Annotated in this window: 54 protein-coding genes and 1 rRNA gene (2 of these 55 only partly in view); 27 read left to right on the top strand and 28 right to left on the bottom strand. The window is 52.9% G+C overall.

Going from position 1 to position 57,236, the window contains the following annotated elements; all coding sequences use genetic code 11:
- From R2K26_RS10835 to R2K26_RS10775, 13 genes are all read right to left on the bottom strand, one after another.
- Positions 1-43 carry the 5' portion of a DUF5720 family protein gene (locus R2K26_RS10835; protein ID WP_002592130.1) on the bottom strand. It extends 269 nt beyond the left edge of the window, so 43 of the gene's 312 nt are visible here — the first part of the coding sequence; it begins with the start codon at positions 41-43; the stop codon falls past the left edge of the window.
- Positions 36-398 (bottom strand): hypothetical protein, encoded by a 363-nt coding sequence (locus R2K26_RS10830; protein ID WP_316520835.1) that lies wholly within the window; start codon positions 396-398, stop codon positions 36-38. Before R2K26_RS10830 ends, R2K26_RS10835 begins: the two co-directional genes overlap by 8 nt.
- A gap of 48 nt (positions 399-446) precedes the next feature.
- On the bottom strand, positions 447-1,340 hold the full coding sequence (locus tag R2K26_RS10825; RefSeq protein ID WP_316520830.1) for a DUF6017 domain-containing protein: 894 nt from the start codon (positions 1,338-1,340) through the stop codon (positions 447-449).
- Between the two features lie 66 nt (positions 1,341-1,406).
- Complete coding sequence (locus R2K26_RS10820) at positions 1,407-1,592, bottom strand: hypothetical protein (RefSeq protein WP_002592133.1); 186 nt, start codon at positions 1,590-1,592, stop codon at positions 1,407-1,409.
- 29 nt (positions 1,593-1,621) lie between these two features.
- Entirely contained in the window at positions 1,622-1,897 is a 276-nt protein-coding gene (locus R2K26_RS10815; protein ID WP_118721230.1) for a DUF5720 family protein, read from the bottom strand.
- Between the two features lie 12 nt (positions 1,898-1,909).
- Entirely contained in the window at positions 1,910-2,845 is a 936-nt protein-coding gene (locus R2K26_RS10810) for a ParB/RepB/Spo0J family partition protein (protein WP_257355522.1), read from the bottom strand.
- On the bottom strand, positions 2,802-3,623 hold the full coding sequence (locus R2K26_RS10805; protein ID WP_002592136.1) for a ParA family protein: 822 nt from the start codon (positions 3,621-3,623) through the stop codon (positions 2,802-2,804). The genes R2K26_RS10810 and R2K26_RS10805 overlap by 44 nt, the downstream gene beginning before the upstream one ends.
- Before the next feature lie 477 nt (positions 3,624-4,100).
- Positions 4,101-4,502 (bottom strand): 30S ribosomal protein S9, encoded by a 402-nt coding sequence (gene rpsI, locus R2K26_RS10800; protein ID WP_176819814.1) that lies wholly within the window; start codon positions 4,500-4,502, stop codon positions 4,101-4,103.
- Between the two features lie 16 nt (positions 4,503-4,518).
- Positions 4,519-4,947, bottom strand: coding sequence for a 50S ribosomal protein L13 (rplM, locus tag R2K26_RS10795; RefSeq protein WP_176819813.1), 429 nt, complete (start codon positions 4,945-4,947; stop codon positions 4,519-4,521).
- A 320-nt stretch (positions 4,948-5,267) separates the two neighbouring features.
- A complete protein-coding gene (locus R2K26_RS10790; protein ID WP_316520798.1) occupies positions 5,268-6,017 on the bottom strand; it encodes a methyltransferase domain-containing protein in 750 nt (249 codons plus the stop codon).
- Between the two features lie 248 nt (positions 6,018-6,265).
- Positions 6,266-6,631 carry a DUF1667 domain-containing protein gene (locus R2K26_RS10785; RefSeq protein WP_176819811.1) on the bottom strand — a complete coding sequence of 122 codons (366 nt, stop codon included), beginning with the start codon at positions 6,629-6,631 and terminating at the stop codon, positions 6,266-6,268.
- A 13-nt stretch (positions 6,632-6,644) separates the two neighbouring features.
- Positions 6,645-7,931, bottom strand: coding sequence for an FAD-dependent oxidoreductase (locus R2K26_RS10780; protein ID WP_308449510.1), 1,287 nt, complete (start codon positions 7,929-7,931; stop codon positions 6,645-6,647).
- Positions 7,932-7,939: 8 nt separating this feature from the next.
- Complete coding sequence (locus tag R2K26_RS10775) at positions 7,940-9,373, bottom strand: NAD(P)/FAD-dependent oxidoreductase (RefSeq protein ID WP_316520793.1); 1,434 nt, start codon at positions 9,371-9,373, stop codon at positions 7,940-7,942.
- A gap of 238 nt (positions 9,374-9,611) precedes the next feature.
- Here R2K26_RS10775 and xylB point away from each other — a divergent pair, with 238 nt between their 5' ends.
- From xylB to rrf, 3 genes are all read left to right on the top strand, one after another.
- Positions 9,612-11,135, top strand: a complete 1,524-nt coding sequence (xylB, locus tag R2K26_RS10770) for a xylulokinase (RefSeq protein WP_316520789.1) — start codon at positions 9,612-9,614, stop codon at positions 11,133-11,135.
- Complete coding sequence (locus R2K26_RS10765; protein WP_316520785.1) at positions 11,132-12,166, top strand: deoxynucleoside kinase; 1,035 nt, start codon at positions 11,132-11,134, stop codon at positions 12,164-12,166. The genes xylB and R2K26_RS10765 overlap by 4 nt, the downstream gene beginning before the upstream one ends.
- 211 nt (positions 12,167-12,377) lie before the next feature.
- A 5S ribosomal RNA gene (gene rrf, locus R2K26_RS10760) occupies positions 12,378-12,494 on the top strand.
- A gap of 130 nt (positions 12,495-12,624) precedes the next feature.
- On the opposite strand, the gene R2K26_RS10755 is transcribed toward rrf, so the two are convergent.
- Positions 12,625-13,191 carry a hypothetical protein gene (locus tag R2K26_RS10755; protein ID WP_316520780.1) on the bottom strand — a complete coding sequence of 189 codons (567 nt, stop codon included), beginning with the start codon at positions 13,189-13,191 and terminating at the stop codon, positions 12,625-12,627.
- A 288-nt stretch (positions 13,192-13,479) separates the two neighbouring features.
- On the opposite strand from R2K26_RS10755, the gene R2K26_RS10750 reads away from it, so the two are divergent.
- Entirely contained in the window at positions 13,480-13,683 is a 204-nt protein-coding gene (locus tag R2K26_RS10750) for a DUF1858 domain-containing protein (protein ID WP_176820418.1), read from the top strand.
- 132 nt (positions 13,684-13,815) lie between these two features.
- Here the strand turns inward: R2K26_RS10750 and yicI are convergent, their stop codons facing one another.
- Positions 13,816-16,152 (bottom strand): alpha-xylosidase, encoded by a 2,337-nt coding sequence (gene yicI, locus R2K26_RS10745; protein WP_316520776.1) that lies wholly within the window; start codon positions 16,150-16,152, stop codon positions 13,816-13,818.
- A 162-nt stretch (positions 16,153-16,314) separates the two neighbouring features.
- Between yicI and R2K26_RS10740 the strand changes: the two genes are divergently transcribed.
- The 3 genes from R2K26_RS10740 (at position 16,315) to R2K26_RS10730 (ending at position 19,716) form a co-directional block, all read left to right on the top strand.
- Entirely contained in the window at positions 16,315-17,223 is a 909-nt protein-coding gene (locus tag R2K26_RS10740; RefSeq protein ID WP_176820420.1) for an AraC family transcriptional regulator, read from the top strand.
- Between the two features lie 27 nt (positions 17,224-17,250).
- Entirely contained in the window at positions 17,251-18,096 is an 846-nt protein-coding gene (locus R2K26_RS10735; protein WP_176820421.1) for a glycerophosphodiester phosphodiesterase family protein, read from the top strand.
- A gap of 138 nt (positions 18,097-18,234) precedes the next feature.
- Positions 18,235-19,716, top strand: a complete 1,482-nt coding sequence (locus R2K26_RS10730; protein ID WP_316520767.1) for an L-fucose/L-arabinose isomerase family protein — start codon at positions 18,235-18,237, stop codon at positions 19,714-19,716.
- 62 nt (positions 19,717-19,778) lie between these two features.
- Here R2K26_RS10730 and R2K26_RS10725 read toward each other — a convergent pair whose 3' ends face one another.
- From R2K26_RS10725 to R2K26_RS10715, 3 genes are all read right to left on the bottom strand, one after another.
- Entirely contained in the window at positions 19,779-21,104 is a 1,326-nt protein-coding gene (locus tag R2K26_RS10725) for an MATE family efflux transporter (RefSeq protein ID WP_316520763.1), read from the bottom strand.
- 110 nt (positions 21,105-21,214) lie between these two features.
- A complete protein-coding gene (locus tag R2K26_RS10720; protein WP_316520760.1) occupies positions 21,215-21,688 on the bottom strand; it encodes a hypothetical protein in 474 nt (157 codons plus the stop codon).
- A 26-nt stretch (positions 21,689-21,714) separates the two neighbouring features.
- Positions 21,715-22,347, bottom strand: a complete 633-nt coding sequence (locus R2K26_RS10715) for a hypothetical protein (protein ID WP_316520759.1) — start codon at positions 22,345-22,347, stop codon at positions 21,715-21,717.
- A 208-nt stretch (positions 22,348-22,555) separates the two neighbouring features.
- Here R2K26_RS10715 and R2K26_RS10710 point away from each other — a divergent pair, with 208 nt between their 5' ends.
- Positions 22,556-23,101, top strand: coding sequence for an NUDIX domain-containing protein (locus R2K26_RS10710; protein WP_176820426.1), 546 nt, complete (start codon positions 22,556-22,558; stop codon positions 23,099-23,101).
- Positions 23,102-23,110: 9 nt separating this feature from the next.
- Positions 23,111-24,541 (top strand): MBL fold metallo-hydrolase, encoded by a 1,431-nt coding sequence (locus R2K26_RS10705; RefSeq protein ID WP_316520753.1) that lies wholly within the window; start codon positions 23,111-23,113, stop codon positions 24,539-24,541.
- A 62-nt stretch (positions 24,542-24,603) separates the two neighbouring features.
- Here the strand turns inward: R2K26_RS10705 and gyrA are convergent, their stop codons facing one another.
- From gyrA to dnaA, 8 genes are all read right to left on the bottom strand, one after another.
- Positions 24,604-27,159 carry a DNA gyrase subunit A gene (gene gyrA / locus R2K26_RS10700; protein ID WP_316520894.1) on the bottom strand — a complete coding sequence of 852 codons (2,556 nt, stop codon included), beginning with the start codon at positions 27,157-27,159 and terminating at the stop codon, positions 24,604-24,606.
- 30 nt (positions 27,160-27,189) lie between these two features.
- Positions 27,190-29,139 (bottom strand): DNA topoisomerase (ATP-hydrolyzing) subunit B, encoded by a 1,950-nt coding sequence (gyrB, locus tag R2K26_RS10695; protein ID WP_316520750.1) that lies wholly within the window; start codon positions 29,137-29,139, stop codon positions 27,190-27,192.
- 454 nt (positions 29,140-29,593) lie between these two features.
- Entirely contained in the window at positions 29,594-30,055 is a 462-nt protein-coding gene (locus R2K26_RS10690) for a hypothetical protein (RefSeq protein ID WP_316520748.1), read from the bottom strand.
- An 18-nt stretch (positions 30,056-30,073) separates the two neighbouring features.
- A complete protein-coding gene (gene remB / locus R2K26_RS10685; protein WP_176820429.1) occupies positions 30,074-30,367 on the bottom strand; it encodes an extracellular matrix regulator RemB in 294 nt (97 codons plus the stop codon).
- 26 nt (positions 30,368-30,393) lie between these two features.
- On the bottom strand, positions 30,394-31,560 hold the full coding sequence (gene recF, locus R2K26_RS10680) for a DNA replication/repair protein RecF (protein ID WP_316520744.1): 1,167 nt from the start codon (positions 31,558-31,560) through the stop codon (positions 30,394-30,396).
- 4 nt (positions 31,561-31,564) lie between these two features.
- Positions 31,565-31,786, bottom strand: a complete 222-nt coding sequence (locus R2K26_RS10675; protein WP_316520741.1) for an RNA-binding S4 domain-containing protein — start codon at positions 31,784-31,786, stop codon at positions 31,565-31,567.
- A gap of 180 nt (positions 31,787-31,966) precedes the next feature.
- Positions 31,967-33,073: a DNA polymerase III subunit beta gene (gene dnaN, locus R2K26_RS10670; protein WP_316520736.1), complete on the bottom strand. Its 1,107-nt coding sequence runs from the start codon at positions 33,071-33,073 to the stop codon at positions 31,967-31,969.
- Positions 33,074-33,645: 572 nt separating this feature from the next.
- Complete coding sequence (dnaA, locus tag R2K26_RS10665; RefSeq protein ID WP_308449492.1) at positions 33,646-34,947, bottom strand: chromosomal replication initiator protein DnaA; 1,302 nt, start codon at positions 34,945-34,947, stop codon at positions 33,646-33,648.
- Between the two features lie 570 nt (positions 34,948-35,517).
- Here dnaA and rpmH point away from each other — a divergent pair.
- The 9 genes from rpmH (at position 35,518) to R2K26_RS10620 (ending at position 43,333) form a co-directional block, all read left to right on the top strand.
- Entirely contained in the window at positions 35,518-35,652 is a 135-nt protein-coding gene (rpmH, locus tag R2K26_RS10660; RefSeq protein WP_176820434.1) for a 50S ribosomal protein L34, read from the top strand.
- Positions 35,653-35,768: 116 nt separating this feature from the next.
- Complete coding sequence (gene rnpA, locus R2K26_RS10655; protein WP_316520726.1) at positions 35,769-36,215, top strand: ribonuclease P protein component; 447 nt, start codon at positions 35,769-35,771, stop codon at positions 36,213-36,215.
- Between the two features lie 20 nt (positions 36,216-36,235).
- Complete coding sequence (gene yidD, locus R2K26_RS10650; RefSeq protein WP_396897241.1) at positions 36,236-36,547, top strand: membrane protein insertion efficiency factor YidD; 312 nt, start codon at positions 36,236-36,238, stop codon at positions 36,545-36,547.
- Positions 36,548-36,579: 32 nt separating this feature from the next.
- On the top strand, positions 36,580-37,659 hold the full coding sequence (locus R2K26_RS10645; RefSeq protein ID WP_316520723.1) for a YidC/Oxa1 family membrane protein insertase: 1,080 nt from the start codon (positions 36,580-36,582) through the stop codon (positions 37,657-37,659).
- An 83-nt stretch (positions 37,660-37,742) separates the two neighbouring features.
- Positions 37,743-38,570: an RNA-binding cell elongation regulator Jag/EloR gene (gene jag, locus R2K26_RS10640; RefSeq protein ID WP_308449489.1), complete on the top strand. Its 828-nt coding sequence runs from the start codon at positions 37,743-37,745 to the stop codon at positions 38,568-38,570.
- Positions 38,571-38,739: 169 nt separating this feature from the next.
- Positions 38,740-40,104 (top strand): tRNA uridine-5-carboxymethylaminomethyl(34) synthesis GTPase MnmE, encoded by a 1,365-nt coding sequence (mnmE, locus tag R2K26_RS10635; RefSeq protein WP_316520718.1) that lies wholly within the window; start codon positions 38,740-38,742, stop codon positions 40,102-40,104.
- 72 nt (positions 40,105-40,176) lie between these two features.
- Complete coding sequence (mnmG, locus tag R2K26_RS10630; RefSeq protein ID WP_316520715.1) at positions 40,177-42,051, top strand: tRNA uridine-5-carboxymethylaminomethyl(34) synthesis enzyme MnmG; 1,875 nt, start codon at positions 40,177-40,179, stop codon at positions 42,049-42,051.
- 104 nt (positions 42,052-42,155) lie between these two features.
- Positions 42,156-42,899, top strand: coding sequence for a 16S rRNA (guanine(527)-N(7))-methyltransferase RsmG (gene rsmG / locus R2K26_RS10625; RefSeq protein ID WP_316520712.1), 744 nt, complete (start codon positions 42,156-42,158; stop codon positions 42,897-42,899).
- Positions 42,896-43,333 (top strand): GNAT family N-acetyltransferase, encoded by a 438-nt coding sequence (locus R2K26_RS10620; protein WP_316520709.1) that lies wholly within the window; start codon positions 42,896-42,898, stop codon positions 43,331-43,333. The genes rsmG and R2K26_RS10620 overlap by 4 nt, the downstream gene beginning before the upstream one ends.
- A gap of 73 nt (positions 43,334-43,406) precedes the next feature.
- Here the strand turns inward: R2K26_RS10620 and R2K26_RS10615 are convergent, their stop codons facing one another.
- Entirely contained in the window at positions 43,407-43,955 is a 549-nt protein-coding gene (locus tag R2K26_RS10615; protein WP_316520706.1) for a GNAT family N-acetyltransferase, read from the bottom strand.
- A 238-nt stretch (positions 43,956-44,193) separates the two neighbouring features.
- On the opposite strand from R2K26_RS10615, the gene R2K26_RS10610 reads away from it, so the two are divergent.
- The 4 genes from R2K26_RS10610 to serS all read left to right on the top strand — a co-directional run bounded on the left by R2K26_RS10610 (position 44,194) and on the right by serS (position 48,491).
- A complete protein-coding gene (locus tag R2K26_RS10610) occupies positions 44,194-44,997 on the top strand; it encodes a ParB/RepB/Spo0J family partition protein (RefSeq protein ID WP_316520703.1) in 804 nt (267 codons plus the stop codon).
- A 288-nt stretch (positions 44,998-45,285) separates the two neighbouring features.
- Positions 45,286-46,050, top strand: a complete 765-nt coding sequence (locus R2K26_RS10605; RefSeq protein WP_308449483.1) for a ParA family protein — start codon at positions 45,286-45,288, stop codon at positions 46,048-46,050.
- An 80-nt stretch (positions 46,051-46,130) separates the two neighbouring features.
- On the top strand, positions 46,131-47,000 hold the full coding sequence (locus tag R2K26_RS10600; protein WP_316520696.1) for a ParB/RepB/Spo0J family partition protein: 870 nt from the start codon (positions 46,131-46,133) through the stop codon (positions 46,998-47,000).
- 204 nt (positions 47,001-47,204) lie between these two features.
- The gene (gene serS, locus R2K26_RS10595; protein WP_316520693.1) at positions 47,205-48,491 is read left to right on the top strand and encodes a serine--tRNA ligase; all 1,287 of its coding nucleotides are present in this window, start codon (positions 47,205-47,207) and stop codon (positions 48,489-48,491) included.
- A 647-nt stretch (positions 48,492-49,138) separates the two neighbouring features.
- On the opposite strand, the gene R2K26_RS10590 is transcribed toward serS, so the two are convergent.
- Positions 49,139-50,353 carry an MFS transporter gene (locus R2K26_RS10590; RefSeq protein WP_316520689.1) on the bottom strand — a complete coding sequence of 405 codons (1,215 nt, stop codon included), beginning with the start codon at positions 50,351-50,353 and terminating at the stop codon, positions 49,139-49,141.
- 479 nt (positions 50,354-50,832) lie between these two features.
- On the opposite strand from R2K26_RS10590, the gene guaB reads away from it, so the two are divergent.
- The 5 genes from guaB to R2K26_RS10565 form a co-directional block, all read left to right on the top strand.
- Positions 50,833-52,311, top strand: coding sequence for an IMP dehydrogenase (gene guaB, locus R2K26_RS10585; RefSeq protein ID WP_316520687.1), 1,479 nt, complete (start codon positions 50,833-50,835; stop codon positions 52,309-52,311).
- Between the two features lie 654 nt (positions 52,312-52,965).
- Entirely contained in the window at positions 52,966-54,714 is a 1,749-nt protein-coding gene (locus R2K26_RS10580; protein ID WP_316520684.1) for a peptide ABC transporter substrate-binding protein, read from the top strand.
- Positions 54,715-55,138: 424 nt separating this feature from the next.
- Positions 55,139-56,074 (top strand): ABC transporter permease, encoded by a 936-nt coding sequence (locus tag R2K26_RS10575; protein ID WP_316520681.1) that lies wholly within the window; start codon positions 55,139-55,141, stop codon positions 56,072-56,074.
- 2 nt (positions 56,075-56,076) lie between these two features.
- On the top strand, positions 56,077-57,030 hold the full coding sequence (locus tag R2K26_RS10570) for an ABC transporter permease (RefSeq protein ID WP_316520678.1): 954 nt from the start codon (positions 56,077-56,079) through the stop codon (positions 57,028-57,030).
- A 6-nt stretch (positions 57,031-57,036) separates the two neighbouring features.
- Positions 57,037-57,236, top strand: partial view of an ABC transporter ATP-binding protein gene (locus R2K26_RS10565; RefSeq protein WP_176819652.1) — the start only. The gene runs 814 nt beyond the window's last position; only the first 200 of its 1,014 coding nucleotides appear in the window; it begins with the start codon at positions 57,037-57,039; the stop codon falls past the right edge of the window.

The following is a 57,236-nucleotide window of genomic DNA, read 5'->3' as shown; positions in this document are numbered from 1 at the left end:
GCATTTCCTCCATCAGCTGGCCCACGGTCTTACGCTCAGGCATGGCGTGCGCCTCCTTTCCCACGTCCCTGGCCCTTCACGGCCAGGATACCGTCCAGGGTGGTGGCGGTGATCCGCAGGCGCTCGGCGGTGGCAATGTCATTCTTCACGGTCTCGTCGATGCCGTGGCCGCAGACCACCAGCACATGGGACCGGCGCAGGTAGTCCCGCGCCATATCCAGCCCGTCCTTGTGTTCCTGGGGAATCTCGTCTTTGAGGAAGGTAGGCAGGAACAGCACCGGGCAGATGGGCGAATACCCGGCATCGTACACCTGACGGCAGTAGGCCGCAGCGTTCTCGGCGTTCTCATACTGGCTGTTGCTCCAGGGAGCCGTAATGTAGGCAAAAGGTCGTTTCATGGCAAAATCCTTTCTCCCGGTGTTTTCGGGTAGCAGAAAAGCGGCTGTTTACCAGCCGCCTGCGTACATATCGTGGTTGACTTGTGCGGTGTAGTGGTTGCTGATCGTGGTCGGCGCATTAAACAGCACCGCAAGCAGATACTGCTTCATGTTGCGGATTTCGGTGGTATTATTCCGCAGGCATTCCATGACAAACTCGATGTGGGAGCAATCCAGCTTCAAAAAACGGGAGCGGACCACCTCATGGGGGAAGTCGCTGCCAGCAATCCGGGTGGTTTTCCGCTTGGCGCAGACGGTCTCCACCATCAGCTCCACAATCTCGTCCAGGTCCTCCCGATAGGTGGTAAACTCCCGGCACAGGTGGTCATACTCGATGTTCTCCAGAATCAAATCCCGATAACTTTCCATCTCTGAGACAGACATCGCATCCCTTCCTTTCCGTTCCGGCAGCTGTGCTGCCGCTGGCTTCCGGAAGGGAATGGAATCGGTACTTGCTCCCTGAGTAATTGATTTTTGAGTAATTGATTTTTGAGTATTTGATTTCTCTATATTTAATTCTGCGGGCTTTTCCGTATCCGGTTTATCCAGATACGGGTTTTCCGTATCTGGTGAAGCCATATCCGGCTGGGGCGTATCCGGGTTCTTCGGCTGTGGCTGCTCATATATGACATACTCCGTATCACTGATGCGTCCCTGGCGGTCACGCAGTTTGTGCCGCACAATGTAACCGGCAGCCTCCAATTCCCGCAACGCAGCGCCTATGGCATCCACGCCCTCCTTACAAATCTTTGCAAGACCACGGGTGGTGTAATTCCAGTCCTCTGGCAAAGACAGCATCATGGAAAGCAGCCCCTTGGCTTTTAACGACAGATTTGCATTTCGTAAATGATGATTGCTCATCACGGTATAATCACGGGTCCGTTCAATGCGAAAAACGGCCATCGACCTCACTCCTTCCGAATTTTTGGTACAAAAAACCGCAATCCTCATTCCAAAGAATTGCGGTGTTCAACACTTTTCAAATTTTCTTGCATAGAACCAAAACAGCGGCTTTTGAAGACGCGCCTCTGTAAATGGCTCCTCCTGGGCGAAAGGAAGTGTTTGCATCACGCGGTCAATATCCGTTGTATCCATGTCATGCTGAGATTTGCAATCTTCCCGGATTGCTTCTTGAATTTCCTTTACCGTACACATAGTCATTCCTTTCCTTTCGTTGTATGGGTTTATGAGCAGCGGCGTTTTCCCGGTTTGAAATCGAGGATATGTCCCTCAATCACACGAGCGTAACGCTTGATCTTGATCTCCCGGCGCTGCTGGCTTTGCAGAGCGGCCTGATACCCGTCCTCGGTCAAAAACAGCCGCATTTCCTCTCCGGGACTGCCGTAAGCTGCGCTGGGACGCAGGACGGAAAACTCAATCATCCAGCGTGTGTCATCCCAAAACCTCTCTACGGCGAGAATGTTGTGTCCTTTCAGCTCACGGGCTGAAATATCCCTCATAGGCGGCTCCTTTCATCGTTCCTGGTCTCTCTGACGCTTTTTCTGCCATGCCTCCAGCAACTTGATGATGGTTTCCTGCATCCGCTGGGGCGTATAGCTTTTAGGGAAATACTTCCGCAAGGTGTCAGAGGTAAATGTCACTCGGTCCAGATCGCTTTTCTTTTCCTCACCCATGATGACACGCATCATATCGAGGGTCAGATGCCCCTCCTGACTGTATTTCTTGAGCCGCTGGGCTTGAGAAAGAGAAGGGGTAGCCTGTTCGCTGTCCATCGCGTCCAGCAGGTCTACCTGTTCTTCCTTTTTGAGAAAGGACAGCTCATAGGCAGGGTTCAGGGCAATCTTCTTTTCATCTACCATATCCAGCAGTTCGGGGATAAGCTCCGTCAGGCGGATAAATCTCTGAATTTGATTTTTACTCTGCCCAACCTGTTCAGCTAAAACATCTCTGGATTTCCTACCATCGGACTTGTGCCCAAGTTGGGCACAAGTTAAATCCACTCGCTCTCCCTGATGTTTCATGGCGTCCAGCTTCATCTTGTAGGCAAATGCTCTTTCACTGGGGAGCAAGCTTTCTCGTTGCAAGTTGCTGTCAACCATAATGATCGTGGCGGCATCATCATCCAAATCCCGAACAATGACTGGCATGGTCTCCTTGTCTGCCAGTTCACTGGCTCTGTGCCGCCTGTGTCCGGCTACCAGCTCATAACCACCCTCCGGGTCCGGTCGAGCAATCGCCGGAACCAGAACGCCATACTGCTTGATACTGTCAGCGGTCTCCATCATGGCTTCGTCATCCTTGACTTTGAATGGGTGGTTCTTAAAGGGATGCAATTCAGACAGCGGAATCTCCTGAATCTTTTCCAGCTTTGCATCTTGACGGCCTTCTTCGGTGGAGAACAGATCATCTACCGAGGCCAGCTCTATTTTTTTCGCGCTGCTTTTCAAGTTTCAACACCTCCTTCGTCAGATTTCGATACCCCTCTGCCACTTTGCCGCCAGGGTCATGGGCGAAAATACTTTTTCCCTCTGCGCTAATTTCCTTTGCCCGGACAGAGTGGGGGATCTCTGTGCCGAATACTTTGATCTTGCTGCCATAGGTCTCACGCAGGAGCGCGGAGATCTCTTTGGCAAAGTTGGTTCGGCTGTCCACCATCGTCAGCAGGATACCGTCTATCTGGAGCTTGGGGTTGATCTGCCGCTTTACCTTGTTTACCGTGGAGAGCAGCTGTTCCAACCCTTTGGCGGGCAGATACTCCGCCTGAACGGGAATGATGATCCTATTCGCAGCGGCCAGCGCATTGACCGTGAGCATCCCCAGGGAGGGCTGACAGTCGATGAGAATATGGGAGTATTGCCCCTTCAGCGTGTCCAGATATTGCCGCAAGATAGTCTCACGGCTCATGGCATTTACCAGGGATACCTCCATACCGGATAACTGGATGTCCGCAGGCATCAGGTCAACGCCTTCCGCATGATGCAGAATACCTTCTCCAGTGCGTATAGGCTGATCCATCAGAATTTTGCCCATTGCATCGGACAATGTAAATGGCAACTTGTCCGGTTGCGGATTTCCCAGGCTGATTGTCAGGCTCCCTTGTGGGTCCCCGTCGATCAGAAGGACTTTCTTTCCGGCCTGCGCCAGCCCGATTCCCAAGTTGGCACAGGTCGTTGTCTTGCCAACGCCGCCTTTCTGGTTGGCAATGGCGATGATTTGCGTGTTCATTGACTTCACCTCATTTCTAATTATTGCTGTTGCTTCTGGAAATAGAAAAAGCCGCCACTTCAAAATTAACAGTGAAGTGACGGCTCTTTCTATCGCCGGAATACGAGTTCCTGAAATGAAAAAAGCACCCAGCATTTATACTGTGTGCTACATCAAATTCATATTCAATTATTCAAATTAGCTCAAACTATGCCAAACTGCCACAGCCAAAAAAACGAGGGGAAGGAGGGCTGAAAAGCGCCCCCAAAACACCCCCCAAATCGGCTCTCGGTTAACCACTTTGGGAACCACTTGACCCTCTTTTTACCCCCTTTTTGGCTGGTTAACCACTTGCGGACCACTAAAAATTGGGTGAAAACGGCTCTCGTTTTGCCAAATTTGGTCAAACCATATCAGCCCATTTAGGTATAAGAAAACCCCGGAAAACCTTGATTTTCCGGGGTTTTTGAACCATTTTGATATAGTCTGAGCAGTCGATTATCGCTTGCTGAACTGCGGAGCGCGACGAGCTGCTTTGAGACCGTATTTCTTTCTTTCCTTCATTCTCGGGTCACGGGTGAGGAAACCGGCCTTCTTCAGCGTAGCGCGGAGGTTCTCGGAATCGTACTGGAGCAGAGCTCTGGAGATACCGTGGCGGATAGCACCGGCCTGACCGGTAACACCGCCGCCTGCAACGCGGCAAACGATGTCGAACTTCTCTTCGGTACCGGTGAGAACGAGCGGCTGACGAACGATCGTCTTGAGGGTATCAAGGCCGAAATAATCGTCGATATCGCGGTCGTTGATCGTGACCTTACCGGTGCCCTGGTAAATTCTTACACGTGCAACGGAGCTTTTTCTTCTGCCGGTGCCGTAGAAATAAGGTGCCTTATCGTACATATTCGTTTACCTCCTATTAAAGTTCCCAAGCCGTCGGCTTCTGCGCCTCGTGCTTGTGCTCGCTGCCGGCGTAGACACGAAGTCTTGCTTCTGCAGCTCTGCCGATGGTGTTCGAGGGGATCATGCCGTGAACAGCAAGCTCCATCGCCTTTTCCGGCTTTGTGCGCATCAGGGTGTCATAACGGACAGCCTTGAGGTGGCCGATATAACCCGTGTGATGATAATAATACTTCTTTTCAGCCTTACCGCCGGTGAGGACAGCCTCAGCGCAGTTGATGATGATGACGTGGTCACCGCAGTCAACGTGCGGGGTAAAGGTGGGCTTGTGCTTGCCGCGGAGAAGAACTGCGGCCTGTGCTGCAACGCGGCCGAGCGGCTTGCCTGCAGCGTCAATTACATACCATTTGCGGTCAACCTGACCAGCCTTGGCCATATAAGTGGACATAGCGTTTACCTCCAAAATTGATTTAAATTATCTCGGTACCGGCAAACGCTTTGTGCGCTGCGATACGAAATCTCTGAAAATGCCCATAGCTTTCCCATGGGCGCTAAATGATAGTACCACACGAAAAACGGCTTGTCAAGCGCTTTTTTGCGGTTTTTTAAGCTGCGAATTCTAATCTCGTTTATTCTTCGTTTTTCTCACTTATACTTTTATTTTCAAAGGTGTGATTTCAAAAAATATTTTTGCGGCAAAATTTAAAAAGCACAGCTTTTCCGCCGTTTTTCGGGAAAGCCGTGCTTTTTACGGTTTTTATTCAGCTATTACTTTTTCACGCAGCGCGTTGCGACAAAGCAGGGCACGCCGTGCTCGTGCAGAAAGCCTCCGCCGCTTGTGTCTTCATAAATATCCGTCAGCATAAATCCCGCGCGCAGCTGGCCGCCGATTTCTTCGTCCAGTGTGTGCGAAAACTGCACGCCGAAGTCCAGATCCATCGCTTCCCGGTACAGCGCCTCGTCTTTCAGGGGGTTATACGGCAGCGTGTATTTGATAACCGTCTCGTCCTCGTCGAAAAGATAGTTGAAGCCGTTATCAAACCCGACAAGCAAAACGCCGCCCGGCTTCAGAACACGGGCGCACTCTTTCCAGATCGGCTCCAGTTCTTCTACATAACAATTTGAAACCGGGTTAAAAATAAGGTCAAACGTCCCGTCTTCAAACGGCAGCGGCTTTGTCATATCGGCGCGAACGCACTTTGGAGTATAGCCCTCCCGCTTGCCGACCTCTTCTTCGCGCTTTAGCTGCTCCGTGGAATAATCAAGCACGGTGCAGTCTGCGCCGAGCGCCGTGAAAATGGGAATCTGCTGCCCGCCGCCGCTGGCTAAACCCAGAATTTTCTTGCCGCGCATCTCGCCGAACCACGCGTGCGGCACGGTTTTCGTCGGCGTGAGGTACACGCCCCACGCGCCGTTTTTTGCTTTTTCAAACGTTTCGTGGCTGATGGGCCTGCCCCACTCCCAGCCGTTTTGCACCCAGCTGTCCACGATTTTTGCGTTGATATCGGTATAATTCATACGTTTATTCTCTCTTTCTAAAAGTTTTATCTTTTATGAATTTGCCGTGCAAATTCATAGGGAAACCCCTTAATAGGGTCTCCCTCGGACGAACAATTCACTGGATTGTTTTATAGCAATGCGAAGCATTGGTTTCTCCCAGTCCTGATTTTGGGGTAAGCAAAAGGATTTCGCGCTCTGCGGAGCGCGCCTCAGGGCTTTGCCCCGAGGCCCTATAAACTTTCTGAAGAAAGTTTAATCAAAGACTTTTAACCCAACTCGTCGTCCGCGGATGCGACGACATTTACGCCGGTGCCGCAAACGTTTTCAATGACGATGTCGCCGATATGGACGGGGGCGGTGATCTCCGCTGCGTTGATGGCTTTCATGCAGTCGAAAATTTTACCCTTCGGGATGTCCGTTTTCGTGCGCACGGCGACAACCGGGCGTTCACCGTTTAAAACGCGAACGGTAGACGTGACGGTACGGGCAGGCGCGGTAACTTCCTTCACGGCGTAGAGCTCGCCGCGCTTACACGTATTGCCTGTAACGCTTTTCACCTCGCCGTTTTCAACAGTGACGGTCAGCGGACAGCCCAAGGGGCAGTTGATGCAGATAAACGATTTCGTTTCCATAGTAATGCCCTCCTTATTCCGCTTCCACCGTGACGGTGACGGTGTCAAAATCAATATTTTGAAGGTCTGCTTTTTTCAGCAATACCTGCTCCATTTCGCCCGGTGCCATAACGGTCTTTTTGCGGTGCTGCACGCGTTGATCGCCGAAATAGACACTGATGAACGAATTTTTATAGATGCCGCCCACGCGGAAGCGCACCGTGAGCGTATCCGGCATATTTTCGGGGTGAATGATGCTCGGCACAGTGTAGCGCACACCGCCCTTGGCTTCGAGCTTGATGCCGCCCGAAAGCGGCTCTGCGGTTTCTTTGCTGCCGCCCTGCACGTACTTTGCGGCGGCACGGCCGGCCTGCGCGGCTTCTTCGGAAACATAGTCCACAAGGTCGTGCACATGCAGCACGTTGCCGCACGCGAAGATGCCCGGCACGCCGGTCTCGAGGCTTTCGTTGACAACGGGGCCGTTCGTCACACGGGAGAGCGGTGCGCCCGCGCCGAGGGTGAGTTCGTTTTCCGGGATCAGACCGACGGACAGAAGCAGCGTATCGCAAGAATAATACTCTTCCGTGCCCGGGATAGGCTTTAATTTGTCGTCCACGGCGCTAATGGTGACGCCCGTTACACGGTCTTTGCCGTGAATTTCCGTCACGGTGTGACTAAGCTTCAGCGGGATGCCGAAGTCATCGAGACACTGGACGATATTGCGCTTGAGGCCGCCGGAGTACGGCTGGAGCTCTGCGACGACGTGTACCTTCGCGCCCTCTAACGTCATGCGGCGCGCCATGATGAGACCGATGTCGCCGGAGCCGAGAATGACAACCTCGCGCCCGGGCATATAACCCTCCATATTGACAAGGCGCTGCGCCGTGCCGGCGGAGAACACACCTGCGGGGCGGAAACCGGGAATATTCAGCGCGCCGCGGGAACGCTCGCGGCAGCCCATGGCCAAAATGACCGCGCCCGCTTCCACGGTGAACAGACCGTCTTCGCGGCTGACTGCCGTGACGACCTTTTCCGGGGAAATGCTCAGTACCATTGCGCCGAGCTTGTACGGGATATGCAAAGCCTTTGCGCGTTCTTCAAAGCGAGCGGCGTACTCCGGACCCGTGAGTTCCTCTTTAAACGTGTGCAGACCGAAGCCGTTGTGGATGCACTGGTTTAAGATGCCGCCGAGACGCCCGTCTCTTTCTAAAATTAAGATGTCTTCAGCCGGAAGCCCGTTTTCCGCCGCGGCGACCGCCGCCGCAAGCCCCGCAGGACCGCCGCCGATGATGACAAGCGATTTTGTGATTTTATTTTCCATAATAAACCTCATTTCGTCTTCCCGAACACGATTTCGGAGCCTTTTTCGTTCTTTCGGATGGCTGTCAGCGGCAAGTTAAGTTCTCTTGCGAGAATATCCATGACGCGCGGGGAGCAGAAGCCTGCCTGGCACCGGCCCATTCCGGCTCTGGTTCTGCGCTTTACGCCGTCCAGCGTTTTCGCGCCGAGCGGACGGCGGATGGCGTCCACAATCTCGCCCTCGGAGATCGTCTCGCAGCGGCAGACAATACTGCCGTAGAGCGGGTTTTCACGGATTTTCTCGGCGCGTTCTTCGACGCTGAGCGAATTGAGGTGCACGACGCCGTGACGAACGGGGTTGAAGCTTTCTTTTTTCGTAAGGCCGAGCGCTTTCGCCGCCATTTCCGCCATATAAACACCGATGGCAGGCGCGCTTGTGAGGCCCGGGGATTCGATGCCCGCGGCTTCAAAGAAGTTCGGCGCGCTTTCCTCTAAGATGAAGTCGCCTCTGTCCGCGCAGGCGCGCAGGCCGGAGAACGATGTGATGATCTGTCGGCTCGGCACGTTTTTCACGCTCATACCAGCTTTTTCCAAAACAAATGCAAGGCCGCTCTGCGTTGTGGCCGTGTCCTCGCGGTCTTCGATATTCTCGGCGGTGGGACCGAGCAGCAGATTGCCGTGCACGGTGGGTGTGACAAGAATGCCCTTGCCGAGCTTTGTCGGCAGCTGGAAGATGGTTTTATCAACCAAATTGCCCGCGTTTTTGTCGCACAGGCAGTATTCGCCGCGGCGCGGGGTGATGGTGAACGCGTGCGGCAGCAGCATATCGTGAATTTCATCGGCGTGCACACCCGCCGCGTTGATGACGGCGCGTGTTTCAATCTCGCCCTGTTCGGTCTCGAGAATATAGATGTCGTTTTCGCGGCGGATATTTTGCACGCCGCACTCGAATTTGAATTCAACGCCGTTTTTCTCAGCGTTTTCGGCAAAACCCAAGGTCAATTCAAACGGGCATACGATGCCGGAGGACGGACAGAACAGCGCCGCGACAACCGTATCGCTGAGCGCAGGCTCCATTTTTCTTGCTTCGTCACCGGTGAGGATTTTTAAATTCTCCACGCCGTTTGCCACACCGCGCTCATAAAGCTCGTTTAACGCGGGCATGTCGTTTTCGTCAAAGCACAGCACGAACGCGCCGTTTCTGCGGAACGGAACATCCAGTTCTTCCGCAACCTGTGTCATCATGCGGTTGCCGAGGACGTTCATCTTGGCTTTCAACGAACCTGTTTTGGCATCAAAGCCGCCGTGCACGATGGCGCTGTTCGCCTTTGAGGTGCCGGTGCAGACGTCTTCGCCCTTTTCCAGTACGCATATTTCCGCCTGATACCGCGAAAGCTCACGGGCGATGGCGCTGCCCGTAACACCCGCGCCGATCACGACGGCGTCATATCGTTTTTTCTCCATTTTTGTTTCAATCCTTTCAAATACACCAAAAGACCGCTTCAAACGGCTTTTCCCCTATAAATCGCCGACGAAGCTCCTGTTTTTTATTGTATCATACAAAACCTCGCGTTTCAATTAAAATAGTCTGCATAATTTCAACAAAAAAGGCTTGACACAAATGGGAAAATGCTTCAAAATAAAACGGAGACAGAATGCCCTATATATTTGAAACCATTTTCCGAAAAGAAAGGACGTTAATATGAATTACCTTTTGGGTGTAGATCTTGGCACCAGCGGCACAAAAACCGTGCTTTTTGACGAAGACGGCAATGTAGTCGCGAGCAAAACGATAGAATACCCGCTGTATCAGGAAAAAAACGGCTGGGCAGAGCAGGAGCCGCTCGATTGGTGGAATGCGGCGGCGGATACCATTCACGCCGTGATCACCGAAAGCGGCGTCGATAACAACGACATCAAGGGACTCGGCATTTCCGGCCAGATGCACGGCCTTGTCATGCTGGATAAGGACGGCAACGTGCTGCGCCGCTCCATCATCTGGTGCGACCAGCGCACGGCAAAGGAGTGTGAGGAGATCACCGCACGCGTCGGCGCAGAGCGCCTGATTGAGATTACCGCAAACCCGGCTTTGACGGGCTTTACGGCATCTAAAATCCTTTGGGTGCGCAATAACCAGCCGGAAATTTATGCAAAGTGCGCGCACATTCTGCTGCCGAAGGACTATGTGCGCTACATGCTGACAGGCGACTTTGCAACGGAGGTCTCCGATGCTTCCGGCATGCAGCTTTTAGACGTGCCGAATCGCTGTTGGAGCGACGAAGTGCTTGAAAAGCTTGATATTGACAAGGCACTCTTGCCGAAGGTATACGAATCCCCGGAAGTGACGGGTGTCATCTCCGAAGAAGCCGCAAAGCGCACCGGCCTTGCGGCGGGCACCATCGTGGTCGGCGGCGCGGGCGATAACGCGGCAGCGGCCGTGGGCACCGGCGTTGTGGAGGACGGCAAGGCGTTTACAACCATCGGCACCTCCGGCGTTGTGTTTGCGCACACGGATAATATTTCCATCGACCCGAAGGGCCGCGTGCACACGTTCTGCTGCGCCGTACCGGGCGCATGGCACGTGATGGGCGTGACGCAGGGCGCGGGTCTGTCCCTTAAGTGGTTCCGCGATAACTTCTGCGGTGCGGAAAAAGAGACCGCAGCCGGCATGGGCGTAGACCCATATTACCTGATGGATCAGCAGGCGGCGCGTTCGCCGATCGGCTGCAACCGTCTGCTTTATCTGCCGTATCTCATGGGCGAACGCACTCCGCACCTTGACCCGGACTGCCGCGGCGCGTTCATCGGCCTTTCCGCCATGCACACGAAGTACGACATGCTCCGTGCCGTGATGGAGGGCGTAACGTACTCCCAGCGCGACAGCGTGGAGGTGCTGAAAACCATGGGCGTTTCCATTGACGGCATGCTCGCCTGCGGCGGCGGCGGTTCCTCGAAGCTGTGGCGCCAGATGCTTGCCGATACGTATAACTGCGCCGTGCGCACGGTCGTTTCCAAGGAAGGCCCGGCGCTGGGCGTTGCCATCCTCGCCGGTGTGGGCGCAGGGCTGTATCCATCCGTGCAGGAGGGCTGCCGCCGCGTTATTCGACTCAACGCCCCGCAGGAGCCGATTGAGGAGAATGTGCCGAAGTATGAGGCGTTCTACCGCATGTACACGAAGCTGTATCCGGCGCTGAAGGACTGCTACAAGGCACTTGCTGCGCTGTGAGCCGCGTGTTTGAAGCGCTGTGCGCCCACCTGAAAACACACCCCGAAGCCGAAGTGCAAGACGCGGTAAAGTTTTTGTACCAGGCGAGCTTTGGCGGCGGCCACTTTTTGAGCGACCCCGACGGCGCGTATCTATATTTATTAAAGGAAGCGGATATTGCCAATCGTGATGCACCGTACACAGAAACCCTCGGCGAGCAGTACGCGCGCATCAACTTGAGCGCGTTGCAGGAGCTTTCACCGAAAACACTTTTTGCTATGTTTAAAGCGTCTTCCGAAGACACGCCCACGGACAAAACGGCGTTTTTATCACTTTTGGACGAGCTTGAAAATGCCGATTTGTTCGACAAATCCGAAAACGCGGCGTTTTTGAAATCGTACCGCGCGGCGGGCTGCCCTGCCGTGCACCACAGCGAAGCGTACCGCCGTGCGTATCACCCGGCATACCGCGTGGTGAAAAAAGCGTATGCGGATTTTCTGTCGGCATTCATCGCGATCGATAAGTTGACGGCGGAAAAAGCCCCGGTGACGGTTGCAATCGACGGGCTGTGCGGCTCGGGTAAAACGACGTTTGCGGCACTTTTGCAGAGCGTTTACGACTGCAACCTGTTCCACGCCGATGATTTTTACCTGCCGATGCCCATGCGCACGCCGGAACGCTACGCCACCCCGGGCGGCAATGTGCACTGGGAGCGTATTTTGTCGGATATTCTGGAGCAGATTCCGAAGAACGAGTCGTTTTCCTACCGCGTGTTCGACTGCGGCGTTATGGATCTCGGCGACGCGGTGCAGGTCACGCCGAAGACGCTGAACATTTTAGAGGGCTCGTACTCTACGCACCCGGAGCTCATCGGGCGCTACGATCTCAAAATTTTTCTCAAGACCTCGCCGGAGACACAGAGCGCACGCATTTTAAAACGCAACGGCCCCGCGCGGCACAAGATGTTCGTGGAAAAATGGATCCCGCTCGAGAACCTCTACTTCACTTCCTACCCCGTTGAAAAGCAATGTGACCTTGTTTTTACGACGTAAATTTCAAAAAAAGTTTTTCATATCCGTATGTACCGCCGCGTGCATACGGATATTTTTGTGTTTTCAACTTCTATATTTAGAGAAATCGGTGAAATTTTAACTATATATAGGTTTCTCAAAACTTTTTGAAATTTTTTTGAAAAAAGGCTTGCAATTTCAGAATGGATGTGGTATTATAACAAAGCCGTCAGATGAGGCGGCAAACAGAATAGTTGGTGTTGATTACAACGAGGGTCCACCTGTTCCCATACCGAACACAGAAGTTAAGCTCGTTTGTGCTGAAAATACTCGGCTGGCAACGGCCCGGGACGATAGGTTGGCGCCAACATTTAAAGCGGACATCCAATAGGATGTTCGTTTTTTTTGTTTAAAAACAGGAATTCGGCTTGCAGGCGGTTTTATGTGCCGCGCATGCCGAATTCAAAAGATGAAGCCCGCAGTTTTTTGCGGGCTTTTGCTTACTCATTTAACGTGATGGCGTTGCCGTTTACAGGCGGCTTTTGCGTGGGGTCGGCGTTATCGTTTGCGATGAGCGTCATCTCAAGTTCGTTCGTATCGAGCTCGATGAACGAGACTTTGCCGTCTTCATCAAACTGACATTTGCCGCTAACCGTCATGTTTTCCGTATCGTTCACGGTGACATCGGCCGTAAAGCGCACCACGCGGTCTTTTTCTTCATAAGGCTCGGTCTTGACGGCGGTCACCTTCACGGTCTCGTTCATTTCGTTTGCCATTTTCTGTACGTTGAGCGGCTTTTCTGTAAAATCCATAAAGCCTTTTTCGCTGCACAGCGCCTTTTCGTCTTCCCAAGCATCTTTGTACGCCGTAAGGGCGCTTTCTTCGCCGTTTTCCAAAATACTGCCGAAGCGCTGCATGGGCTCGCTCGGCGCGGTCAGCATACTTTCCGCCAACGCGGCCGCGGCTTTTTCCGCATTTTTTGCCGTGCTGCCGCCCGAAGCGCAGGCGGACAAAAGCAGGAGCAAGCTAAGGCACAAAGAAAGCATTACGGTCATTCGTTTTTTCATAAAATTATCCGCCTTTCTGAAAATGGTAATATTTTTCTATCTTGATTATAAAGGAAAATGCGCAGCAGCGTCAAGGCGCAAGTTGACTGAATTTTCCCCCCCGTTTTGTCGTTTCTTCCAATTTAAGGCATATGCCAAAAATCTGCAAAAACACTTGCTTTTTGGCATATCCTATTGTATACTAAATTCGTGTAGATTAGAGTTCACGCGAAGTTTGCGGGAGTTTGATTTATACGGATAGATCGGGGCGACCCGATGGGATGCTATACCAAGAAAGGATGTTTTCAGATGGAAATCACAAAGCAGACCACTATGGGCGAAATGCTGGATTATGACCGCGGCATCGCTTATGTGCTGATGCAGTCCGGCATGCACTGCGTAGGCTGCCCGTCCTCCATCCACGAGTCCCTTGAGGACGCATGTGCCGTGCACGGCCTGGATGTTGACAAGGTCTTTTCTGCCATTCAGGAATATCTGAACAGCAAGAAGTAATTTTTCTAAGATAAAGATAAGCGCAGAGCATTTTTCGTGCTCTGCGCTTTCTTTTTGGCTGCATAAAGCGTTATAGTAAAACACCCGCAGGGCGGTTTTTCATGCCGTTCTGCGGGTGTTGGATTTATTTTATCAGAGCGTTACAACAACGTCGCTGAGGTCTGCGTTTACCTTCAGGACGGTGCCGAGCTCATTTTGCTCAACTTCTGCGCCGGAGACGTGCTTCACGTTCTCCACGTTGCGCAGCAGCACGCTGAGGTTCTCTGCCTTGCCGTCGAACTTGAAGGTGATAACGCCGTTCTCGTTCACTGCGGAAACGCTGAGCATATCATTGCCTTTGCTGTCGCAAACCTTTGCGCTTGCCTGATCGGAAAGCTCGAAAACGTGCAAGGTGAGGTCCTTGCCGTAATCGTAATCCGGCTGCTGGTTGTTCGCGCCGATGGCGATGATGGAGTTCTCTCTTGCAAAGAGCGGCAGAGAGAAGAAATCGTAGTTCTCGCGCAGCCAGTGACCGCCCTCGCGCTTTTCGTTCGAGAGCAGGTGCGTCCACTTGCCTTCCGGCAGGTAGTACGTGACGTCGCCTTCCTTCGTGAAGACCGGCGCGACCATCAGGCCGTCGCCGAGCATATACTGGCGGTCGAGGTCTTCGCACGGAATGTCGTCCGGGAATTCCAGAACCATGGCGCGCATGGTCGGCACGCCCGTTTTATGTGTATTGACCGCAGCAGAGAACATGTACGGCATCAGGGTGCATTTGAGCTCGGAGAACTTACGGACAACGGCTACGGATTCCTCGCCGTTCTCTTCACCCTCCTTGCTGAACAGCCACGGCACACGGTAGGAATTGGAGCCGTGCAGTCTGGAGTGCGTGGAGAGCAGACCGAACGCCGCCCAGCGCTTGTAAACGTCTGCCGGAGCCGTACCCTCAAAGCCGCTCATATCGTGACTCCAGAAGCCGAAGCCGGAAAGGCACAGGGAAAGGCCGCCGCGCAGGGATTCGGACATGGAGGAGTAGTTCGAGGAGCAGTCGCCGCCCCAGTGTACCGGGAACTTCTGCCCGCCGACCGTGGCGCTTCTTGCAAAGAGGCACGCCTCGTTCTTGCCCTTGTACCCTTCAAGCACTTCCCAAACGCACTTATTGTAAAGGTAGGTATAATAGTTGTGCATACGGAGCGGATCGCTGCCGTCGTAGTAGACAACATCGGTCGGGATTCTCTCACCGAAGTCGGTCTTGAAGCAATCGACGCCCTGGTCAAGCAGGTGGCGCAGCTTGGACTGATACCACTTCCATGCGCCCGGGTTTGTGAAGTCCACAATGCCCATGCCGGCCTGCCACAGATCCCACTGCCAAACATCGCCGTTCGGCTTTTTGAGGAGGTAGCCAAGCTCCTTCGCTTCCTTAAACAGCGGAGACTTCTGGCCGATATAGGAGTTGATCCAAACGCAGATCTTGAGGTTATTTTCGTGCTTCATCACCTGCAGCTGGTGCTCGATATCCGGGAACATGGCCTGATCCCAATCGAAGTTGCACCATTCGTTTTCCTTCATCCAATAGCAGTCGAAGTGGAACACGTGCAGCGGAATGTGGCGCTCTTTCATGCCGTTTACGAAGCCCATGACGGTCTCTTCGTCGTACTTCGTTGTGAAGGAGGAGGTGAGCCACAGGCCGAATGTCCATGCCGGCGGCAGTGCGGGCTTGCCGGAAAGCGTGGTGTAGTTTTCGAGCACATTCTTCATGCTGTCGCCGCCGACAACCATGAAGTCGAGCTTTTCGCCCGGCACGGAGAACTGTACGCGCGTGACATGCTCGGAGCAGATCTCATAGGAGACCGGGCCCGGGTCGTTCACGAGCACGCCGTAGTTGCGGTTCGTGATGTAGAACGGAATGCTCTTGTAAGAAATTTCGGTGCAGGTGCCGCCGTCTTCGTTCCAGGTCTCCACGGTCTGGCCGTTCTTCACGTACGGGGTGAAGCGCTCGCCGAGGCCGTAGACCTTTTCGCCGATGTCAAGGTCCATCTGGGCACGCATGTAGTTGCCGTCCGGGGTGGAGATGGTGCTGATCATCGCGCTGCCGAAGCGGTTGCCGACGCTTGTCAGCTTCTTGTCCTTATAGTAGTAATCAAAACTGCACGGGTTCTTGCCGATGACGAGCTTTGTGTTGCCGCTCTTGATCGTCACGGTCGTTTCGGTGTTCTCGACCTCCAGTGCGCAGTGTGCGTCGTTCAGCTCGAACGCCGGCATTTTCTGGTTGCTGCCCATAAAGTGGTACGCTTCCGTGCGGATGATATCCGGCTGCGGAGAGGAAATGTACATTTCCAGAAGCGGGCCGCCCATGGCGCGCATGTCTGCGTGGTACGGCACGGTGTAGAGGTAAACGCGGTCGTTTTCTACCTTGACTTCGCGAACCTGTACGGCGTCCGTGTTCGTCACGCCGGGAAGGTTCAGCCAGTAGCCTTTCGTAAATTTCATATTCAGCTCACTGCCTTTCAAAAAAATTCAAAAATTCCGTTATTGGCACTTGCGCTTTTCGCGCGCCTGCTCTATCATAAGTATAAGCGATATGCTTTGGAAAGTCTACCGCTAATTTGTCCGCTTTTATAACAATCCTGACCACTGAGCCTAAAAAAGGAGGTGCGTTTTACGGACAAAAATCAATTTGACCGCATGCGGGAGGCCCGCCGCCACGGCGACGCACTGATGCCCGTGATGAACTACTGCATTCGACGCGAAGACCGCTTTCATGCGCTTGATTGTCACTGGCACAGTGAAATGGAGCTTTTCCGCGTGATGCAGGGCACGCTGACCGTGCAGTGCGGCACCGATCTGTTTGAGGCCCACGCCGGTGACATTGTGTTTTTCAACAGCGGAGAGCTGCACGCCGCCGTGCCGGTGGAAGCCGGCGAGGAGCTTTACTTTGAAGCCATCGTGTTCAGCCCCGATTTGCTGTGCAGCACCGCAAATGACATCATTCGCGTAAAGTACATACAGCCCGTTTTGGACGGCGAGCTGACCGTGCCGCGGCTGATCCGAGCCGGAACAAATTTGCACGAAAGCGTTTCCGCCGCGTTCCAGACCGCGTACACGATGCTGGAAAACCGCCCGCCGTTTTTTGAGTTTCCCGTAAAAGCCGCCATGCTTTCGGCGTTCGGCGCACTGGTGCAAAACGGCGTGTCGGCGCGCATCAGCGCTTCTAAGCGCGCCGCAGCGGACAGCATCAAGGCTGCCATTGCGTTTATACAGGAAAATTACCGGTCTGCCGTCTCCGTACAGCAGCTTGCGCACGCCGCCGGCATGAGCGAGGGACATTTCTGCCGCGTGTTCAAACAGTATACACTGAAAACGCCGGTGCAATTCATCAACGGCGTGCGTTTAAGCCACGCGCTGGAGCTGCTCACCGCCACAAATCTGCGCGTGCTCGACATTGCCATGGACTGTGGCTTTAACTCCATGAGCTATTTCATCGAAGTATTCCGCACCGAATACGATGCCACGCCTTTGCAGTACCGCAAAAAGCTGGAAGAAATCAAGGTGCCGAAATAAACTTAAAAAGTAAAGTAGAGGGTAAAAATGATTTGGGGAATTTTAATCGTACTGATCGTTGTATGTCTGGGCTTTCTGGCGTGGCTTTTCTGCATTGCGCCGGCTTCGCCGCGCGGCGATTTTGCCGAGATGAAAAAATATGACTACGCCCACCGCGGCCTGCACGAAAAAGATCTTTCCGTGCCGGAAAACTCCATGGCAGGCTTTAAGGCAGCTGTGGAAGCGGGCTACGGCATAGAGTTTGACCTGCAGCTGACAAAGGACAAGAAGGTCGTTGTGCACCACGACCGCAGCTTAAAGCGCGTCTGCGGCGCAGATGTTTCCATCGGCGACCTGACGTATAAGGAATTACAGCAGTACCGTTTGCAGAACACCGAGGAGCGCGTACCGCTTTTCAGCGACGTGCTGGCGCTTGTGGACGGCAGAACGCCGCTCATCATTGAGCTGAAGCACTACGACGATGCCGATCTGCTGTGCCCGCTCGTGTGGGAGCTGCTGCGCAACTATAAAGGCCCGTACTGCGTAGAATCATTTGACCCGTACATTGTGCAGTGGTTCAGGAAGAACCACCCGTATGTACTGCGCGGTCAGCTGATGGGCCACTTTGAAGGCAAGGACGAGGAGTGCAAGGGCTTTTTCCGCGCGCTGTTCTGGAGAAACTTGTGGACGAATGTCCTCACCCGCCCGCACTTTGAAGCGTATGACGTGCATTTCAGGAACAACATCAGCCACCGCATTGCCTGCGACAAAATGAAGATGCAGGAAGTGAATTGGACACTGCGCACGGCGGAGGAGTACAAAGTGTGCAAAAACGCCGGCGCCCTGTGCATTTTTGAGTTCATCCGCCCGGAGATTACAGACGAAGACGAATAATACCCCGTTTTTTCCTGTTGATTTTTTCCGCGCGATGCGCTACAATAACCGTGTATGAGTTGTACATACAAATCGTCTGCGCCGTTTTTTCGGCACAAAACACATACACACCCGTTTATTTACAGGAGGAATCACTTTATGAACAACATTCCCCAGGTCAAGGTTGGCATTGTTGCCGTCAGCCGTGACTGCTTCCCGGAATCCCTTTCTGTCAACCGCAGAAAGGCACTGATCGACGCTTACACAAAGAAGTTCGGTGCTACCGAAATTTATGAGTGCCCCGTATGTATCGTGGAGAGCGAGATCCACATGGTACAGGCGCTTGAAGACGTAAAGAACGCAGGCTGCAACGCGCTTGTCGTTTACCTTGGCAACTTCGGTCCGGAAATTTCCGAGACGCTGCTTGCAAAGCACTTTGACGGCCCCGTTATGTTCTGTGCGGCCGCGGAAGAATCCGCAGAAGACCTCATGGACGGCCGCGGCGATGCATATTGCGGCATGCTGAACGCCAGCTACAACCTGAAGCTGCGCAATGTAAAGGTTTACATTCCGGAATACCCGGTCGGCACTGCTGACGAGTGCGCGGACATGATTCACGAGTTCATGCCGATTGCAAGAACGATCATCGGCCTGAAGAGCCTCAAGATCATCAGCTTCGGCCCGCGCCCGCTGAACTTCCTCGCCTGCAACGCGCCCATTAAGCCGCTTTACGACCTCGGTGTTGAGATTGAAGAAAACTCCGAGCTCGACCTCTTTGAGGCGTTCAATAAGCACGAGGGCGACCCGCGTATCACGAAGGTCGTCGAAGACATGGAAAAAGAGCTCGGCAAGGGCAACATGAAGCCCGAGATTCTGCCGAAGCTCGCACAGTATGAGATCACCCTGCTCGACTGGGTAGAGGATCACCGCGGCTACCGCGAGTATGTCGCCATTGCAGGCAAGTGCTGGCCGGCATTCCAGACGCAGTTCGGCTTTGTTCCGTGCTATGTCAACAGCCGCCTCACCGGCATGGGCATCCCGGTTTCCTGCGAAGTGGACATCTACGGCGCGCTCTCCGAGTTCATCGGCACCTGCGTCAGCCTCGATGCCGTCACGCTGCTCGACATCAACAACACCGTTCCGGCAGACCTCTACAACAGTGACATCAAGGGCAAGACCACGTACACGCAGAAGGATACCTTCATGGGCTTCCACTGCGGCAACACCTGCTCCAAGAAGCTGGCGTTCTGCTCCATGAAGTACCAGAAGATCATGGCGCGCTCCCTGCCGATTGAGGTTACGCAGGGCACGCTCGAAGGCGACATTGCCCCGGGCGACATCACGTTCTTCCGTCTCCAGAGCACGGCCGACACCCAGCTGCGCGCATACGTTGCAGAGGGCGAAGTGCTGAACGTACCGTCCCACTCCTTCGGTTCCATCGGTGTATTCGCCATCCCGGAAATGGGCCGCTTCTACCGCCATGTGCTCATCGAGAAGAACTTCCCGCACCACGGCGCAGTGGCGTTCGGTCACTACGGCAAGGCGCTGTTTGAGGTCTTCAAGTACCTCGGCGTCGAGAACATCGGCTACAACCAGCCGAAGTCCCTGCCCTATCCGTCCGAGAACCCGTTTCATAAGTAATTTCAGATAAAGCAAAACCAGCCTGCGCGGTGTTCAAACGAACCGTGCAGGCTGGTTTTTTATTAAATGGTGCGGAATTTCTGCCATTTTTTGCTCTTGAAGCGCCAAACGAACGCCACGGAGCGTGCAAGCCAATCCATGCCCATAGCGATCCACACGCCCACAACACCCATATTGAGCACGATGCCGAACAGCACCGCCGAGCCGATGCGAAAAATCGCCATAGAGCCGATGCCGATGTACATGGTGAATTTTGCGTCTCCCGCCGCGCGCAGACCGTTCGGCAGATTGAAGGACATCGGGTGGAAAAGCGTTGCAAAAATGTTGTGCAGCATCACGAGAATGTACGCATATCGGTACGTCTCCTCGGAGACTGCAAAGCAGCCCAAAATAAACGGCAGGCACAGCCACACGAGAACCGTCAGAACGGCCGTTGCGAGCCACGAAATTTTCATCATTTTTTTCAAATAATATTCCGCTTCGTCGTAGCGGTTTGCACCCACGCACTGCCCCACGACCGTCACGACCGCAAGGTTCATGGCGCTGACGACGATAATGGCGATGAGGTCCACGCTGCCCGCCACGCCGTTTGCGGCAATCTGCGCCGTGCCGAACATGGCGACGATGCCGGTGACAAGCACACGGCCGAGCGCAAAGAGACCGTTTTCAATCGCATTTGGAATTGCGATTTTCAAAATGCGGCGCAGCATCTCAAAGTTGCGGCAGAAAATGTTTTTCGCCTTGAGGTAAACCTCGTGCTTTGCGTTGAACGCAAGCGCCGTCATGACGATGCCCGCCACCGCGCGGGACAGGAGCGTCGGTACCGCAACACCTGCAACGCCTGCTTTCAGCACGAAAATACCGATGGCGTTGCCGACCACATTGATGACGTTCATGAGGAGCGAAACGTACATGGTCATGTTGGTCTTTTTCATGGAGCGGAACATCGCCGCCGAGGAATTATAAATGCCGAGGAATGGGAACGAGAACGCCGTGATAAACATATACGTTTCTGCCGCCTGCAAAACATTTTCTTCCGCAGATCCGTACAAAAGGTGCAAAATCGGGCGGTTAAAGCCGGCGCAGATGACGCACACCACGCCGGAAGCGAGCAAAGTACCGACCATCAGCTGCCCCGCCGCGCGGTTCGCATTTTCCTGCTCCTTGTTGCCGAGGTACTGCGAAACGATGACCGCGCCGCCCGTTGCAAGTGCCGTTAAGATTGTGATGACCATGTAAGCGAACATATCCACAAGGGAAACACCGGAAATGGCGGCTTCGCCCGCATAAGACACCATGACGGTATCCGCCGTGCCGACGAGCACTGCCAGAATCTGTTCGATGACAAGCGGCACGATGAGCTTTCTCAAATCTTTATCAGAAAACATAAAACCCCTCCGTGTACTGAATTTGGATAATTCCAGTATAACGAAAGGGCCTATAAATGTCTAATACTTATTTTGCAGAGTCAGAAATACAAAAAACGAATAAAAGAGACTTATTCCGACGCTGCGCTCCCGCTGATTTGTTCTTTCAAAAACTGCGAATAGTAGATTTTGCCGCCGAGGGTGCCGGTTTTCAGATTTATGATTTCCAGCGTCTGGCCGCTCGTCGTAGCCGTCACCACGTATAAATAACCCTTGTAGAGCAAAAGACCCTGCGTGGTGTCACTGAAATAAAAATTCGGGATGCTTTCCGGCAGCGTGTATGTGTAGTTTTCACCGCTTTCGGTAGGCTCTGCGTTTTCAAGCGCCGAAGTATTCATCGTCAGCACATTTTCATTTACGTTGTACGTGCCGATGACTTCGGTCTGCGCTTTGCCGTCGGTAATTTCAAGAGACATCACCGTGCATCCCTCTGCGGGGCGCTCCGGGAACTCCAGCATGGCGTTTTCGCCGCGCTGCACCGTGAGAGTAACAACGCAGACAATGAGAATAACCGCGATCAAAATTGCGCCGAATGCTTTTTTCATATACAAATCCTCTGTATTTTTAGATTTTAGCCGAACGCCAACGTGCCGTTAATATCGTATAATACGGCGCAAAGGTCAATGGCCCTTGTGCGGTAATAGACCATGATGCTCTCTGCCACGGTGATGGCCGCAAGGGGGTCATTCTCCGATACGGAATCGCGGATGTCCTGCAAAGCGGTGCTTTGCTCGTTCACCCAGTGGGACTGCTCCTCTTTGACGGTTTCGACCGTTTTATCATCGCCATACTCCAAAATCTGCGTGTAGACGGAATCAATCTGCTCTTTCCAGCTGTCGGAAGCCGTGTTGCACGCAGTAATCATGCCCGCAACAGAGCCCGCCGTTTCCATATCGTCCGCATATTGCGTATCGATGGGGTTGTTTTCAAACGCGGCGCGGAATTCCTCGCTGCCCGTTTCCGGTACCGGCAAGGTGCTTGTGTGGCGGTTTTCGCCCGTTTCGGAGGACGTGTTGCCTTCGGGCGCAGGGGTGGGTTCTTCTTCGGGGGCCGCTGTTGCCTCCGGCGCAGGAGTGATCTCCGGCGCAGGGGTCGCTTCTGCCGTGGCGGAAGACGTATTTTTATTGCCGCCCGAGCAGGCGGTCGTGGTGAGCAGCATCGCGGCGCAGCAAACGGCGCACAGCAAACGAATGCAGGTTTTCATATTCATGTTCCTTTCAAAAATGGGATATAGCACGCGGCACCGCCGCGAGAAATTTTTGGTTCTGATAAAATGTACCACATTCGCAGGATTTATGCAAGAGAATCCCGCCCGCGCCTTGCGAAATTAAGAAAATGTTTATATAATAGTAGGGTAATCTTCCCGAGAAAATCAAGCAGTTTTTATCATAAAGAGAAAGGAACGACAGTTTATGAAGCTCTTTGAAAAAACACTGACAAGCGAAACAAAGTTTGAGGGCCGCATCATCAAGGTGCTGCGCGACACCGTGGAGCTGGAAAACGGCAAAACGAGTGCAAGAGAGGTTGTGTGCCACAACGGCGGCGTGTGCGTGGCGGCGCTGACCGAACAAAACGAAGTGCTGCTTGTGCGCCAATTCCGTTATCCGTACAAGGAAGTGCTGCTGGAGCTGCCCGCCGGCAAACTGGAAAAGGGCGAAGACCCGTTTGAGGCCGTAAAGCGCGAGCAGATGGAGGAAACCGGCACCACGGGCGAAAACTACATTTCGCTCGGCAATCTGTACCCCTCTCCCGGCTACTGCGGCGAGATCATCCGCATCTGGGCGTGCCGTGTGGCCCAAAAAGGCGAAATGCACTTAGACGAGGATGAGTTCCTTGAAGTGGAGCGCATTCCGCTCGACAAAGCCGTTGAGATGGTGTTAAACAATGAAATCCCCGATTCCAAAACGCAGGTGGGCATTTTGAAGACCGCCGCACTCGTAAAGGCCGGCAAGCTTTAAGAGGCGCGCATGAAAAGAACATTCATCACGCGACTGCCGAACAAGGCCGGTGCGTTTTTGAAGGCTACGCGCATTGTGGCGCAGTCCGGCGCGAACATCACGCGCGTCAGCTACAATAAAGCCGTTGACCTGCACGTGCTGTTTTTGGAGGTCAGCGGCTCGCAGGCGCAGCTTGATACCATCGCCGTGCGTTTAAACGACGTAGGCTATATTTTAAACGAGGATAACCCCGGCAAAACGATTTTGCTGGAATTTCACCTGCCGAACGTACCGAGCGCCGTGCTGCCCGTTTTGGAGCTCATCGACAGCTTTAATTTTAACATCACGTACATGAGCGGGCAGGAAAACGACACCGACCATCAGGATTTAAAGGTCGGCATTTACATTCAGGATCCCGCACAGACGAAGGCATTTTTAGACCGCGCCGCAAAGCTGTGCGAAATGCGTGTTTTAAACTACGACAAAAGCCAAAAGGTGCTCGACAACACGGTGTTTTACCTTTCGTTTGCGCACCAGCTGGCTTCTACTCTGCACCTGCCGCAGGAAGATATGGACGCACTGATTGCGGACTCCAACCTTTTGATGCAGCACCTTGACGAAAAAGGCGAAGCGCCGCACAAGACGTTTTCGTACATCGGCAAAATCGCCGAAATGCTGCACAGCTTTAAGGGTGAAAACTTCCGCGCGCGCATTTCGCAGCGCAGTCTGTTCGGCGGGTTTACAATGCACATCATCGAGCCGCCGTGCGGGGGCAATACGTATATTCTGGAGAAAAACCGCAAGCTGCTGTTCATCGACTGCGGCTTCCCGTGCTACAAGGACAAGATGCTGAAGATTTTTCGCAGCCTGTTCCCGAACTTTGACAATATGGAGCGCACGCTTATCGTCACGCATGCGGACATCGACCATTGCGGCCTGCACGACCTGTTCGACACATTCTATGTGAACGAGGAAACGCGGCTGAATTTCGCCTTGCAGAACAACGGTCTGCCCGATCTGCGCGAGCAGAACCGCATCTGTGCGCCGTATAACCGCATCTGCAAGCTGATGACGGGCTACACGCCACCCGATATGCACACGCTACGCGTCATTGAGCACACAGAGCCTGCAAGCGACGCGCCCATCTCCCCGCGCGGCACGCTGGAGTTTGAGGGTCTTACCCTGCGCGTTTTCGACGGCAACGGCGGGCATTTTAAGGGCGAGATCGTGCTTGTGGACGACGCGCACCGCATTGTTTTCAGCGGCGACATCATGGTAAACATCAAGGGCTTTTCAAAAGAGCAGTATGATTTTAACCTGCTTGCACCGTATTTAATGACCACCGTGAACCTCGATTCCCGCCGCGCTGCCGCGGAGCGCAAATATTTGCAGAGCCTGTTCCCGACGGACGTATACACCTACTGCTGCGGTCACGGCGCCATTATGGATCCGAACGCGTAACTAAAAAATTGCAAAAAGAGCGCCGGTCTTCTGACCAACGCTCTTTTTTATTGCCCGGAAAATTACTCTTCCGTGGTTTCTTCTGTTTCTTCTGCGGGTTCATCGTCACGGATGACATCTTCTGCTTCCGTTACGGGCTCATCTTCGCCCTCTTCGGCGGTGCCGTCGTCTTCTACGGCGCTGATTTCTTCCTCGTCGTCATGCGGAGCGCGGGCCATGGTGATAACCTTGCTGCCCTCGTTGACCTTCATCACGCGAACACCCTTGCTGGGACGTGCACAGACGCGAATGGAACCGGCTTCGATACGGATAATCACACCGTCATCTGCGATGAGAATGATGTCGTCATCGAGATCAACAACCTTAATGGCCGCGACATTGCCGTATTTTTCAACGTGGTAGTTGAGGATGCCCATGCCGCCGCGATGCTGCAGGCGGTAATCTTCGGGGTTCGAGAGGCGGCCGTAGCCGGTCTCGGAAACCGTAAGCACGAGACCGTTTTCGCGCAGGACGCTCATGCCGACCACAACGTCACCCTCTGCAAGACGGATAGCGCGCACGCCGCGGGCCTGACGGCCCATTTCTCGCACGTCGGCCTCGTGGAAACGAATGACCTTGCCGAAGCGCGTTGCAACGAGCAGATCGTCGCTGCCGCTCGTCAGGCGCACCCAGCTGAGCTCGTCGTCCTCGGCGAGATCGAGTGCGATAAGACCGTTTTTGCGCACATTGCGGAACGCAGAGAGCGCAACGCGCTTGATGACGGCGTTCTTTGTGACCATGGTGAGGAAGTGGTCTTCCTCCTCGGACTTTGTGACGCGCAGCATAGAGGTGATGCGCTCCTCGGGCTCAAGCGGCAGCAGATTTGTGATGTTCATGCCGCGGCTTGTGCGGGAGCCCTCCGGAATCTCGTAGCACTTTAAGCGGTACACGCGCCCTCTGTCGGAGAAGAACAGTACAAAGTCATGCGAATTTGCAATGAACAACTCGCTCGCAACGTCTTCTTCGCGGCGGCTCATGCCGGAAATGCCGCGTCCGCCGCGGCGCTGTGTGCGGTACGTGTCGAGCGTCTGGCGCTTTACGTAGCCGAAGTTCGTCAGCGTCAAGACGCAGTCTTCCTCCGGGATGAGGTCTTCCACGTCCATTTCGCCGGAAATGGCGGCGATCTCCGTGCGGCGCTCGTCGCCGAAGCGCTTTTTCATCTCCATGGCTTCATCCTTGATGATGCCGTAGCGGCGCGCTTCGCTTGCGATGATGTCGAGGAAATCCGCAATCTTCAGGCGCAGTGCGGCAAGCTCTTCCTCGAGCTTTGTTCTCTCAAGGCCGGTCAGCTGGCCGAGGCGCATCTGCACGATGGCCTGTGCCTGCACGTCGTCAAGGCCGAAGCGCTCCATGAGGGCGACTTTGCCTTCCGGGATAGACTTAGAATTTCTCAAGATGGCGATGACTTCATCGATGAAGTCGAGCGCGATCATGAGGCCTTCCAGAATATGGGCGCGCTCCTGCGCCTTTTTAAGGTCGAACTGCGTGCGACGCAGCACAACTTCACTCTGGAACTTGATGTATTCCTGCAGAATATCGCGCAGGGTGAGCAGCTTCGGCTGGCCGTCTACAATGGCCAGCATAATGACGCCGAACGTGATCTGCATCTGCGTAAGCGAATACAGGTGGTTCAAAACGAGCTGCGGGGAAGCTTCGCGCTTGATGTCGATGGCAATGTGCATACCGTTGCGGTCGGAATGATCGTCGATATTGGAGATGCCGTCGATGCGCTTATCCTTGACAAGCTCTGCGATGTTTTCGATGAGTCTTGCTTTGTTGACCTGATACGGCAGCTCGGTGACGACGATCTGGTAGCGGCCATTCGGCTTTTCCACGATCTCTGCGCGGGCACGCACGTAAATTCTGCCGCGGCCGGTGCCATATGCGGCGCGAATGCCGCTGCGGCCCATGATGATGCCGCCGGTCGGGAAATCAGGTCCCTTAATGTACTGCATGAGGCCGTCAAGGTCGATATCGGGGTTATCCACCATAGCGCACACGCCATCAAGCACTTCACCCATGTTGTGCGGCGGAATGTTCGTCGCCATACCGACGGCGATACCGGTGGAACCGTTTACGAGGATATTCGGGAAATGAGAGGGCAGCACGTTCGGCTCTTTCAAACGGTCGTCGTAGTTCGGGGAGAAATCGACCGTGTCCTTCTCAATATCCTTCAGCATTTCCACAGAAAGCTTACTCATGCGGGCTTCCGTGTAACGGTATGCAGCAGGCGGATCGCCGTCTACGGAACCGAAGTTGCCGTGGCCGTCAATGAGCATATAGCGCATGGAAAAATCCTGCGCAAGACGCACCAGCGCGTCATAAACCGAAGCATCGCCGTGCGGATGGTAGCGGCCCAGTACGGAACCGACGGTATCCGCGCACTTTCTGTAAGCCTTTTCCGGCCACAGAGCGTTTTCATACATGGTGTAGAGAATACGGCGGTGGACCGGCTTTAAGCCGTCGCGCACGTCCGGCAGCGCACGCTGCACGATAACGGACATGGAGTAATCGAGGAACGACGTCTCCATGATCTCTCTGAGGTCCACCTGTATGAGGTTTTCCTTCTTTTCTTCCATATTATCCATTGCTTGCTGATCCTTTCGCGCTTAAATGTCCAGATTCTTTACGTACTTTGCGTTGCGCTCAATGAACTCGCGGCGCGGCTCTACCTTATCACCCATCAAAATGGTGAAGATTTCGTCCGCCTGTGCGGCATCGCTCGGCGTGACCTGCAGCATGACGCGGGTCTCCGGGTTCATGGTCGTCTCCCAAAGCTGCTCGGAGTCCATTTCACCAAGGCCTTTGTAGCGCTGAATATCGTAGCCGCTTTGTAACTGCGCCATGATCTCGTCGCGCTCGTTATCGGAATACGCGTAATAGTGGCGCTTATTCTTCGTGATGCGGAACAGCGGCGGCTGTGCGATGTACACGTGTCCCTCTTCGACAAGCGGACGCATATAGCGGTAGAAGAACGTCAAAAGCAAAGTGCGGATGTGCGAACCGTCGACATCGGCATCGGCCATAATGATGACGCGACCGTAACGGAGCTTATTTAAATCGAACTCTTCGCCGATGCCCGTGCCGAGCGCCGTAATGACCGGCATGAGCTTGTCGTTGCCGTAAACGCGGTCTAAGCGCGCCTTCTCAACGTTCAGCATTTTACCCCACAGGGGGAGGATCGCCTGAAATTTGCGGTCTCTGCCGCCCTTTGCGGAGCCGCCTGCGGAATCACCCTCGACGATGTAAATTTCGGTCTCTTCCGGGTTGCGGGACTGGCAGTCTGCGAGCTTGCCGGGCAGTGTTGCGTTTTCGAGCGCAGATTTGCGGCGCACAAGGTCTCTTGCCTTTCTCGCCGCTTCTCTTGCGCGGGAGGCCGCCATGGCTTTGTCGAAAATGGCGCGTGCCACGGCGGGGTTCTCTTCAAGGAACGTCATCAGCTTATCGCTCATCAGATTGCTGACAAGGCCGCTGATTTCCGTATTGCCGAGCTTGCCCTTCGTCTGGCCCTCGAACTGTGCCTCCTTCACCTTTACGCTGATGACGCACGTGAGGCCCTCGCGTACATCCTCGCCGGAAAGGTTTTTATCGGCTTCCTTTAAGATGTTGTACTTTCTTGCGTAATCATTCATCACGCGCGTTAAGGCGCGCTTGAAGCCGTCTTCGTGCGTACCGCCGTCCACCGTGTGAATGTTGTTTGCAAAGGACAAAATCAGCTCGTTAAAGCTGTCCGTATACTGCATGGCGATTTCGCAGGTAGAGTTGTTGTCCGGCGCGGTCGCGGAGAAATAAATGACATCCGGGTGGATGACCTCCACGGCTTTTTTGCGGTTCAAGTACTCCACAAAGCTTGCTACGCCGCCCTCGTAGTGAAAACGGTCGCTTTTGATGTTCTCCGGGTCACGCTCATCGGTGAGGATGATGTTGACGCCGGCGTTCAAAAATGCCTGCTCGCGCAGACGCGTTTCGAGCGTGGCAAAATCATAAACGGTGGTTTCTTTGAATATCTCGGGGTCAGCCTTAAACGTAACCATGGTACCTGTCTGCTCCGGGTTTTCGATGGGGCCGAGATCCTGCAGGTCATATTCCGCGTTGCCGCGTGAGAAGCGCTGGCGGTACAGGTGACCGCCCTGACGCACCTCGACCTCCAGCCACGAGGAAAGCGCATTGACGACGGAAGCGCCAACGCCGTGCAGACCGCCGGAAACCTTATAGCTGCCGCCGCCGAACTTGCCGCCGGCATGTAAAATGGTGTACACAACCGTCACGGCCGGCAGACCCGTCTGGTGCTGCACGCCGACCGGCACGCCGCGGCCGTTATCCTGTACGCAGATGATGTCGCCGGGCAGGATGCGCACATCGATGCGGTCGCAATAGCCTGCAAGCGCTTCATCGATGGCGTTATCTACGATTTCGTAAACAAGGTGGTGCAGGCCGCGCGGACCGGTGGAGCCGATGTACATGCCCGGGCGCTTGCGGACGGCTTCCAGACCTTCAAGGACCTGTATTTGATCCGAATCGTAATTCGTATCCACATGCGTCATTTCGTTAATATCCATATTAACTCTCATTTTCCTTTCTTCGGCACGAAAACGCCGAATGTGTTTTTGTGCCTTTGAAATAAAAGACATTCATTCGTTATCCATTCAAAGAGAAATGCCGCCCGTTTCATTTGTACAGTTCCGCAGGCGGTTATCTTTATATAATAGTATAGTACAAAACGGTAAAATTTACAAGGTCATTTTTGAAAAATGTCCGCTGAAAGCTTAGATTTTCTGCGGTTTTTTGTGCATAAACATACAAAAGCATGTATATTTGAAAATGCACACCGCTTTCCCCTCTTTTTTGCGGTTTTTCGGTCGGTAAGAACGCAAAAAGAGCCGCCCGTAAATTACAATTCGGCAGCTCTTTTCCGTGTGGATTTTCTGTTTTTCAGGGCTTTACCCCGAGACTCTATAAGCTTTCTGAAGAAAGTTTAAGCAAAGACCTTTACATTTTACTTGCCGTCAGAATTCAGACGCGTCGGTTCACTCTGCGCTCCGGCTCGTTATTTTCTCTGTATCTGCCCGTATTCATCTCCGTAAACGTATCGTCACGGCTCGGAGCACGTCTCTCCGGCTCCGCACTGCGCTGCGGAGCCGGTCGCGGGGCTTCGCGTTGTACTCTGCGGATGACAGGGCGCTTTAAATACACCGTGAAAAGGCTTAAAAAGAAGAAAATCGCAAACGGGATGAAAATTTGCAGGCAAGTGAACAGCTTGATGTCATCCAAAACGAATTTATGGAAGAAATAGATGCACACGCCGGCGCAGATGGCCAGCACGGCAAACACATACACGAGCGGAGAAAGATAGATATTGGAAATACCGCCGCAGCGCGGGCATTTATACTCGCCCTCACGCTTCAATCTCCACGTGCGAACAAGGTTGACATGCTTTTTGCAATACGGACAGGTAGGAATGCCGAAATACTGCATAAATAAAGATCCTTTCTGTTACAGTCCCTTGGCGTGCGGTCTCAGCGCAATGCCGCCGATCTCCGCGCGGGAGCGTTTTAAAAGCGTGGCCGGGGCAATCTGCGTGATATACACGCGCTCGCCGCCGATATAGTCTCTGCAAACCACAATGGAACGCGGCAGGTCATAGCACACGTCTTCCACAAGGTTCTCTTTTTGGGCGCGCTTCAAAAAATCGCGCGTTGCGCCGGAGACCGTGGTGTTTTCCATATCGAAAATGCCCACAACGTCTTCTTCGCGCACTACAACGCCCATACCAAGGTGAATATACATACCATGCTCCTTATCATACCACAGGTTTACTCGCTTTCGCAAGTCGGCGTTTCGTTTTCCGCGTGCACTTCCCCTGCTTTTTCGTCCGTATCCTGCCGCACCGTGCCTTTTTCCACATAGAACCCGCGTCCCGCTTCCATCAGGCGCACAGTTTCCGGGTCGCAGCACGTGATGAACACCTGCCGCCCGTCAAGGTGATTCAAAAGATAATCGCGGCGGCTCATATCAAGCTCGCTCATCACATCGTCGAGCAGGATAACCGGGCGCTCGCCGGTTTTTCGGTACAGAATATCGGCTTCCGCAAGCTTTAATGCCAGCACGATGCTGCGCTGCTGCCCCTGCGAGCCGAACGTTCTGGCGGAAAGTCCGTCTATGGTGAGCGTCAAATCATCTCTGTGCGGGCCGACGGACGTAAACCCCGCGCGAGCATCGGCATTTCTGGCGTTTTTCAGTGCTTCGGAAAACCGCTCGGCAATCTCCGTTTTTGTCTCCGCACCGCCAAACGGCGCGTAAGAAAGCGTGATCGCCTCTCTGTTTTTCGCGATGCCCCGGTAAATTTCCGCCGCACGCGGCTCCAGATCTTTGCAGAACGCAGCGCGCTCCTGTACGACCTCCGTACCGAACAGAATAAGGCGCTCGTCCCAAACATCGAGCGTATCGATAAGCTCCGGGTGGCGCGGAATATCTTTTAAAAGCGCATTGCGCTGCATGAGAGCTTTATTATAATGCGCCAAAACGCGCGTAAATGCCGGGCGGGACTGGCACAACGCACCGTCTAAAAACGCACGGCGGCGCGAAGGGCCTTCTTTGACGAGCAAAAGATGCTCCGGCGAAAAAATGACGGCGCAAAACTTGCCCACAAGTGCCGAGCCGGTCTTTTTCTCCACGCCGTTGATGACACTGGAGCGCCGACCGTCGCGCAGTTCGAGCCTTAGTTCCTGCTCGCGTCCTTCTGTAAACAGCGTCATGGAAAGTGAGGCCGCAGGCGCATTTTTTCCGTCTTTTAAAACCGGCAACTCACTATCCTTTGTGCCGCGAAACGAATGTCCGCCCGTAAAAAGCCAGATGGCCTCAAGCAAATTCGTTTTGCCCTGGGCATTGCTGCCGTGAATGACATTGATAGTCTCGCCCGGAAAAATTTCTCCCGGGCACAAATTTCGGAAATTTTCAAAGCCGAGGCGCAGTACGTTCACCGGCTCATTCCTCCACTTTTACCGTATAGCGGCCGCCGTTATATTCGGCATAGTCGCCGTCGCGCATTTTTTTGCCACGCATGGTGCAGACTTCGCCGTTTACTTCGACTTCGCCGTTTTGAATGACGAATTTGGCCTGCCCGCCGGTATCCAACGCGCCGCCGAGCTTTAAAAGTGCATCCAGACGGATGAACTCCGTTGTGATCGTGATGATCTCATTTTTCATAATATATTCGATCCTTTATAAAATGAAGATAAATTTAATGTACAAATCTTTGCGTTTGTTCGTGCATTAAAGTTGTACGGAATTTATACTTTGGATTTTGGTATTAAAACGTCACAAGCTGATGTTTCACAAAAACCATAATACTTGTCCACGAGCAGCAGACAACGTGTGAAACATTAATCACATTTCGCTGCGCAGCCGCACCGGCAGGACGAGGAACGAAAACGCGTCGCCCTCCTTCGGCAGAACGAGCATCGGGCTGATCGGGCCGCCGAGCTGCAGTCGAACTTCGTCGGTCTCCGCCGCGCGGAGTGCATCGAGCAAATATTTGTTATTGAAACCGATTTCAAGCTGGTCTCCGGAAATTTCCGCCGAAATCTGGTCGGTGGCACGGCCCATTGTAGTGGTGCAGAAAAGCTTGACGGTGTCTTCGCCGATCACGCAGCGCACCGGGCTTTTCAGACGGTCGGTGATGAGCAGCGAAACGCGCTCGACACTTTCGATCATTGTGCGAGTGGAAACCGTAACTTCGGTTTTTTTGTCCTTCGGCAGTGCCGATTTATAATCGAGAAATTCGCCCTCGAGCAAGGCGGAAATAACCGTATAATTATCGATGCGGAACAAAATATGGCGGCGGCTCGGGCAGATCTCCACTTCACCCTCGCTGTCCTTTAAGAGCTTGAGTACTTCGGAAAGTGTCTTTCCAGGAACGACAAATTCGGTGTTGTTCGCGTAGTTAATCGCCTCGCGGCGCAGGGCCAACCGGTAACCGTCGACCGATACAACATCTAAATTTCCGTTTTCAATTTTGAACAAACTGCCCTGATGGATCGGCTTTGCGGTGCTGTCCGCGACGGCGAAAAGCGTCTGACGAATCATACTTTTTAAGAGTTCCTGCGGCATTTTGATTGTATCGGCGTCGGTGATTTTCGGTAGCTCCGGGAATTCCGCCGAATCCATACCGATGATGGTGAAGCAGCTCACGCCGGAGGTGATGGTGGCGGTGTTGCGGTCATCCACGTCAATGGTGATGTCCTCGTCCGGCGAACGGCGGACGATCTCGGCGAACAGCTTTGCGGTGAGGATGATCGCGCCCGGCGCGGAAATGATGGCGGGCAGCTCGGTCTGCATGCCGATTTCAAGATCGTAAGCGGTCAAAATGAGGCGGTTTTCTTCGCTGCGGATGAGGACGCCTTCGAGCGCCGGAATGGAAGTTTTGGAGGAAACCGCTCTTTGCAGATTGGTTACGGCTTCGTTCAACAATCTTTTTTCTACGGTGAATTTCATGTGGATAAGTTCTTCCTTTCTGCGCGGTTTTGTGGTTTCGGTCTTTTGTTTAGCATTTTGGACCGCAAAAGTTTTACCGCGCATTTTGGTTTTTCACATTTCTATGTGTTTTTGGGTGCGGAGATGTGGAAGGAGTAAGCTTGCGGTCCTTTTTTATATTTATTTTAAGTATAAGTTATAGCAGTAGTCGTAGAGGGTGTGAAAAAGTTGGAAACTCAAAAAAGTGGCTTTGGACAGGTAAAAATCGCGCGAAAGTTTTGCGAAAATGGATGTGGAGGGATTGTGGAGAGTGTGGAAAATTTGATTTCGTCCACAGAGTAGTTGAAAACTCTGTGTGAAATGTTGAAAACTCGTTGATTTTATTTTGGCTTTCGCGTGTAAGGATCCCAGCAATCGAACCCTATATCTTGTGGTTGAACCTCAAAGTCGGCCATAAGGAGCCCTGCGACAATTATACAGAACGTTATAGGAAATGCCCTGTATTTGATATTTTTAAAAGTGCAGCGGTTTTGCCGATATTCCAGTATATAGGAAAGAATAAGGGAATGGAGCACTTTAGGGGTGAAAGAGGATCAGCGGTCACGGATATTTTTGATGATGTCGCTGACGGTGGCTTTCGTCACGGGATCGCGCGCAGATTTTTCTTCGATTTGCTGGATGGCGTAAACGACGGTGGAGTGGTCTCTGCCGCCGAATTCCTTGCCGATTTCGACCATAGGCATCTGTGTAATCTCGCGCACGACATACATGGAGATCTGGCGCGCAAAGGAGACATTTGCGTTGCGCTTGGAGGACTTGATATCTTCCGGGGAAACGCCGTAGGTGCGGCCGACCTCTTCAATGATTTTGCTGACGGTGACAGGCGCGGGCTGCTCGTTGTTTACGATGTCGCTGATGGCGCGCTGTGCCGTGCTGATAGTGGGGGTGGCGCCTTCCACAAGGTGGATGGCGTTGAGCTTTTTGACCGTGCCTTCCAGCTGGCGGATGTTGCTCTTGAGCTTCTGTGCGATGAATTCGCAGACGTTGTCCGGCACACTGAGACCGACAAGCTCGGCTTTGCGCTTGATGATTGCCATGCGGGTCTCAAAGTCCGGCGGCTGCACATCGGCGGTAAGGCCCCATTCAAAGCGGGTCTTCAAACGATCTTCCAAGGTAGCGATGTCGCGCGGGGGACGGTCGCTCGTTAAAACAATCTGCTTTTTGGATTCGTATAATGTATTGAATGTGTGGAAGAACTCTTCCTGCGTGGATTCCTTGCCGGCGATGAACTGAATATCGTCGATGAGGAGTGCGTCGGCCTTGCGGTACTTTTCGCGGAAACTCACGGTGGTACCGGCGCGGATGGCCTCGATCAGCTCGTTTGCAAACTGGTCGCCCTTGACGTAAATGATATCCTTATCCGGGAAATTCTTTTTGAGCTCGTGACCGATGGCATTGAGCAGGTGCGTTTTGCCGAGGCCGGAGTTGCCGTAGATAAAGAGGGGATTGTAGTTTTTGGCCGGCTCTTTTGCAACATAGCGGCAGGCTGCGCAGGCAAATTTATTGGAGCTGCCCTCGATGAACGTTTCAAACGTGTACTCGTATTCGTCATCGTCCGGCACGCGCTCTTTTTCTTTTTTCTCCATCGGGGTGATGAGCTTATAGGTGAAAGCTTCGCCGAAAACGCTCTGTACGGCGTCGTTCAAGCACTTGTGAAAGCCGCGCTCGATGGTGGATTTGTTAAATTCGTTCGGCGCTTGAATGATTGCAACGCCTGCTCCGAAATCGAGCGAGATGGGGACGAGCTTGCTGAACCAGGTTTCATAGCTCACGTCGGTGACCTGCTTTTTGCAGTAGTCGCAAATGAGGTCCCATGCTTCTAAGAATGATTCCATTTCCTTATTCCCTTTCTTTTAGGTTTTGGTATCGGTATGCGCCCATAGCCGCGCCGCAGCGGTCATGATGACCGAAGAAGCGGCATTGAAAGTGCATTTTGACGCTAAAATACTAATATATAGTGTAGCACAAAACCGCAAAGTTGTCCACAGAAAACCTGTGGAATGTTGAAAAATCTGACGGACTTCACAGGCAAAAAGAGGGAAAGAAACGTGTTTTCGGCAATTTATACGCAGAAAGGGTGGAAAAAGGGAGCGCGAAGGCGGATTTTTAACGCAGGAATGGGAAACTTTGCCCCGAGCTCCCATAACCTTTCTTGAAAAAAGATCGATTAAAAACATTTGGTATTGCGCACTTTGCTTTGTGTTTTTTAGGCTGAAAAAAACATGTAGGCCTTCTATTTTCCTCTGCTTTTGCCTTTGCAGCGCTTCATTCCAAGTTTTTTTCCGTAAAAACCCGAAAAAAGGTTGACAGCTTCTACGGTTTTAAGGTATAATGCTTATCTGTAACGGACTGTTATTTGCAGACCGCATTTTGATAAGTAACCTCGTGAAAGGAGGGTTTTTGATATGCTGAGAACCTATCAGCCGAAGAAGCTCCACAGAAAGAAGGAGCACGGCTTCAGAAAGAGAATGTCTACACGCAACGGACGTAAAGTTCTGGCGCGTCGCAGAGCAAAGGGCAGAGCACGTTTAACCTATTAATGTATGCTTTGAGGGTCACCGCTGCGTGACCTTTCTTTGTTTTGCCTGATTTTTTCGGCGGCGAGGCTCTGCTATACTCAGCTTTGGCCTTACCGAACGGCTTTGGAGGCTTACCCATGGACATCCTTGTGCCGCTGACCGAAAACCACGAGTATAAGCGCGTTTACGCCCGCGGAAAAAGCGCGGTGCGCCCGGTGCTTGTGCTGTATTGCCTGCGCAATAAAAAGGTGAAGCAGGCGCGCGTGGGCATTACGGCCAGCAAAAAGATCGGCAACGCGGTCAAGCGGAACCGTGCGCGGCGCCTTCTGCGTGAAAGCATCCGTGCGCTGTATCCGCAGCTGAAGCCGGGGTATGACTTTGTCCTCGTCAGCCGCGGCAGAACGCCGTTCGCAAACTATCAAATCGTATCTTCGCAGTTAAAAAGCGCGCTTGAGGAACTCGGCGTGCTTGTTGCCCTACCCAAAGATAAAAATAACTCCGCAAAAACGGCGGAAAATGACTCCGAAAGGACGTCGGAGTCGGGCGAAGAAACCGCAAGTGTAACGAAAGAAGAATTGTCATAACGACAGATCAGAAAAGCAGTATGAGAAAAAAGAAAGAGCCTGTGTCTGCTGCGATACAATATAAAGGCGGACGCATTTCGGCGAAAAAGGGTGTGCGGTATTGGCCGCGCCGCGCCGTCATTGGGCTCATCCATCTCTATCGGAAGCTGAGACCGCGTGCAACGCGCGGCTGCTGCAAGTATATCCCCACCTGCTCACAGTACGGGGAAGAAGCCGTGGAGCGGTATGGCGCCTTACTTGGCGGCGTGCTTGCGCTTTGGCGCATTCTGCGGTGTAATCCGTTTTCCCGCGGTGGCTATGACCCTGTGCCGGAAAAGCGGAAAAAAGAATAAGTTTTGATCCGGGAAGGATTTGGTCAACTACTATGATGTCTATTTTTAATTTCTTCGGCAGCGTACTCGGTTATCTGCTGTGGTTCCTGTACACCGTTTTCAAAAACTACGGTATCGCGATCATCCTGTTCACGATCATCGTAAAGGCGCTGATGTTCCCGTTCTCGATTAAATCGCAGAAGAGCATGGCGGCGCAGTCCAGATTGGCAAGCAAGCAGCAGGAGCTGCAGAAGAAGTACGCCAAGGACCAGATGAAGTATAACGAAGAGCTGCAGAAGCTCTACGAAAAAGAGGGTGTGAATCCCGGCGGCGGCTGTCTGACGACGCTGCTTCCGTTCCCGATCATGCTCGGCATTTATTACTCCGTTATTTATCCGCTCTCGAACACCCTGCATATTGCAAAGGACACCATTTCGCAGGCTACGGAATTCGTTTCTAAGATTCCGGGCATTGCGAGCACAAACCAGTATGTAGAGCTTGAGATCGTTAAGAATTTCGACGCACTGAAGGACCACCTGACGATGTTCTCCGCGGACGATGTGCAGAAGATTGAGTTTTTCGGCAAGGGCTTCAAGTGCTTCGGTCTTGACCTGCTCGCGTCCCCGAACACGAGCTTGTTCGCTTCTATGCTGTGGATCATCCCGGTGCTGGCACTTGTGACCTACTGGGGCCAGTCCTTTGTCATGCAGAAGCTGCAGCCCACACAGCAGCAGGGCGCAGGTCAGGGCTGCATGAAGGTCATGATGTACGGCATGCCGCTCCTGTCCGCATACTGGGCATACATCATGCCGGCAGCTGTCGGTTTCTATTGGATTATTTCCGCGCTGGTCGGTTTTGCACAGACGCTCATCACGCACAAGTATTTTTCGCCGGAGCAGGTCTCCGCAAAGTCGGAAGCGAGCCGCTATGTGACGCTTTTACAGGCGGATCGGAAGGTAAAGCCGCTGCCCGCAAACCTGCAAAAGCAGATTGCCGATAAGATTGAGGCGAAGAACCAGGCGCAGGCAGAGCGCCAGGCCGCACAGAAGGAAAAGAAAGCGACCGGTAAAAAAGGCGGAAATGCGCAGAAAAACAAAGGCAATTCTACCGATTATCTCGGAAGCAAGAAATAAATAAAGGCTGTTATCCCCACCTCCTTTCACTCCGAAACGGGATAAAGATAGAGTATTGAAAAGAAGAAAGGAAGAAGAAAGCCATGGTAAAAGAAGCAATCGCAACAGGCGCAACCACAGAAGAAGCGTATGAAAAAGCATGCGCAATGCTGGGCGTAGACCCCGCAGATGCAGAGTTTGAAGTTCTTGAAACGGAAGAGAAAAAGCGCTTCGGCCTTTTCGGCGGCAGACCGGCAAAGGTGCGCGCGTTCATCCGTTCCACACCGGCAGACGCCGCAGCAGAATATCTGCGCAACGTTCTTTCCGGCATGGGCCTCGGCGACGTAAATATTGAGATCCGCGAGGAAGAGGCAGGCGCAGAGCTTGTGCTCACCGGCGAAAATATCGGCTTCATCATCGGCCACCGCGGCGAAACGCTGGATTCCCTCCAGTATCTTGCGTCTCTCGTTGCAAACCATGTGGACGAGTCTTATTACCGCATTACGCTGGACGTGGGCAATTACCGCGAAAAGCGCAAGGAAACGCTTGAAAATCTCGGCAGAAAGATGGCTGCCCGCGCCGTAAAGACCGGTCGCAATGCCTCCTTGGAGCCGATGAACCCGTATGAGCGTCGCATCATCCACACCGCCGTGCAGGAGGTTGAGGGTGCGAAGTCCTGGAGCGAGGGTGAAGACCTTGCCCGTCACGTTGTGATCGGCCCTGAGGGCGGCGAGCGCTACGTAAGACGCGATAACCGTCGCGGCGGCAATAACCGCGGCAGAAACGGCGGCTACAACCGCGATAATCGCGGAGGCCGCGCTCCGCGCAGAGATAACCGCGACAGCCGTCCGATGCAGAACCGCACCGCTCCCGCAGCACCGCGCGTTCTGGACGACGTTTCTACGCCTTACGGTAAGATCTCCAAAAACTAAAACTTTAAAACAGAGAACCTCCGTATACTTTGGTATGCGGAGGTTTTTGCGCTTTCTCTGTGATTTTCCTGCGTTTTCCGACATTCTGCGTGACAATCTTTTCGCCGCGTGGTATAATACAAAATGAGAAAGTGTTGCATGTGCAGCGAACGAGAAGAAGGGATAAACGATGAAGACCATTGCAGCAATCTCTACGGCGGCGGCGCCGGGCGGCATCGGAGTCATTCGCATTTCGGGCGATGAGGCCCGCGCGATCGGCGACCGTGTTTTTAAGTCGGTTTCCGGCGCGAAGCTCTGTGATATGGCGGGTTACACGTGCCGCTTCGGACACGTGTATGCGCCGGACGGCGAGCGCCTCGATGAGTGTGTTGCGACCGTTTTTGCCGCACCGCACAGCTTTACGGGTGAAGACGTAGTGGAGCTTTCCTGCCACGGCGGATTGTTCGTTTTAAAAGCGGTTTTGCAGGCGGTTTTTGCTGCCGGTGCGGTCTCTGCGGCGCCGGGCGAATTTACGCGCCGCGCGTTTTTAAACGGCAAAATGGACCTTGCGCAGGCGGAAGCCGTCATGCAGATCATCTCCGCGCAGGGGCGCGAAGCGATGAAAGCGGCGCAGGCGGGACACGACGGCGCACTTTCCCGCCGCATTGAAAAGCTGCGTTCGGATCTGACGGACATCGGTGCGCACCTTGCCGCATGGGCGGATTACCCGGACGACGACATTCCACAGGTGGATGAGACGATGCTGAAGACGCGCCTTGCCGCCGGAAAAACGGCGCTGAAAGATTTGCTCGCCGGTTTTGACGGCGGGCGCATTCTGCGCGAGGGTGTGGTGACGGTCATTGCAGGCCGCCCGAACGCCGGCAAATCCACGCTGATGAACCTGCTTGCGGGTTGCGAGCGTTCCATTGTGACCGATCTTGCGGGCACGACGCGTGACGTGGTGGAGGAGACTGTGCTGCTCGGTGAAATTCCGCTGCGCCTTGCCGACACCGCCGGCATTCGCGATACGGAAGACCGCGTGGAGCAGATCGGCGTGCGCATGGCTTTAGATCGCGTCAAAACGGCGCAGTTTGTGCTGGCGGTGTTTGATGCGAGCGAAGAGCTGAACGACGACGACCGCGCGTTGATGGACGCCATAGGCGATACACCGGCCGTGGCGGTCATCAATAAATCCGACCTCGCGCCGAAGATCGACCGTGCGGAGATCGATAAGCATTTCAAAGAGATCGTGACGGTCTCGGCGCTTTCCGGCGAGGGACTGCCTGCGCTGCAAAACGCGGCCGCGCGCGCACTGAAAACCGCTGAGCTGAACCCGAACGACGGCATTCTCTATACGGAGCGCCAACGCGCGGACGTACAAAAGGCGCTCACGGCGTTGGAGGAAGCGGAAAACGCTTTGCTTATGGGCATGACGTGGGACGCGGTGACGGTCTCGCTGGAGGGTGCCATTGCAGCTTTGAATGAACTGACCGGCGAGCGTGTTTCGGATGCGGTGGTCGATCAGGTATTTGAAAAGTTCTGCGTGGGAAAATAAAATATTAGAATTGTTATATTTTATCTTTAAAATAGGCAGTATTTCAGAATAAATCGGAAAAGAAGTTAAATTATGAGCTATGATGCAGGAAAATACGATGTTGCCGTGATCGGCGCGGGACACGCGGGAATTGAGGCGGCTTTGGCCTCGGCGCGTCTCGGCTGCCGCACGGTGATCTTCACAATAAATATGGACGCTGTGGGCAACTGCCCGTGCAACCCGAGCATCGGCGGCACAGCAAAGGGACACCTTGTGCGCGAAGTGGACGCGCTCGGCGGCGAAATGGGCAAAACGGCGGACGAATGTACGCTGCAAAGCCGCATGCTGAACCTTGGTAAAGGCCCTGCGGTGCACTCGCTGCGCGCGCAGATCGACCGCAACAAGTACGCGCGCGTGATGAAGCATAAGCTTGAGCAGTGCGAAAACCTCGTGATGCGCCAGGCGGAGGTCATCGACATTGAGCGAGACGGCGAAAACTGGCTGCTGACGACACGCCTCGGCGCGGTTTACACGTGCCGCGCGGTTGTGCTGGCGACCGGCACATTTCTCGGCGGGCGCATCTTCGTGGGTGAGGTTTCGTATGCGGGCGGCCCGGATGGCATGTTCCCGGCGACGGAACTTGCGGGTTCTTTAAAAGAGCTTGGCATTTCGTTGCGCCGCTTTAAAACCGGCACCCCGGCGCGTGTGCTGCGCTCATCCATCGATTTTACCGACCTCGAGGTTCAAAAGGGCGATGAACCTGTCACGCCGTTCTCATTTGATGCGGAAATGCCGCCGAAAAACTCGGCTGTGTGCTACGTGAGCTGGACAAACGACCGCACGAAGCAGGTCATTCTCGATAATATTCACCGTTCGCCGTTGTATGCGGGCATGATCGAAGGCGTTGGCCCGCGCTACTGCCCGAGCATTGAAGATAAGATCATGCGCTTTTCCGAAAAGCCGCGCCATCAGCTTTTTATTGAGCCGTGCGGCGCGGAAACCGAGGAGATGTACTTGCAGGGTATGAGCTCTTCACTGCCGGAAGAAGTGCAGATTGCGTTTTACCGCACGATCAAGGGGCTTGAGCACGTAGAAATCATGCGAAACGCGTATGCGATCGAATATGATTGCTGCGACCCGCTGCAGCTGAACGCCACGCTGGAGTTTCGCGATTATCCGGGGCTTTACGGCGCGGGGCAGTTCAACGGCAGTTCCGGCTATGAAGAAGCCGCCGCGCAGGGGTTTGTGGCAGGCGCAAACGCTGCACTGAAAGTCTTAAATCGTGACCCACTTATTTTGGATCGCGCGGGCTCGTACATCGGCACGCTCATCGACGACCTCATCACGAAAGGTGTCACCGACCCGTACCGCATGATGACCTCGCGCTCCGAATACCGTCTTGTGCTGCGGCAGGATAACGCCGATGAGCGACTGACGCCAATCGGCCGCGAGCTGGGGCTCATCGATGACCGCCGTTGGTCGAAGTTTGAAAAGAAGCAGGCGCAGAAAGAAGCGGAGATGAAGCGCGCGGAGAAAACGGTGTTTTCGCCGACGGACGCGCTGAACGAAGTGCTGGTTTCATGTGAAACATCGCCGGTCACGACGGGTGTGCGCCTTTCTGAGCTGCTGCGCCGCCCGCAGGTGACCTATGCGGACCTGACACCTATCGACATCGAACGCCCGAATTACCCGCGTGAGATTTTTGAAAGCGTGGAGACGGCGCTTAAATATGAGGGCTACATCAAGCGCCAGCTGCAGGACATTGCCGAAATGCGCCGGTTGGAAAAGAAGCTGCTGCCAAAAGAGATCAACTACGCCGAGATTTCGGGTCTGCGACTTGAGGCACAGGAAAAACTCAATCGCGTGCGCCCGGAAAACGTAGGACAGGCAGGGCGTATATCCGGCGTTTCCCCGGCGGATATTTCCGTGCTGCTGATTTGGCTCTCTGCACACAATGAAGGAAAGTGATGTCCACTACATTTTACATGTAATGAATTGAACTTGATTGCTATAATATTTATAAAACAAAACTGAAAGGACAGCTTTGCTTTAGGCGGGCTGAAATTTTGATTATGGATATTAAAAATCTGCTGATCTCAAAAGCGAAAGAGATTGGCGTAAAGGTTTCGCCTGCACAGGCGGAGCAGTTCCAGATTTATCTTGATCTGCTTTTGGAGCGCAACACCGTGATGAACCTCACGGCCATCACCGACCCGGAAGAGGCAGTCATAAAACATTTTGTGGATAGCTTGACGCTGCTGAAAGCACTTGAAATTAAAAAGAATGCGAAAGTTATCGACGTAGGCACCGGTGCGGGCTTTCCCGGCATTCCGCTCAAAATCATGCGCCCGGACATTGAACTGACGTTGCTCGATTCTTTGAATAAGCGACTTGTTTTTCTGCGCGAAGTGTGTGATGCCATCGGCATTGAAGCCGAGACGATTCATAAACGCGCAGAAGAAGCCGGAAAAGACACTAAGCTACGTGAAAGCTTTGATGTTGCAACGGCTCGTGCGGTCGCAAACATGAATATTTTGGCGGAATATTGCATTCCGCTCATTAAAATGAAGGGCTATTTTGCCGCGATGAAAGGTCCGAGCTTACCGGATGAATTGGAATATGCCCGAAAAGCAATCTCTTCGCTTGGATGCGATGTTGTAAAAACGGTTCCTTTCATTCTGCCGGATGAGGAACAGAGCGAACGTTTTGTTGCTGTAATGCGCAAACTGCGCTTTACGCCGAAAATGTATCCGCGTCACGGCGGTACGATTGCCAAAAAGCCGTTATTTTTAGAGCAGAAAGGGGAAGCAAAATGAACATTATCTATCGCAAAGCCGAATTGAGTGACATTCCGAAGCTGAACTCGCTTTTGGCGCAGCTTTCCGATGCCATGGCAGATCCGCAGAAAATGGCGGAAAAGATGAAAAAAATCGAAAAAAACGAGGATAACTACTTACTTGTAGCTGAAAATACGGAAAACGGCGACCTTTGTGGCTCTTTGATTGGTGTTGTATTTGAAGATATTTGCGATACCTGCAAGCCAATTTTACTCGTTGAAAATGTTGTTACGGACGAAAAGTACCGCGGAAAAGGCATTGGAAGCGGCATGTTTGAAGCCATTGAGACGTGGGGCAGAGAGAAAGAGTGCCACTACTGCATTTTGGTCTCCGGCCTGCAGCGTACCGGCGCGCATAAATTCTATGATGCCATCGGCTACAGCGAAGTGAAGGGCTTTAAGAAATATTTGTAAAAGCACTCAAAATTTAAGAGCAGCTATGCAGAGGTAATTCGCATAGCTGCCCTTTTTTTGTTTCACGTGGAACTTATAACTCTTTCACCATGAAGTATTCGCCGCGCGCAGTGCCGTCGGGATAGCGCAGAGAATTTGGTAAAAAGCCGTATTCTTTAAATCCGAGGCTTTCGTAAACATGCTTTGCGCGCTCGTTGCCTTCAATCACACCCAGTTCCGCTTGTGTGTATCCGCATTGCTTTGCAAGCTCCAAAAGTGTGCTTAATAATATACGTCCAAGCCCAAAATTGCAATATTTTTCATATAACGCGATGGAAACACAGCAGCGGTGCTTCATGCGGCGCTTATCACCTTGCGACGCCAGCGAACAGTTTCCGGCAAGCTCGCCGTTTACATAAGCGGTGAGCATGATCTCGTTTGGACTTTCCGCTTTGTTTTGCAAAATTGCGCGTTCTTTTTCGACGGTGAAATTCACTTCATCCGGCTCACGCAATAAAAACGGAGATTCGCCCGAAACGGTGCGCAGGTATTCAATCATTTGCTTGGCATCTTCGGGGCGTGCATTGCGTACGACGGCGGTGCACCCGTTTTTCAGCTTGATTTCGGTTTCTGCATAGATCATGTTCTTTCGCTCCTTTTCTCTAAAAATGGCGGGAATATGCGCTTTTTCGACGCTTTTCCGTTTGAATATTTCTATTATTATAGCACCGCGTTTTGAAAAAGCAAGAAAAACTTTTTGTACGGTGACAGATTGCGGCAAAATCTGCCTTTTCATTGTGGTAAGCTATTTCCTGTAAAGAGAACAAGCCCTCACAAAGGACAACTTCTTACACTGGAAATTCAAGCAGGAGGTGCGGCGTATGGCATTTACGGAAAAGAAAAAGCTTTTGGAGCTTTCACCGGATAAGATTGTGCCAAATCCTGCACAGCCGCGATTGGATTTTTCGCAGGACGAGCTTTTGCAGCTCGCAGAAAGCATTCGTCAAAACGGCGTTTTGCAGCCGATTCTTGTGCGCAGAGACCGCGACCGCTACATTTTGGTGGCAGGGGAGCGCCGCTGGCGTGCTTCGCGTATGGCGGGGCTCAAAACCATCCCGGCCATTGTGCAGGAGCTTTCTCCGCAGGACGGCGCGGTGTTGGCGCTTGTTGAAAATATGCAGCGCAGTGACCTGAATTTTTTTGAGGAAGCTGCTGCAATCTATGCTTTGATGCAGGACCGCGCTATGACGCAGGAGGAGACCGCACGTAGGCTCGGCATGAGCCAGCCGTCGCTTGCAAACAAGATCCGTTTGCTGCGGCTTTCCGGTGAAGAGCAGCGCATGGTGCTGGAAAACCACCTTACGGAGCGTCACGCGCGCGCTTTACTTAGAATGGAAGATCCGGGAAAGCGCATGGCAGCGTTGAAGACTGTCATAGCGCGCAAAATGAACGTGGCGCAGACGGATACGTATATCAAATCACTTTTGGAGCAGGAGGGACAGGCGAAAAGGCCGAAGAGGACATTCATTGCGAAAGATGTTCGCCTGTTCCTCAACACGATCGACCATGCTGTCCAAACCATGAAAGAGGCCGGCATCGGCGCGGCTTTTCAGCGTAAGGAGACGGATGAGTATTACGAATGCGTCGTCCGCATCCCAAAATCAGCTGCACACAAGGCAAGCTGATGCGCCAGAACTTAATATCGAGTACGAGGTAAACCCATTCCCTTATTCATTTCCCACAACACAGAAGGATTGTCGGCAAATGCCGGCAGTCCTTCTGTGTTTTTAATACTTTTTTCGGTTTAAAACTGCAAATGTTTCACATGAAACATCAAAATTTGCCAAAACGCGATAGAATCCGGCTGTTTCACATGAAACATTGCAAAAAAATGAACTTTTCTCTTTATTCTGTGCCGGATATGTGCTACAATATCCTATATAATAGAAAGAAGAAGGAAAGGGGCGCGGTACATGAGCAAGGTAATTGCCGTGGCGAACCAAAAAGGCGGCGTGGGCAAGACGACCAGCGCAGTAAATATTGCCGCATGGCTCGGCGCAAAAGGGAAAAAGACGCTTTTGGTCGATATTGATCCGCAGGGCAACTCCACGAGCGGCGTAGGTTTTGATCGCCGAACGCTGAAAACGACCTCGTATGATATTCTCATCAACGGGGCAAAGGGCGAAGATGCCGTTCTCGAAACAAAATTTGAAAAGCTTTCTGTCATTCCTTCCAAGGCCGATCTGGCTGCGGCAGAGATTGAGCTTGCGGATTTGAACGGGCGCGAGTCCGTTTTAAAGAAGGCTTTGGCGCCACTGCGCACAGAATTTGACTATATCATCATCGATTGCCCGCCGTCGCTGGGGCTTATCACAACGAACGCGCTGAATGCTTCGGACTCTGTTTTGATCCCGGTACAGTGCGAATACTACGCGTTGGAGGGCCTTTCGCAGCTGATGAGCTCCGTGCAGGCTGTAAAGCGTCGCTACAACGACCGTTTAGAGCTGGAAGGTGTTTTGCTGACGATGTATGACGGCAGACTGAACCTGACGCAGCAGGTTGTGACGGAAATCAAAAAGTATTTCCCGCGCAAGGTGTTTGCAACAGTCATTCCGCGCACAGTGCGTCTTTCCGAGGCGCCGAGCTACGGACAGCCGATCTTGTACTACGATAAATCCAACAAGGGCTGCATTGCATACGGTGCGCTTGCGGACGAAATTTTGAAGAAAAACCGCTGATTTCGGCGGCAAAACCGGTTTCATGCGCAAAATCGTGTGGTATCGGTATAAATGCGACAAGAAGGAGATGGTCTTTCGCAATGGCAAAAAAAGGAGGCCTCGGCAAGGGGCTGGACGCAATTTTCTATGACAATGCGCGTGAGGACGATGCCGGCGCGGTGGAGCTCAGCATAAACGACTTAGAGCCGAACCGTACGCAGCCGCGCCAGAGCTTTGATGACGGCGCGATGACCGAGCTGGCGGATTCTATTGCGCAGCACGGCGTTTTGCAACCAATCTTGGTGCGCCCACTGCTTTCCGGCGGCTATCAGATCGTTGCGGGCGAACGACGCTGGCGTGCTTCTCGCATGGCAGGACTGACGACCGTACCGGCGGTTATCCGCGACCTGACGGACAGCGAAGTGATGCAGCTGGCGCTGATTGAGAACTTGCAGCGTGAGGATTTGAAGCCGTTGGAAGAAGCAAATGGCTACAAGATGCTGATGGATAACTTCGAGTTCACGCAGGAGGAGATTGCAAAAACAGTGGGCAAATCCCGCCCGGCAATCACGAATGCACTGCGGCTTTTGAATCTGCCGGAGGATATGCAGAACATGCTGGAGCGCGGCGAAATGACTGCGGGCCATGCCAGAACGCTGCTGAGCTTCAAAAACGAAGACCAGATGAAAGCGGCGGCAAGACGCGTGACCATGGAGGGCATCTCCGTGCGAGAGCTGGAAAAAATGGCAAAGCGCGCAAACGAGGAGAAGCCGGAAAAGGCAGATAAACCCGCAAAGCGCCGCATCCGCTACTATGACGAGGCCGAGCTTGCACTTCGTGACGTTTTAAACCGTGTGGTGTATATCTCCGGCACAAAGAAAAAAGCGGCGCTGACAATCGAGTTTTATGGCGAGGAAGACCTCAAGAACCTGCTGTATGATTTGAAATTGACCGATAAAACGGGCGAGTAAATCACAAAGCTAAAGTGAACGGGGCAAATAAAGTTTTCGCCGGCCTTTTTCAAAAGGCTGTGGGTTCCAAGGGTAAACCCCTTGGTCGAGCTCCGCGGAGCTCGACATACTTTTTTGCCTATTGGAGTTTCGCAATGTGAAACCAACCCAAGAACCAAGAAGAACGCTTAAAAAGCCACAAATAACCGAAAGGAATGTTCCAAAATGATCGATATTAAATTTTTGAGAGAAAATCCGGACATTGTCCGCGAGAATATCAAGAAAAAGTTCCAAGACGCGAAGCTTCCGCTTGTCGATGAAGTCATCGAGCTGGACGCCGAAAAACGCGCTACGCAGCAGAAGGCCGACAGCCTGCGCGCTTCCAGAAATAAGCTCTCCAAGCAGATCGGTGCACTGATGGGTCAGGGTAAGAAGGCCGAGGCTGAGGAAGTCAAGGCACAGGTCAAGGCACAGTCCGATGAGCTCATCGCCGCAGAAGCGAAGGAAAAGGAGCTCGACGAGAAGATCCTCAAGATCATGATGACGATTCCGAATATCATCGATGCCAGCGTGCCGGTCGGCAAAGACGACAGCGAAAACGTCGAGGTTGAGCGTTTCGGCGAGCCGGTCGTGCCGGATTTCCCGGTTCCGTACCACACGGAGATTATGGAACGCTTCAACGGTATTGATTTGGATGCTGCACGCCGTGTTGCGGGTAACGGGTTCTATTATCTGATGGGTGACATCGCGCGTCTGCACTCCGCCGTTATCGCGTATGCACGCGATTTTATGATTGACCGCGGCTTCACGTATGTTATCCCGCCGTATATGATTCGCAGCGATGTCGTTACCGGCGTTATGAGCTTTGCGGAAATGGATTCCATGATGTACAAGATCGAGGGTGAAGACCTGTATCTCGTCGGTACCAGCGAGCACTCCATGATCGGTAAATTCATCGACCAGATCCTGACGGAAGCCGAACTGCCGCTCACGCTGACCAGCTATTCTCCGTGCTTCCGTAAGGAAAAAGGTGCACACGGCATCGAGGAGCGCGGCGTTTACCGTATTCACCAGTTTGAAAAGCAGGAAATGATTGTCGTCTGCAAGCCGGAAGACTCCATGAAGTGGTATGATAAGCTCTGGAAGAACACCGTAGACCTGTTCCGCAGCATGGATATCCCGGTCCGCACGCTCGAGTGCTGCTCGGGCGACCTCGCAGACCTGAAGGTTAAGTCTGTGGACGTTGAAGCGTGGTCTCCGCGCCAGAAGAAGTACTTTGAGGTCGGCAGCTGCTCCAACCTCGGTGACGCACAGGCGCGCCGCCTGCGCATCCGTGTAAACGGCGAAAACGGCAAGTACCTTGCCCACACGCTGAACAACACCGTTGTTGCACCGCCGCGTATGCTCATCGCATTCCTTGAGAACAACCTCCAGGCAGACGGCAGTGTTCGCATCCCGGAAGCTCTGCGTCCGTACATGGGCGGCAAGGAAGTTATCGTCCCGAAAAAGTAATTTTTGCAAATTAAATAGGTGACAAAAGAGGCACATGCAAAGTAAAATGCGTGTGCCTCTTTTGTCGTCTGCTTATAGAAAGACTTGCTCTGACGACCATATCAAAAAATAGGAGAAATGATGCAAAGCGGAACGAAAGAACATGAACTTTTAAAAGGCGGCAGTTTTCGTCATCGTCTTGTTCAAAACTTTTTCTGAGGATATGTGGAAAACCGATTTTCAACTTAAAGGAGTGAAAGAATATTCAACGGTTTCGAACGTATGTATCTCCGTTTGCAGACAAATTTCGACGGATATATACAGTTGTGTCCATGGTACGAGAACAAACAACCGTACAAACGCAGAATGGAACTATGTATAAATATACACAGTTCCGCAAAATTATGGTGTGGAAAACTCGGTGGAAAGTGTGGAAAAGCACACGGTATAGTGGAGAAAGCAAAGCTTTTCACAAGGTATCGGCTATATATGGAAAGGCAATATACTTTACGCATTCATTTTTACGACATGTTGCGTGCGGGTACGCTAAAAAGCAGCGTAAAATGGATTGGAAACGTCATTTCGACATATACAAAAAAGGCGTGTGTTTTCAGACAAAACAAAAGGCCCGCCGAAGCGAGCCTTTAAGAGCACAGAGTATTTGAAGGTCATGCCGCAGCCGTTTCTTTTTTATTTCGGTGGAAGAGAAAGCTTGCGGCAAAGATCGCAACGGAAACGAGGAATACGCAGGCTGTTACGCCATAGAACGCTTTGCCGCCGATGGTGTCAAACAGAACGCCGCCGAGCAGGTTGCCGAGAATGCCGGAGATTTGCGCCACGGAAATGAACAGGCTGTGCGCCGTGGCACGCAGCTCCACGGGTGCAAGCTCATAGATATAGTTCGTGCCCGTGCCGAGAAATGCACCGTTACCAAGGCCGTAAAACGCGGCAAACACCAACATAGTCGGCAGCGAATTCACAAGGAAGCAGAAGCACAGACATTCCGTCGCCATCAAAATTGCAGAAAGCATGATGAGGTATTTCATCTTGATATGGCGGCGCAGGCGGCCGATGAAGAAAAGAAACGGGATCTCCATCATAGCGCGCACGGAGAGAATAAGCCCAAGATTGACGGTATCAATCTGGATATCCGCCATGTAATACGTCAAAAAGCTCCCTTCAAACGCCACGGCCATCTGGAAGAAGAATGCAAAAATGAGAAACGCCATGTATGCGTAGTTTTTCAGCAGTACGCCGGCACCCGTTGCGCTCTTTTTTACACGCTTGCCGCTCTGCGGCTCAAAGCAGAAATACGTCAGTACAATGGCGGGAATCATCACAATGCCCATCACCCAGAATGTCGAAGGCACACCCGCCGCAGGAATGAGCGCGTTTACCGTGATAACACCGGCAATGGCAAACAAAAGCGAGCCGCTGCTGCGTACCATGCCGTAATTCAGTCGATGCTCCGCACAGTTGCGCACCGTAAGGTTATCGACAAACGGCGACATCGGTACGCGGAAAAAGTTGATGATCGGGATCAAGATTAGAAATAATAGCGTCGAGTAGGATTGCCCCGTCGGAATGAGCGGCACAAAAATGAAAAGGCCGCAGCCGAGCGTCAGCGTTAAAATGACAATTTTGCGCACGCTGCCGATACGGTCGCTCACCGTGCCCCAAAACGTCATGGCAAAAATAGCGACGGCACAGGCAATGGCGTTTAATAAGCCGAAATCCGTAGCGGGAAAGCCGATGCTTTGCAGGTAGACTGTTTGATAATTGCCTACCGCCATGGCCGCCCAAAAAATGCCCTGCACGCCGGCAAGGCGCAGCGTTTCCGCCATCTCCGGGGAGAGGGAGCGCAATCTGCGAAGCTTGTTCATGAAAAACCATCCTTTTAGCCCAATAGGGCCGAGTGTAATAGGGAAAGCGCGGAAAATATGCCGTGCGCCGAATATGTCGGGTACGGGAGATATGCTTTTGATACAGTAGTTTTAGGGTATATCAAACGGAGCGGAGTGTCAAGATATTTTGTAATTTCTGTATGAAGTTTTTTACAAATGGAGTGCTTTTTAGAAGTTCAGTCCGTCAAAATCCTGCAAAAATCGTCCCAAAATCTGGAAGTTAGCCACATAAAACCGCTTTTTGTGGCTTTTCCCTAAAAAGCGCATAGAACGCTCAGCGGGTATCTCTGTTTTTTCGAGGACAAAACAGTTGAAAATGTACCGCGAAAGTGGTACAATCTAATATCAAATAATATATTTTCTCCGGCTTGCCGGGAAATTTTTCCTATGCGGTATGCGGAAATTACCGCATAAAGACAACAAAACACGGTGCACAAGGCGAAAGGATGGTTGACGGTATGCTGAACACAGAATTCACCTCTAAGTTTGTCAAAGAGGGGCTCACCTTTGACGACGTTCTTCTGATCCCGGCAGAATCACACGTACTGCCCAGTCAGGTAGACATTTCCACTCATCTCACAAAGAAGATTAAGCTGAACACCCCCATTATGACGGCGGCTATGGATACCGTCACGGAAGCGGATATGGCCATTGCCATTGCGCGTGAGGGCGGCATCGGCATCATTCACAAGAACATGTCCATTGAGCGCCAAGCTGATCAGGTCGATATGGTCAAGCGCTCCGAGAACGGCGTTATCGTTGATCCGTTCTTCCTTGCGCCGGAGAACACCGTGCGCGAGGCGGATAACCTCATGGGCCGCTACAAGATCTCCGGCGTGCCGATCTGCGAAAACGGCAAGCTCGTCGGCATCATCACGAACCGCGACCTGCGCTTCATGTCCGGCTCCGATTTCGACCAGAAAATTGAAAACGTCATGACGAAGGATCACCTCGTCACCGCGCCGGTCGGTACCACCCTTAAGGACGCACAGGAGATTTTGCGCCGCCACAGAATCGAAAAGCTTCCGATTGTCGATGAAAAGGGCTATTTGAAGGGTCTCATCACGATCAAAGATATTGAAAAAGCCGTGCAGTACCCGAACTCCGCAAGAGACGAAGGCGGCCGTCTGCTCTGCGGCGCGGCTATCGGCGCTACGGCTGACGTTCTGGACCGCGTTGCTGCCCTTGTGGAAGCACAGGTTGACGTTGTCGTGCTCGATTCCGCACACGGCCATAACAGCGGCATCATCGAAGCAGTGAAAAAGGTCAAGAAAGCATACCCGGACCTCCAACTCATTGCGGGTAACGTTGCAACGGCAGAAGGCACCCGCGCGCTCATCGAAGCCGGCGCAGACTGCGTAAAGATCGGCATCGGCCCGGGCTCCATCTGCACCACCCGTGTGGTTGCCGGTATCGGTGTGCCGCAGGTCACGGCTGTGTATGATGCAGCATGCGCGGCGGCAGAATACGGCGTCCCGGTCATCGCAGACGGCGGCATCAAGTACAGCGGTGATATCGTCAAGGCGCTCGCAGCAGGTGCAAGCGTTGTTATGCTCGGCTCCCTTGTGGCAGGCTGCAAGGAGACCCCCGGCGAGTACGAGCTCTATCAGGGCAGACAGTTCAAGGTCTACCGCGGCATGGGCTCTCTGGGCGCGATGGGTAAGGGCTCCAGCGACCGCTACTTCCAGGCAAACAACAAGAAGTACGTTCCGGAAGGCGTCGAGGGCCGTGTGCCTTATAAGGGACCGCTCGCAGATACCATCTATCAGATGGTCGGCGGTCTGCGCTCCGGCATGGGTTATGTGGGCTGTGCAAATATCCCGGAAATGCACGAGAAGGCACAGTTCGTGCGCATTACGGGTGCGGGTTTGAAGGAAAGCCATCCGCATGACATTCAGATTACGAAGGAAGCCCCGAACTACTCCATCCACGGCTGATTTTAAATTTGCATTACGGAACCCCTTCGTCTGCACGGCGAAGGGGTTCTGTTTTGTTTTCCACAGTTGCACAAAAACCGGTAAGCGTGCATAGTGAAGGACATCTGATGCAAGCTAAAGCAAAAATCGATATTCTATATCGATACTAAAGCATCATATACTATATATATAGGAATGGCTTTGCAGCAAAAAACACGTAGAAAACAGCGCACATAGGGGAGAGGCAGGCAGACAAAATTTTGAAAATGTCCAACATATTTTCCGGGCAAACTGCATTTTTGCGCGTTCTCTTTCAAAAACAGGAGAAAACTTGCCGGATTTTGCCGTAAAATGCAAGAATTTGGCTTCTATCCGTCGTTCGTGCACAATACACGGAAACTTGTATTTTTGTCGAGGACACGCCCCTGAAGCGGCTTTTTTTGGCGGATTTTGGGCGGATTTAATTACAAAATTGCAATACTATCATGAAAAATTGCATGGTGTGTATATGCCTCAAGGTCATAATCCACAAAAATACATGGAAAACAGGACGAGATTTCCATAGTTTTGCCACTTGCGATTTAGCGCTTTATGCTGTATTATGTATGCAATATGAATTTTCTTTGAACGAAAATTTCATAATTCTATCACCTATCACATTAGGAGGAACAAGAAATGAAACTGAAGAAGGTTTTGGCTCTGGTTCTGTCCGCGGCGTTGGTTGTTTCCGCATTCGCAGGGTGCGGCGGCAACAGCTCCAGCTCCACGGCATCTACCGAGAGCAGCACAGCTTCCGAAAGCAGCGCAGAATCCACCGGTTCCGAAGATTCCACCCCGGCTGCATCCGGTGACGCTACGGCAATCTTCACCCCGAAGACCGTAGACGCTGCAAAGACCATCAGCCTGAACACAGGTATGGAGCCGACAGGCCTGAACACCCTGACCTCCACATACTCCATTGAGTTCGCCTTGTTCAAGCACATGTATGAGAACCTCGTCACCCTCGACGATGACGACAACACAGCCCCGGGCGCAGCTGAGAGCTGGGACTACGATGAGGATACCCTCACCTACACCTTCCACCTCCGTAAGGACGGCGTTTGGACAAACGGCGATCCGGTCACGGCTAAGGACTTCGAGTTTGCTTGGAGTCAGGCTTTGAACCCGGATGTTGCTTCTGATTACGCTTACTTCCTCTACTTCATCAAGAACGCTGAAAAGTACTTCAACGGTGAAGTTACTTGGGACGAAGTTGGTGTAAAGGTTGTCGATGATTATACCCTCGAGGTTACCATGGAGCAGCCGACTCCGTACGCACTGTTCCTGTTCTCCTTCGGCACCCTTGCTCCGATCAACCAGAGATTCTATGAGGCTGTAGGCGCAGACCTCTACTCCACAGAAGCACAGTACTTCTGCACGAACGGCCCGTTCGCTCTTACCGAGTGGAGCCACAACGATAAGATCGTTATGCAGAAAAACGATGCATGGCACGGCGCAGCAGACGTAGAAGTTGAAGAGATCGATTGGAAGATCATCACCGATGCCAACGCAGCTCTCTCCTCCTTCCTCGCAGGCGACCTGGATATGGTCGGTCTCGGCACCGGCGAACTCATCAAGCAGGCTACAGCAGCAGGTGCTACGATTCAGTCTTATACGGATGGTTCCGCATTCTACATTTACTTCAACAACAATGACCAGTATCTCTCCAATGTAAATCTCCGTCGTGCACTGTTCAATGCAATTGACGCGCAGAAGGAAATTGATACGGTTTGGCAGAACGATAACGAGCCGATGACTTCCTTCACGGCGCCCGGTGTTGCCGCTGCTGACGGCACCTCCTTTGCAGGTAAGGTCGGCGAGCTGTATGCGCCGTCCCGTGACCAGGAAAAGGCTAAGGAATACCTTGCAACGGCTCTCTCCGAGCTCGGCTGCACGGTAGACGATCTCTCCGCTCACCTCTCCATCGACTGCGGCGACTCCGCAACGTCTATTGCAGAAGCTTCCTTCTATCAGGAGCAGTGGAGACAGGTTCTCGGCATCGAGGTTGCCGTTAACTCCATGATCACCAAGCAGGGTTCTCAGAACCGTAAGACCGGCAACTATGTCATGTCCCTCACCGGTTGGGGCCCGGACTACAACGACCCGAACACCTTCCTTGACCTGTGGGTCACCGATGGCGGCAACAACCAGACCGGCTTCTCCAACGAGAGATACGATGAGCTCATCGACCTCGCATCCAAGGAGACCGACCTCGAAAAGCGTGAGTCTTACTTCATCGAGTGCGAGCAGATCATTGCGGATCAGCTCCCGATCGGCCCGGCCTTCTGGAGAGCTCCGTCCTATGCTTGCTCCGATAAGATCAAGGGCGGTATGCACAGATCTACGTTCCAGGATATCAACGCTGTTTACGTAAAGCTTTCCTAATCGAAAACCTTACGGGCGCTGACCCGGATACTTAAAAGAAATTCAAATACGGTTACGGCTTGCGGTGCATCTTAAAAGGGTGCGCCGCACCGAACTGTATTTATTCTTTTAATCTTTTACTTCAACACTTTTAGGTGATATACGCATCACTGTGTTGGGTGAGTAAAGCCTTGTTTCCCCGAAATTTTGGGGATTTCCGCGAACGGCAATACAAGCTGCATTCGCTAAGTTCACAAAATTGATGTGCCAAAGGCGGCAGAATAATTTCCGAGCTTTTGCGCACATTTTTTGTTATATTGTCATATTGTCGTTTATCGGACAAGGCCGCGGACGCTTTGGCGGCATCGTTCCCAAAAACGTCGGCGGCTTTGTCCGCATAACCTTTAATCATTCTATTAAACTATCAAAGAGAGGTGGATTGCACATGACTAAGTACATCTTAAAGCGCGTGGGCTATTCCATTGTTACCCTGTTCCTGTTGGTCGCGATCACATTCTTCATGATGCAGTTTCTTCCGGGCGACCCGTTCACCGGTGAAAAGCAGCTTCCCGCGGCACAGATGGAAGCGCTTTATGCGAAATACGGTCTGGATAAGCCCGTATGGCAGCAGTTCTTCATTTATATCGGTAATGTTGTGCAGGGCGACCTTGGCGTTTCCCTTACCTATAACCGTGCGGTCACATTGATGATCACCGAAGCATTTGCCGTTTCGTTTGATGTCGGTATCCGTTCCATTTGCTTTGCCTTCATCGGCGGCGTACTGCTCGGCACACTCGCAGCCATCAAGCGCGGCAAGGCAGCCGACACAGTTGCCATGATTATTGCACTGCTCGGTGTTTCCGTTCCGTCGTTCGTTGTGGCCTCTATTTTGCAGTATTTCCTCGGCCTCAAGATGTATCAGGCAACGGGCATGCGCCTTTTCGCCGTTACCGGCTGGGAAGGCTTCAACAGCCACATTCTCCCGGTTATCGCACTCGGCTTCGGTTCTCTCGCAACAATCTCCCGTCTGATGCGTACCAGCATGCTGGATGTTCTCGGTCAGGATTACATCAAGACCGCTAAGGCAAAGGGCCTTTCCCAGAGCGGCATCATCTTTAAGCATGCAATGCGCAACGCCATCATGCCGGTCGTCACGGTTCTCGGCCCGATCACGGCAGGCATCCTCACCGGCGGCTTCGTTGTAGAAAGCGTTTTCGGTATCCCGGGTCTCGGCAGGTATTTTGTGCAGAGCATTCAGGGTTGCGATTACACCATGATCTGCGGCACCACGGTTTTCTACGGCGCGTTCCTTATTATTGCGAACCTCGTAGTCGATATTGCGTATGGTCTCATTGATCCGCGCGTGAAATTGGAGGGCTGAGTATGACACAGATAGATAAAAGCCGTTTTGAGTGGATCGGTTCCGATTCCGCTCGCCGCGAGGGCATTTCCCGCCCGAGCACGACCTTCTGGAAAGACGCCATCGGCAGACTGATGAAAAACAAAGTTGCCGTTGTGTGTTTCTTTATCATCGTGCTTCTCATCCTTTCCTGCATCGTCGTGCCGTTCTTCTCTCCGTTTGAGAGCCGCGAACAGCACCTTGGCGAAGTCAACAAGGGCTTCATGACAGTTTGTACAGATTCCCGCTATGAGGGACAGCACCATGTACACTATTTCGGCACCGATAACCTCGGCCGTGACCTTTTCCTGCGCGCCTTTGAAGGCGGCCGCGTCTCTCTGATGATCGCGTTCGCAGCCGTGTTCGTCAACCTCATCGTCGGCCTGATCTACGGCGGTATTTCCGGTTATATCGGCGGCGCGGTTGATACCATCATGATGCGTATCGTGGAAATCGTCAACGGTATTCCGTACCTCATCGTCGTTATCCTTTTGATGATGGTGCTCCCGAAGGGCATCTTCACCATGGTCGTCGCCTACGGCATCACCGGCTGGACCGGCATGGCACGTCTTGTGCGTGGTCAGGTGCTCCAGCTCAAGAGCCAGGAATATATCGTGGCGGCAGAAGCCATGGGCGCAAAGAGCTCCAGAATCATTGCAAAGCACCTCATTCCGAATGCGCTTTCCGTTATCATCATCAACGTCACCCTCGCAATTCCGAGCGCGATTTTCACCGAGGCATTCCTTTCCTACATCGGTCTCGGTGTTCCGGTTCCGCAGCCGTCTTGGGGCGTTCTGGCAAAGGGCGGTCAAGATGTGTTCATGACGTATCCGTACCAGCTTGTTGTGCCGGCAGTTGCCATCAGCCTTACAATGCTTTCCTTCAACCTGTTGGGCGACGGCCTGCGCGATGCATTTGACCCGCGCTTGAGGAGGTAATTCAACATGAATAAAGTATTAGATGTGCAGAACCTGCACGTTTCCTTCGATACCTACGCCGGTGAGGTCAAGGCTGTCCGCGGCGTCACATTCTCGCTGAGCGAGGGCGAAGTGCTCGCCATCGTCGGTGAGTCCGGCTGCGGCAAGAGCGTCACGGCGCAGACCATCATGAAGCTGAACCCCATGCCGCCCGCAAGAATTAAAGA

This window comes from Neglectibacter sp. CSJ-5, assembly GCF_032490475.1.
GTDB lineage: Bacteria > Bacillota > Clostridia > Oscillospirales > Acutalibacteraceae > Hominenteromicrobium > Hominenteromicrobium mulieris.
Note: the sequence above shows the minus strand (reverse complement) of the source record. Positions and strands in the feature narration are given on the sequence as shown.

What these genes read in the sequence shown, in the direction of transcription:
- R2K26_RS10830 (WP_316520835.1), bottom strand. Translation starts at nt 398, where the DNA reads ATGAAACGACCTTTTGCCTACATTACGGCTCCCTGGAGCAACAGCCAG.
- R2K26_RS10825 (WP_316520830.1), bottom strand. Translation starts at nt 1,340, where the DNA reads ATGGCCGTTTTTCGCATTGAACGGACCCGTGATTATACCGTGATGAGC.
- R2K26_RS10820 (WP_002592133.1), bottom strand. Translation starts at nt 1,592, where the DNA reads ATGTGTACGGTAAAGGAAATTCAAGAAGCAATCCGGGAAGATTGCAAA.
- R2K26_RS10815 (WP_118721230.1), bottom strand. Translation starts at nt 1,897, where the DNA reads ATGAGGGATATTTCAGCCCGTGAGCTGAAAGGACACAACATTCTCGCC.
- R2K26_RS10805 (WP_002592136.1), bottom strand. Translation starts at nt 3,623, where the DNA reads ATGAACACGCAAATCATCGCCATTGCCAACCAGAAAGGCGGCGTTGGC.
- rpsI (WP_176819814.1), bottom strand. Translation starts at nt 4,502, where the DNA reads ATGTACGATAAGGCACCTTATTTCTACGGCACCGGCAGAAGAAAAAGC.
- rplM (WP_176819813.1), bottom strand. Translation starts at nt 4,947, where the DNA reads ATGTCCACTTATATGGCCAAGGCTGGTCAGGTTGACCGCAAATGGTAT.
- R2K26_RS10790 (WP_316520798.1), bottom strand. Translation starts at nt 6,017, where the DNA reads ATGAATTATACCGATATCAACGCAAAAATCGTGGACAGCTGGGTGCAA.
- R2K26_RS10785 (WP_176819811.1), bottom strand. Translation starts at nt 6,631, where the DNA reads ATGGAAACGAAATCGTTTATCTGCATCAACTGCCCCTTGGGCTGTCCG.
- R2K26_RS10780 (WP_308449510.1), bottom strand. Translation starts at nt 7,931, where the DNA reads ATGGAAAATAAAATCACAAAATCGCTTGTCATCATCGGCGGCGGTCCT.
- R2K26_RS10775 (WP_316520793.1), bottom strand. Translation starts at nt 9,373, where the DNA reads ATGGAGAAAAAACGATATGACGCCGTCGTGATCGGCGCGGGTGTTACG.
- xylB (WP_316520789.1), top strand. Translation starts at nt 9,612, where the DNA reads ATGAATTACCTTTTGGGTGTAGATCTTGGCACCAGCGGCACAAAAACC.
- R2K26_RS10755 (WP_316520780.1), bottom strand. Translation starts at nt 13,191, where the DNA reads ATGAAAAAACGAATGACCGTAATGCTTTCTTTGTGCCTTAGCTTGCTC.
- R2K26_RS10750 (WP_176820418.1), top strand. Translation starts at nt 13,480, where the DNA reads ATGGAAATCACAAAGCAGACCACTATGGGCGAAATGCTGGATTATGAC.
- yicI (WP_316520776.1), bottom strand. Translation starts at nt 16,152, where the DNA reads ATGAAATTTACGAAAGGCTACTGGCTGAACCTTCCCGGCGTGACGAAC.
- R2K26_RS10735 (WP_176820421.1), top strand. Translation starts at nt 17,251, where the DNA reads ATGATTTGGGGAATTTTAATCGTACTGATCGTTGTATGTCTGGGCTTT.
- R2K26_RS10730 (WP_316520767.1), top strand. Translation starts at nt 18,235, where the DNA reads ATGAACAACATTCCCCAGGTCAAGGTTGGCATTGTTGCCGTCAGCCGT.
- R2K26_RS10725 (WP_316520763.1), bottom strand. Translation starts at nt 21,104, where the DNA reads ATGTTTTCTGATAAAGATTTGAGAAAGCTCATCGTGCCGCTTGTCATC.
- R2K26_RS10720 (WP_316520760.1), bottom strand. Translation starts at nt 21,688, where the DNA reads ATGAAAAAAGCATTCGGCGCAATTTTGATCGCGGTTATTCTCATTGTC.
- R2K26_RS10715 (WP_316520759.1), bottom strand. Translation starts at nt 22,347, where the DNA reads ATGAAAACCTGCATTCGTTTGCTGTGCGCCGTTTGCTGCGCCGCGATG.
- R2K26_RS10710 (WP_176820426.1), top strand. Translation starts at nt 22,556, where the DNA reads ATGAAGCTCTTTGAAAAAACACTGACAAGCGAAACAAAGTTTGAGGGC.
- R2K26_RS10705 (WP_316520753.1), top strand. Translation starts at nt 23,111, where the DNA reads ATGAAAAGAACATTCATCACGCGACTGCCGAACAAGGCCGGTGCGTTT.
- gyrA (WP_316520894.1), bottom strand. Translation starts at nt 27,159, where the DNA reads ATGGAAGAAAAGAAGGAAAACCTCATACAGGTGGACCTCAGAGAGATC.
- gyrB (WP_316520750.1), bottom strand. Translation starts at nt 29,139, where the DNA reads ATGGATATTAACGAAATGACGCATGTGGATACGAATTACGATTCGGAT.
- R2K26_RS10690 (WP_316520748.1), bottom strand. Translation starts at nt 30,055, where the DNA reads ATGCAGTATTTCGGCATTCCTACCTGTCCGTATTGCAAAAAGCATGTC.
- remB (WP_176820429.1), bottom strand. Translation starts at nt 30,367, where the DNA reads ATGTATATTCACCTTGGTATGGGCGTTGTAGTGCGCGAAGAAGACGTT.
- R2K26_RS10675 (WP_316520741.1), bottom strand. Translation starts at nt 31,786, where the DNA reads ATGAAAAATGAGATCATCACGATCACAACGGAGTTCATCCGTCTGGAT.
- dnaN (WP_316520736.1), bottom strand. Translation starts at nt 33,073, where the DNA reads ATGAAATTCACCGTAGAAAAAAGATTGTTGAACGAAGCCGTAACCAAT.
- dnaA (WP_308449492.1), bottom strand. Translation starts at nt 34,947, where the DNA reads ATGGAATCATTCTTAGAAGCATGGGACCTCATTTGCGACTACTGCAAA.
- rpmH (WP_176820434.1), top strand. Translation starts at nt 35,518, where the DNA reads ATGCTGAGAACCTATCAGCCGAAGAAGCTCCACAGAAAGAAGGAGCAC.
- rnpA (WP_316520726.1), top strand. Translation starts at nt 35,769, where the DNA reads ATGGACATCCTTGTGCCGCTGACCGAAAACCACGAGTATAAGCGCGTT.
- yidD (WP_396897241.1), top strand. Translation starts at nt 36,236, where the DNA reads ATGAGAAAAAAGAAAGAGCCTGTGTCTGCTGCGATACAATATAAAGGC.
- R2K26_RS10645 (WP_316520723.1), top strand. Translation starts at nt 36,580, where the DNA reads ATGATGTCTATTTTTAATTTCTTCGGCAGCGTACTCGGTTATCTGCTG.
- jag (WP_308449489.1), top strand. Translation starts at nt 37,743, where the DNA reads ATGGTAAAAGAAGCAATCGCAACAGGCGCAACCACAGAAGAAGCGTAT.
- mnmE (WP_316520718.1), top strand. Translation starts at nt 38,740, where the DNA reads ATGAAGACCATTGCAGCAATCTCTACGGCGGCGGCGCCGGGCGGCATC.
- mnmG (WP_316520715.1), top strand. Translation starts at nt 40,177, where the DNA reads ATGAGCTATGATGCAGGAAAATACGATGTTGCCGTGATCGGCGCGGGA.
- rsmG (WP_316520712.1), top strand. Translation starts at nt 42,156, where the DNA reads ATGGATATTAAAAATCTGCTGATCTCAAAAGCGAAAGAGATTGGCGTA.
- R2K26_RS10620 (WP_316520709.1), top strand. Translation starts at nt 42,896, where the DNA reads ATGAACATTATCTATCGCAAAGCCGAATTGAGTGACATTCCGAAGCTG.
- R2K26_RS10615 (WP_316520706.1), bottom strand. Translation starts at nt 43,955, where the DNA reads ATGATCTATGCAGAAACCGAAATCAAGCTGAAAAACGGGTGCACCGCC.
- R2K26_RS10610 (WP_316520703.1), top strand. Translation starts at nt 44,194, where the DNA reads ATGGCATTTACGGAAAAGAAAAAGCTTTTGGAGCTTTCACCGGATAAG.
- R2K26_RS10605 (WP_308449483.1), top strand. Translation starts at nt 45,286, where the DNA reads ATGAGCAAGGTAATTGCCGTGGCGAACCAAAAAGGCGGCGTGGGCAAG.
- R2K26_RS10600 (WP_316520696.1), top strand. Translation starts at nt 46,131, where the DNA reads ATGGCAAAAAAAGGAGGCCTCGGCAAGGGGCTGGACGCAATTTTCTAT.
- serS (WP_316520693.1), top strand. Translation starts at nt 47,205, where the DNA reads ATGATCGATATTAAATTTTTGAGAGAAAATCCGGACATTGTCCGCGAG.
- R2K26_RS10590 (WP_316520689.1), bottom strand. Translation starts at nt 50,353, where the DNA reads ATGAACAAGCTTCGCAGATTGCGCTCCCTCTCCCCGGAGATGGCGGAA.
- guaB (WP_316520687.1), top strand. Translation starts at nt 50,833, where the DNA reads ATGCTGAACACAGAATTCACCTCTAAGTTTGTCAAAGAGGGGCTCACC.
- R2K26_RS10580 (WP_316520684.1), top strand. Translation starts at nt 52,966, where the DNA reads ATGAAACTGAAGAAGGTTTTGGCTCTGGTTCTGTCCGCGGCGTTGGTT.
- R2K26_RS10575 (WP_316520681.1), top strand. Translation starts at nt 55,139, where the DNA reads ATGACTAAGTACATCTTAAAGCGCGTGGGCTATTCCATTGTTACCCTG.
- R2K26_RS10570 (WP_316520678.1), top strand. Translation starts at nt 56,077, where the DNA reads ATGACACAGATAGATAAAAGCCGTTTTGAGTGGATCGGTTCCGATTCC.